Source organism: Shouchella rhizosphaerae, assembly GCF_900142675.1.
GTDB lineage: Bacteria > Bacillota > Bacilli > Bacillales > Bacillaceae_D > Shouchella > Shouchella rhizosphaerae.
In genome coordinates this window covers 1-55,165 of the sequence record NZ_FRBS01000010.1, presented here as the reverse complement: position 1 = coordinate 55,165, position 55,165 = coordinate 1, and the positions used below count along the sequence as shown (strand labels likewise).

Annotated in this window: 69 protein-coding genes, 1 rRNA gene and 1 other annotated feature; all 70 genes read right to left on the bottom strand. The window is 45.8% G+C overall.

Annotation, left to right across the window (positions count from 1 at the left end; genetic code table 11):
• Window positions 1-870 precede the first annotated feature (870 nt).
• Window positions 871-1,083: a helix-turn-helix domain-containing protein gene (locus BUC05_RS20635; protein WP_035202239.1), complete on the bottom strand. Its 213-nt coding sequence runs from the start codon at window positions 1,081-1,083 to the stop codon at window positions 871-873.
• A 12-nt stretch (window positions 1,084-1,095) separates the two neighbouring features.
• Window positions 1,096-1,626: a DUF2975 domain-containing protein gene (locus BUC05_RS20630; protein ID WP_035202238.1), complete on the bottom strand. Its 531-nt coding sequence runs from the start codon at window positions 1,624-1,626 to the stop codon at window positions 1,096-1,098.
• Window positions 1,627-1,769: 143 nt separating this feature from the next.
• On the bottom strand, window positions 1,770-2,162 hold the full coding sequence (rpsI, locus tag BUC05_RS20625; protein ID WP_011245047.1) for a 30S ribosomal protein S9: 393 nt from the start codon (window positions 2,160-2,162) through the stop codon (window positions 1,770-1,772).
• A 19-nt stretch (window positions 2,163-2,181) separates the two neighbouring features.
• Window positions 2,182-2,619 (bottom strand): 50S ribosomal protein L13, encoded by a 438-nt coding sequence (rplM, locus tag BUC05_RS20620; RefSeq protein WP_011245046.1) that lies wholly within the window; start codon window positions 2,617-2,619, stop codon window positions 2,182-2,184.
• A 179-nt stretch (window positions 2,620-2,798) separates the two neighbouring features.
• The gene (gene truA, locus BUC05_RS20615) at window positions 2,799-3,584 is read right to left on the bottom strand and encodes a tRNA pseudouridine(38-40) synthase TruA (protein ID WP_011245045.1); all 786 of its coding nucleotides are present in this window, start codon (window positions 3,582-3,584) and stop codon (window positions 2,799-2,801) included.
• Window positions 3,585-3,604: 20 nt separating this feature from the next.
• On the bottom strand, window positions 3,605-4,399 hold the full coding sequence (locus BUC05_RS20610; RefSeq protein WP_073305870.1) for an energy-coupling factor transporter transmembrane component T family protein: 795 nt from the start codon (window positions 4,397-4,399) through the stop codon (window positions 3,605-3,607).
• Window positions 4,396-5,244, bottom strand: coding sequence for an energy-coupling factor transporter ATPase (locus BUC05_RS20605; protein ID WP_073305868.1), 849 nt, complete (start codon window positions 5,242-5,244; stop codon window positions 4,396-4,398). Before BUC05_RS20605 ends, BUC05_RS20610 begins: the two co-directional genes overlap by 4 nt.
• Window positions 5,220-6,038: an energy-coupling factor transporter ATPase gene (locus BUC05_RS20600; protein ID WP_073305896.1), complete on the bottom strand. Its 819-nt coding sequence runs from the start codon at window positions 6,036-6,038 to the stop codon at window positions 5,220-5,222. Before BUC05_RS20600 ends, BUC05_RS20605 begins: the two co-directional genes overlap by 25 nt.
• 101 nt (window positions 6,039-6,139) lie before the next feature.
• Complete coding sequence (gene rplQ / locus BUC05_RS20595) at window positions 6,140-6,502, bottom strand: 50S ribosomal protein L17 (RefSeq protein WP_011245041.1); 363 nt, start codon at window positions 6,500-6,502, stop codon at window positions 6,140-6,142.
• A gap of 34 nt (window positions 6,503-6,536) precedes the next feature.
• Complete coding sequence (locus BUC05_RS20590) at window positions 6,537-7,481, bottom strand: DNA-directed RNA polymerase subunit alpha (RefSeq protein WP_035202235.1); 945 nt, start codon at window positions 7,479-7,481, stop codon at window positions 6,537-6,539.
• A gap of 173 nt (window positions 7,482-7,654) precedes the next feature.
• Window positions 7,655-8,047 carry a 30S ribosomal protein S11 gene (gene rpsK / locus BUC05_RS20585; RefSeq protein WP_035202254.1) on the bottom strand — a complete coding sequence of 131 codons (393 nt, stop codon included), beginning with the start codon at window positions 8,045-8,047 and terminating at the stop codon, window positions 7,655-7,657.
• A 21-nt stretch (window positions 8,048-8,068) separates the two neighbouring features.
• Window positions 8,069-8,434 carry a 30S ribosomal protein S13 gene (rpsM, locus tag BUC05_RS20580; protein WP_011245038.1) on the bottom strand — a complete coding sequence of 122 codons (366 nt, stop codon included), beginning with the start codon at window positions 8,432-8,434 and terminating at the stop codon, window positions 8,069-8,071.
• 22 nt (window positions 8,435-8,456) lie between these two features.
• The gene (gene rpmJ, locus BUC05_RS20575; protein WP_003333770.1) at window positions 8,457-8,570 is read right to left on the bottom strand and encodes a 50S ribosomal protein L36; all 114 of its coding nucleotides are present in this window, start codon (window positions 8,568-8,570) and stop codon (window positions 8,457-8,459) included.
• Window positions 8,571-8,602: 32 nt separating this feature from the next.
• Complete coding sequence (infA, locus tag BUC05_RS20570; RefSeq protein WP_011245037.1) at window positions 8,603-8,821, bottom strand: translation initiation factor IF-1; 219 nt, start codon at window positions 8,819-8,821, stop codon at window positions 8,603-8,605.
• An 84-nt stretch (window positions 8,822-8,905) separates the two neighbouring features.
• Complete coding sequence (gene map / locus BUC05_RS20565) at window positions 8,906-9,652, bottom strand: type I methionyl aminopeptidase (protein WP_011245036.1); 747 nt, start codon at window positions 9,650-9,652, stop codon at window positions 8,906-8,908.
• Entirely contained in the window at window positions 9,649-10,302 is a 654-nt protein-coding gene (locus BUC05_RS20560; RefSeq protein WP_011245035.1) for an adenylate kinase, read from the bottom strand. The genes map and BUC05_RS20560 overlap by 4 nt, the downstream gene beginning before the upstream one ends.
• A 66-nt stretch (window positions 10,303-10,368) precedes the next feature.
• Window positions 10,369-11,679, bottom strand: coding sequence for a preprotein translocase subunit SecY (gene secY, locus BUC05_RS20555; RefSeq protein ID WP_011245034.1), 1,311 nt, complete (start codon window positions 11,677-11,679; stop codon window positions 10,369-10,371).
• On the bottom strand, window positions 11,679-12,119 hold the full coding sequence (gene rplO / locus BUC05_RS20550) for a 50S ribosomal protein L15 (RefSeq protein WP_011245033.1): 441 nt from the start codon (window positions 12,117-12,119) through the stop codon (window positions 11,679-11,681). The genes secY and rplO overlap by 1 nt, the downstream gene beginning before the upstream one ends.
• A 36-nt stretch (window positions 12,120-12,155) precedes the next feature.
• Complete coding sequence (gene rpmD / locus BUC05_RS20545; protein WP_011245032.1) at window positions 12,156-12,344, bottom strand: 50S ribosomal protein L30; 189 nt, start codon at window positions 12,342-12,344, stop codon at window positions 12,156-12,158.
• Between the two features lie 13 nt (window positions 12,345-12,357).
• Complete coding sequence (gene rpsE, locus BUC05_RS20540; protein WP_011245031.1) at window positions 12,358-12,858, bottom strand: 30S ribosomal protein S5; 501 nt, start codon at window positions 12,856-12,858, stop codon at window positions 12,358-12,360.
• 24 nt (window positions 12,859-12,882) lie between these two features.
• Entirely contained in the window at window positions 12,883-13,245 is a 363-nt protein-coding gene (gene rplR, locus BUC05_RS20535; protein WP_011245030.1) for a 50S ribosomal protein L18, read from the bottom strand.
• Between the two features lie 30 nt (window positions 13,246-13,275).
• Window positions 13,276-13,812, bottom strand: coding sequence for a 50S ribosomal protein L6 (gene rplF / locus BUC05_RS20530; protein ID WP_011245029.1), 537 nt, complete (start codon window positions 13,810-13,812; stop codon window positions 13,276-13,278).
• A 30-nt stretch (window positions 13,813-13,842) separates the two neighbouring features.
• Complete coding sequence (gene rpsH, locus BUC05_RS20525; protein WP_011245028.1) at window positions 13,843-14,241, bottom strand: 30S ribosomal protein S8; 399 nt, start codon at window positions 14,239-14,241, stop codon at window positions 13,843-13,845.
• A 26-nt stretch (window positions 14,242-14,267) separates the two neighbouring features.
• A complete protein-coding gene (locus BUC05_RS20520) occupies window positions 14,268-14,453 on the bottom strand; it encodes a type Z 30S ribosomal protein S14 (protein ID WP_011245027.1) in 186 nt (61 codons plus the stop codon).
• 24 nt (window positions 14,454-14,477) lie between these two features.
• Window positions 14,478-15,017 (bottom strand): 50S ribosomal protein L5, encoded by a 540-nt coding sequence (gene rplE, locus BUC05_RS20515; RefSeq protein ID WP_011245026.1) that lies wholly within the window; start codon window positions 15,015-15,017, stop codon window positions 14,478-14,480.
• Window positions 15,018-15,044: 27 nt separating this feature from the next.
• Entirely contained in the window at window positions 15,045-15,353 is a 309-nt protein-coding gene (gene rplX / locus BUC05_RS20510) for a 50S ribosomal protein L24 (protein ID WP_011245025.1), read from the bottom strand.
• 40 nt (window positions 15,354-15,393) lie between these two features.
• A complete protein-coding gene (gene rplN, locus BUC05_RS20505; protein ID WP_011245024.1) occupies window positions 15,394-15,762 on the bottom strand; it encodes a 50S ribosomal protein L14 in 369 nt (122 codons plus the stop codon).
• A gap of 31 nt (window positions 15,763-15,793) precedes the next feature.
• On the bottom strand, window positions 15,794-16,054 hold the full coding sequence (gene rpsQ, locus BUC05_RS20500) for a 30S ribosomal protein S17 (protein WP_011245023.1): 261 nt from the start codon (window positions 16,052-16,054) through the stop codon (window positions 15,794-15,796).
• Between the two features lie 15 nt (window positions 16,055-16,069).
• Complete coding sequence (gene rpmC, locus BUC05_RS20495; RefSeq protein WP_011245022.1) at window positions 16,070-16,273, bottom strand: 50S ribosomal protein L29; 204 nt, start codon at window positions 16,271-16,273, stop codon at window positions 16,070-16,072.
• On the bottom strand, window positions 16,260-16,697 hold the full coding sequence (gene rplP, locus BUC05_RS20490) for a 50S ribosomal protein L16 (RefSeq protein ID WP_011245021.1): 438 nt from the start codon (window positions 16,695-16,697) through the stop codon (window positions 16,260-16,262). Before rplP ends, rpmC begins: the two co-directional genes overlap by 14 nt.
• Window positions 16,698-16,699: 2 nt before the next feature.
• The gene (gene rpsC / locus BUC05_RS20485; protein WP_073305866.1) at window positions 16,700-17,362 is read right to left on the bottom strand and encodes a 30S ribosomal protein S3; all 663 of its coding nucleotides are present in this window, start codon (window positions 17,360-17,362) and stop codon (window positions 16,700-16,702) included.
• A gap of 3 nt (window positions 17,363-17,365) precedes the next feature.
• Window positions 17,366-17,710 carry a 50S ribosomal protein L22 gene (rplV, locus tag BUC05_RS20480; RefSeq protein WP_011245019.1) on the bottom strand — a complete coding sequence of 115 codons (345 nt, stop codon included), beginning with the start codon at window positions 17,708-17,710 and terminating at the stop codon, window positions 17,366-17,368.
• A gap of 23 nt (window positions 17,711-17,733) precedes the next feature.
• A complete protein-coding gene (gene rpsS / locus BUC05_RS20475; protein WP_011245018.1) occupies window positions 17,734-18,009 on the bottom strand; it encodes a 30S ribosomal protein S19 in 276 nt (91 codons plus the stop codon).
• A 60-nt stretch (window positions 18,010-18,069) separates the two neighbouring features.
• On the bottom strand, window positions 18,070-18,900 hold the full coding sequence (gene rplB / locus BUC05_RS20470; RefSeq protein ID WP_011245017.1) for a 50S ribosomal protein L2: 831 nt from the start codon (window positions 18,898-18,900) through the stop codon (window positions 18,070-18,072).
• 28 nt (window positions 18,901-18,928) lie between these two features.
• Window positions 18,929-19,216 carry a 50S ribosomal protein L23 gene (rplW, locus tag BUC05_RS20465; RefSeq protein ID WP_011245016.1) on the bottom strand — a complete coding sequence of 96 codons (288 nt, stop codon included), beginning with the start codon at window positions 19,214-19,216 and terminating at the stop codon, window positions 18,929-18,931.
• A complete protein-coding gene (gene rplD / locus BUC05_RS20460) occupies window positions 19,216-19,839 on the bottom strand; it encodes a 50S ribosomal protein L4 (protein ID WP_011245015.1) in 624 nt (207 codons plus the stop codon). The genes rplW and rplD overlap by 1 nt, the downstream gene beginning before the upstream one ends.
• A gap of 24 nt (window positions 19,840-19,863) precedes the next feature.
• The gene (gene rplC / locus BUC05_RS20455; protein WP_011245014.1) at window positions 19,864-20,484 is read right to left on the bottom strand and encodes a 50S ribosomal protein L3; all 621 of its coding nucleotides are present in this window, start codon (window positions 20,482-20,484) and stop codon (window positions 19,864-19,866) included.
• Window positions 20,485-20,521: 37 nt separating this feature from the next.
• Window positions 20,522-20,830 carry a 30S ribosomal protein S10 gene (rpsJ, locus tag BUC05_RS20450; RefSeq protein WP_011245013.1) on the bottom strand — a complete coding sequence of 103 codons (309 nt, stop codon included), beginning with the start codon at window positions 20,828-20,830 and terminating at the stop codon, window positions 20,522-20,524.
• Window positions 20,831-21,120: 290 nt separating this feature from the next.
• Window positions 21,121-22,311, bottom strand: a complete 1,191-nt coding sequence (tuf, locus tag BUC05_RS20445; RefSeq protein WP_011245012.1) for an elongation factor Tu — start codon at window positions 22,309-22,311, stop codon at window positions 21,121-21,123.
• 121 nt (window positions 22,312-22,432) lie between these two features.
• The gene (fusA, locus tag BUC05_RS20440) at window positions 22,433-24,511 is read right to left on the bottom strand and encodes an elongation factor G (RefSeq protein ID WP_011245011.1); all 2,079 of its coding nucleotides are present in this window, start codon (window positions 24,509-24,511) and stop codon (window positions 22,433-22,435) included.
• Window positions 24,512-24,549: 38 nt separating this feature from the next.
• A complete protein-coding gene (rpsG, locus tag BUC05_RS20435) occupies window positions 24,550-25,020 on the bottom strand; it encodes a 30S ribosomal protein S7 (protein WP_011245010.1) in 471 nt (156 codons plus the stop codon).
• Between the two features lie 43 nt (window positions 25,021-25,063).
• Window positions 25,064-25,483: a 30S ribosomal protein S12 gene (gene rpsL / locus BUC05_RS20430; RefSeq protein ID WP_011245009.1), complete on the bottom strand. Its 420-nt coding sequence runs from the start codon at window positions 25,481-25,483 to the stop codon at window positions 25,064-25,066.
• 99 nt (window positions 25,484-25,582) lie between these two features.
• Window positions 25,583-25,831 carry a 50S ribosomal protein L7ae-like protein gene (locus BUC05_RS20425; RefSeq protein ID WP_011245008.1) on the bottom strand — a complete coding sequence of 83 codons (249 nt, stop codon included), beginning with the start codon at window positions 25,829-25,831 and terminating at the stop codon, window positions 25,583-25,585.
• A gap of 100 nt (window positions 25,832-25,931) precedes the next feature.
• Window positions 25,932-29,552, bottom strand: coding sequence for a DNA-directed RNA polymerase subunit beta' (gene rpoC, locus BUC05_RS20420; RefSeq protein WP_011245007.1), 3,621 nt, complete (start codon window positions 29,550-29,552; stop codon window positions 25,932-25,934).
• A 293-nt stretch (window positions 29,553-29,845) separates the two neighbouring features.
• Window positions 29,846-33,388, bottom strand: coding sequence for a DNA-directed RNA polymerase subunit beta (gene rpoB, locus BUC05_RS20415; RefSeq protein WP_011245006.1), 3,543 nt, complete (start codon window positions 33,386-33,388; stop codon window positions 29,846-29,848).
• A gap of 318 nt (window positions 33,389-33,706) precedes the next feature.
• Entirely contained in the window at window positions 33,707-34,321 is a 615-nt protein-coding gene (locus BUC05_RS20410; protein WP_073305894.1) for a class I SAM-dependent methyltransferase, read from the bottom strand.
• A gap of 75 nt (window positions 34,322-34,396) precedes the next feature.
• Window positions 34,397-34,759: a 50S ribosomal protein L7/L12 gene (gene rplL, locus BUC05_RS20405; RefSeq protein WP_011245004.1), complete on the bottom strand. Its 363-nt coding sequence runs from the start codon at window positions 34,757-34,759 to the stop codon at window positions 34,397-34,399.
• Between the two features lie 54 nt (window positions 34,760-34,813).
• Window positions 34,814-35,314 (bottom strand): 50S ribosomal protein L10, encoded by a 501-nt coding sequence (gene rplJ / locus BUC05_RS20400; protein ID WP_011245003.1) that lies wholly within the window; start codon window positions 35,312-35,314, stop codon window positions 34,814-34,816.
• A 37-nt stretch (window positions 35,315-35,351) separates the two neighbouring features.
• Window positions 35,352-35,490 (bottom strand) — a sequence feature (ribosomal protein L10 leader region).
• A gap of 40 nt (window positions 35,491-35,530) precedes the next feature.
• Entirely contained in the window at window positions 35,531-36,226 is a 696-nt protein-coding gene (gene rplA / locus BUC05_RS20395) for a 50S ribosomal protein L1 (protein ID WP_011245002.1), read from the bottom strand.
• A 95-nt stretch (window positions 36,227-36,321) separates the two neighbouring features.
• Window positions 36,322-36,747, bottom strand: coding sequence for a 50S ribosomal protein L11 (gene rplK, locus BUC05_RS20390; RefSeq protein WP_011245001.1), 426 nt, complete (start codon window positions 36,745-36,747; stop codon window positions 36,322-36,324).
• A 155-nt stretch (window positions 36,748-36,902) separates the two neighbouring features.
• A complete protein-coding gene (gene nusG / locus BUC05_RS20385) occupies window positions 36,903-37,439 on the bottom strand; it encodes a transcription termination/antitermination protein NusG (protein WP_011245000.1) in 537 nt (178 codons plus the stop codon).
• Between the two features lie 56 nt (window positions 37,440-37,495).
• Entirely contained in the window at window positions 37,496-37,684 is a 189-nt protein-coding gene (secE, locus tag BUC05_RS20380; protein ID WP_011244999.1) for a preprotein translocase subunit SecE, read from the bottom strand.
• Window positions 37,685-37,757: 73 nt separating this feature from the next.
• Window positions 37,758-37,904 carry a 50S ribosomal protein L33 gene (gene rpmG, locus BUC05_RS20375; RefSeq protein WP_011244998.1) on the bottom strand — a complete coding sequence of 49 codons (147 nt, stop codon included), beginning with the start codon at window positions 37,902-37,904 and terminating at the stop codon, window positions 37,758-37,760.
• 118 nt (window positions 37,905-38,022) lie between these two features.
• Window positions 38,023-38,658: an RNA polymerase sporulation sigma factor SigH gene (gene sigH / locus BUC05_RS20370; RefSeq protein WP_035202252.1), complete on the bottom strand. Its 636-nt coding sequence runs from the start codon at window positions 38,656-38,658 to the stop codon at window positions 38,023-38,025.
• Between the two features lie 114 nt (window positions 38,659-38,772).
• Window positions 38,773-39,285 carry an NYN domain-containing protein gene (locus tag BUC05_RS20365; protein WP_035202222.1) on the bottom strand — a complete coding sequence of 171 codons (513 nt, stop codon included), beginning with the start codon at window positions 39,283-39,285 and terminating at the stop codon, window positions 38,773-38,775.
• Window positions 39,286-39,292: 7 nt separating this feature from the next.
• Window positions 39,293-40,084: a 23S rRNA (guanosine(2251)-2'-O)-methyltransferase RlmB gene (gene rlmB / locus BUC05_RS20360; RefSeq protein ID WP_011244995.1), complete on the bottom strand. Its 792-nt coding sequence runs from the start codon at window positions 40,082-40,084 to the stop codon at window positions 39,293-39,295.
• Window positions 40,081-40,494 carry a Mini-ribonuclease 3 gene (locus BUC05_RS20355; protein ID WP_035202248.1) on the bottom strand — a complete coding sequence of 138 codons (414 nt, stop codon included), beginning with the start codon at window positions 40,492-40,494 and terminating at the stop codon, window positions 40,081-40,083. Before BUC05_RS20355 ends, rlmB begins: the two co-directional genes overlap by 4 nt.
• On the bottom strand, window positions 40,494-41,894 hold the full coding sequence (gene cysS, locus BUC05_RS20350; RefSeq protein WP_073305864.1) for a cysteine--tRNA ligase: 1,401 nt from the start codon (window positions 41,892-41,894) through the stop codon (window positions 40,494-40,496). Before cysS ends, BUC05_RS20355 begins: the two co-directional genes overlap by 1 nt.
• Window positions 41,895-41,944: 50 nt before the next feature.
• Window positions 41,945-42,610, bottom strand: a complete 666-nt coding sequence (gene cysE, locus BUC05_RS20345) for a serine O-acetyltransferase (protein ID WP_011244992.1) — start codon at window positions 42,608-42,610, stop codon at window positions 41,945-41,947.
• 288 nt (window positions 42,611-42,898) lie between these two features.
• The gene (gene gltX / locus BUC05_RS20340; RefSeq protein WP_011244991.1) at window positions 42,899-44,356 is read right to left on the bottom strand and encodes a glutamate--tRNA ligase; all 1,458 of its coding nucleotides are present in this window, start codon (window positions 44,354-44,356) and stop codon (window positions 42,899-42,901) included.
• Between the two features lie 66 nt (window positions 44,357-44,422).
• The gene (ispF, locus tag BUC05_RS20335; RefSeq protein WP_035202218.1) at window positions 44,423-44,902 is read right to left on the bottom strand and encodes a 2-C-methyl-D-erythritol 2,4-cyclodiphosphate synthase; all 480 of its coding nucleotides are present in this window, start codon (window positions 44,900-44,902) and stop codon (window positions 44,423-44,425) included.
• Complete coding sequence (gene ispD / locus BUC05_RS20330; RefSeq protein WP_035202216.1) at window positions 44,899-45,588, bottom strand: 2-C-methyl-D-erythritol 4-phosphate cytidylyltransferase; 690 nt, start codon at window positions 45,586-45,588, stop codon at window positions 44,899-44,901. The genes ispF and ispD overlap by 4 nt, the downstream gene beginning before the upstream one ends.
• 206 nt (window positions 45,589-45,794) lie before the next feature.
• Window positions 45,795-46,898, bottom strand: coding sequence for a PIN/TRAM domain-containing protein (locus BUC05_RS20325; protein ID WP_011244988.1), 1,104 nt, complete (start codon window positions 46,896-46,898; stop codon window positions 45,795-45,797).
• A gap of 151 nt (window positions 46,899-47,049) precedes the next feature.
• Window positions 47,050-48,123 carry a DNA integrity scanning diadenylate cyclase DisA gene (gene disA / locus BUC05_RS20320; protein WP_011244987.1) on the bottom strand — a complete coding sequence of 358 codons (1,074 nt, stop codon included), beginning with the start codon at window positions 48,121-48,123 and terminating at the stop codon, window positions 47,050-47,052.
• 5 nt (window positions 48,124-48,128) lie between these two features.
• Window positions 48,129-49,502, bottom strand: a complete 1,374-nt coding sequence (gene radA, locus BUC05_RS20315; protein WP_035202213.1) for a DNA repair protein RadA — start codon at window positions 49,500-49,502, stop codon at window positions 48,129-48,131.
• 237 nt (window positions 49,503-49,739) lie between these two features.
• Window positions 49,740-52,196: an ATP-dependent protease ATP-binding subunit ClpC gene (gene clpC, locus BUC05_RS20310; RefSeq protein ID WP_011244985.1), complete on the bottom strand. Its 2,457-nt coding sequence runs from the start codon at window positions 52,194-52,196 to the stop codon at window positions 49,740-49,742.
• Window positions 52,197-52,216: 20 nt separating this feature from the next.
• A complete protein-coding gene (locus BUC05_RS20305) occupies window positions 52,217-53,293 on the bottom strand; it encodes a protein-arginine kinase McsB (RefSeq protein WP_011244984.1) in 1,077 nt (358 codons plus the stop codon).
• A 5-nt stretch (window positions 53,294-53,298) separates the two neighbouring features.
• Window positions 53,299-53,814, bottom strand: coding sequence for a protein-arginine kinase activator protein McsA (locus BUC05_RS20300; protein WP_011244983.1), 516 nt, complete (start codon window positions 53,812-53,814; stop codon window positions 53,299-53,301).
• A 15-nt stretch (window positions 53,815-53,829) separates the two neighbouring features.
• Window positions 53,830-54,303 carry a CtsR family transcriptional regulator gene (locus BUC05_RS20295; RefSeq protein WP_035202211.1) on the bottom strand — a complete coding sequence of 158 codons (474 nt, stop codon included), beginning with the start codon at window positions 54,301-54,303 and terminating at the stop codon, window positions 53,830-53,832.
• Between the two features lie 555 nt (window positions 54,304-54,858).
• Window positions 54,859-54,974, bottom strand: a 5S ribosomal RNA gene (gene rrf, locus BUC05_RS20290).
• Window positions 54,975-55,165 lie beyond the last annotated feature (191 nt).

The following is a 55,165-nucleotide window of genomic DNA, read 5'->3' as shown; positions in this document are numbered from 1 at the left end:
ATGGTCATCCTAAAAATAAAGAAGCCCTTTTCAACATCCTTTGTTAGAATGCATTTAAGGACTTCTTGTCTCTTTTATATATGTTAGGCTTTACGGATCTTTTGGTAAACGAATAAATCAAGCGGTTTTTTATTAAAAGTAAAGGATTCTTTCTCAGCCTGTGTAGCCCTAATTGATAAAGGCCAAATTCCATGCAACCCTTTGCTGCTTCAGAAGCGAACCCTTGCGACCAATGTTATTTATTAATTCAACAAATTGCTTCTACATGGCAGTCCCTCTGAAAATTTATAAAAATTTTATAAATTTTGTCTGGTAATGAAGGCACATCGTAATATAATGAAAGAGCACCATATTGGAGGATAATGAACGTTAAGCCTTACGCAACTACTGGTTCCGAGCATTACAGGGAGTTAAATTTTAAACAGGCGGATGGACATATGAAAAAGAAATCAAAGAAATTCTGGCGTTCTTATTTAATATTTATGTTATGTTTTGCTGTCATTTTCTTTTTTCCTGATGATATTCGATTTATCTTTGTTGTTGCATTCCCAATCCTCTTTTGGGGAATGTATGGTTTTCTGAATAACCGTACGACGTAGCATGGAATACAGAGGTATGGTTCGCAGATAGCTGGCTTGTTCACCCTAAAAAATCGTCCACCCTTGAGTGTCCATGCTCGTTTAGGGTGGATTTTATTCCTAATAGGGCCGATCCTCCTGGATAGAACCGAGCTATTGTATAAATGGTGACACAACTTCCATATACCTTCTCTAAGGCTTAACGTTCGATCCCATTCCGCTAATGAACTGGAAGAGGACAAACGAGACCAAATTGCGCACTAGTTGAAAACCGCATCTAACCAATGCTTGGCTATATGTCGGAGTTTTCTTCGTATTCGAGTATATCACCAGGCTGACAATTTAATGTCTGACAAATTTTTTCTAACGTAGCAAAGCGAATCCCACGCGCTTTGCCTGTTTTTAGTATTGATAAATTAGCTTGAGTAATATCAATTTTTTCTGCTAACTCTTTTGAAGAAATGTTTCTTTCTAGCATTACTCGATCTAAGTTAATTTTTATCATTAGGCCTCCCACCTAAATCACGTTGTTAGAATCGTCTTGCAAAGATATGCCATATTTAAAAACCACATAAAGCGTATAAATGATGGCTAACAGAAGAATGTTTCCGATTAAACCTGGTGAAGAATCTGAAAAGACATCACTGACATTGTATACATGCGCCTGTGCAAAGAACAACTGACTAATGATCTGCAAAATGGTAAAGCTCGTGATCGAGATTAAGATTAGTTTGAGATACGTAAGATTTTGGGAAACAAAAAAGTGTTGTTTATAAATATTACCAATCATTTTATGTAGAGCGTACATAATGATAAACAAACAAGCAATGATGGCTAGTGCGACTAAGCAAGAAAGTACTAAAAACCATACTGGTAGGTTTGTGTTTAACCCTGCATACTGTAGCAATTGCGTTTTGACCCCGTTCGACACGACCAATAAAGCTCCAGCCGCAAATAAGAGTATTAATCCAGCAAACGCAAATAAAAATTGAGCAATTAGCGACACAATTGACAGGAATTTTAGAACGGTCTTGGTAAAAAGATTCATTATATGCCCCCCTTAACTATTTATTATTGTAAAACGATAACACATTATTGTCAAACAATAATTTTTGGTTTTAAGGGGGTTCCAATTTCCGCACTAAAAAACCTCTCCCCGATTTCCTCGGGAAGAGGCTGTAAACGTTGATATTAACGCTTCGAGAACTGAGGCGCACGACGAGCGGCTTTAAGACCGTATTTTTTACGTTCTTTCATGCGGGCATCGCGTGTAAGGAAGCCTGCTGCTTTTAGTGTTGCACGGTTGTCAGGATCGACTTGTAGTAGGGCGCGGGCAATGCCGTGGCGGATTGCGCCTGCTTGGCCGGTGAAGCCACCGCCATTGACATTAACGTGGACGTCATATTGGCCAGTTACGCCTGTTTCAACAAGTGGTTGTTTTACGATCAATTTTAATGTTTCAAGACCGAAATATTCATCAAGGTCACGACCGTTTACAACAATTTTGCCTTCGCCAGGAATGAGGCGAACACGGGCAACAGAGTGCTTACGGCGACCTGTGCCGTAGTATTGTACTTGAGCCATAATCATTACCTCCTAAAGATTAACCGCGAAGCTCGTATGCTTCTGGTTTTTGTGCATGGTGATTGTGTTCTGAGCCTGCATAGACGTGCAGTTTCATTCCTTGTTTGCGGCCAAGAGTGTTTTTCGGAAGCATCCCTTTGATCGCCAACTCAAGCATACGCTCTGGCTTGTTCGCACGCATGTCTTGTGCTTTTGTTTGTTTCAAGCCGCCTGGGTGGTTCGTGTGGCGGTAGTAAATCTTATCTTGGAGCTTGTTTCCAGTTAGTTGAATTTTGCTTGCATTCAAAACAATCACATGGTCGCCAGTATCGACGTGCGGCGTGAATGTTGGTTTGTGCTTTCCGCGAAGGATAGATGCTACTTCTGAAGCAAGACGCCCAAGCGTTTGCCCTTCAGCGTCGACTACATACCATTTACGCTCAACTTCGTTTGGCTTTGCCATATATGTTGTACGCATAGTTTAAACCTCCTAAATAATAAACACGTTTTTATCTGATCGTTTTGCCAAGAGAAACACGTTAAACTGGCTGTTTTAATGCGCATTCCCTTTAGCATAGTCCTTTATTCCGTAACCCGGGGCAGTGGGTCTTAAGAATTGCCATCTAATATCATACAATATCGGCTTAGTAAAGTCAATTAATTCATAGAAACTTGTCCGGGTGTTTCATTCACAAAAAGCGGCTGGCCGTAGTCCACCTCATACAGGCACAAGCCATGCGCAGGGGCTGTTTTCCCAGCCAGGTTGCGGCTTTTGCCTGCCAAGATGACTTTCATTTCAGAGGCTACCCGTTTGCCAGTGCCTATTTCTAGAAGCGTTCCGACTATAATGCGGACCATATTGTATAAAAAACCAGTGCCGCGGATTGAAATAAGCAGCCCTTCTTCGCTAGGCTGGACGGCTACATGGGTAATCGTCCTGACTTTGTCGGTCACGGTTGTGTTCGCTGCACAAAAAGCAGAAAAGTCGTGTGTCCCTAACAAATGCTTAGCCGCTGTCTGCATCGCTGGCACATCAAGAGCTTGTTTAATGTGGACAGCAAAATGGCGGCGGAACACATTTTCGAAAGGTCCGCATTGGATATAATAACGGTACTCTTTCGCCTGAGCCCCATAACGGGCATGAAAATCTGGTTCTACCATTGCCGCGTTTGTGACGACAATGTCATCAGGAAGATGGGTGTTTAAAGCAGATACCCAACGCTCAGGGGCAATCGTTAATTCTGTATCAAAATGGAGCACTTGGCCACAGGCGTGCACTCCTGCATCTGTGCGCCCTGATGCAACAACTGGGACTCGTGCCCCTTTATGAATCTCTTGCAGTGCTCTTTCAACTTCGCTTTGGACCGTGCGTTTGCCGGGCTGGACTTGGTAACCGGCAAAAGCTGTGCCATCATAGCTTAGTTTGCATGCCATTCTAGACATTTCCTTTTGTTCTCCTTCAACTAAAACCAGGCAAGCAGGAACGCTACAGTCGCACTAACAAGCAGCGCATACGTATCCTTAAACGCCCACTGGTTTGTTTTCCAGGACGACCGTTCCCTGTTGCGGCTGTATCCCCGCGCCTCCATGGCTTGAGCCAACTCTTCTGCACGCTTTAATGAGCGAACAAATAGCGGCACAAGCAGTGGCATGTACGCTAGTACGCGTTTCATGAATGGCTGGTCACGGACGCCAATTCCCCTTGCTGCTTGAGCCCGGGATATCATGTGTAATTCACCACTTAAAATCGGAATAAAACGTAATGTAATCGACATCATCATCGCAAGGTCTGAAACGGGAAATTTTACTGCCTTTAACGGCTTCAGGAGCGATTCAATTGCCCACGTAATATGCAACGGGCTTGTCGTCATTGTCAATAGCGTTGCAGCAAGAAAAAGACATAAAGTGCGCCATGCTAAAATCCCGCCTTCAGCAAGGCCTTCGGCATAAACGGGCCAGCCAAATAGGTGAAAAACCAAGTGGCCTTCCCGCGTTACAATCACTTGCAACAAAGCAAAGGCAATGACAAACCATATAATCGGTTTCAGCGATTTGACAAGGACAGGGAGCGGCACCTTGCTAGAGGCAATCGCTGCTACAAAATAGCACGCTGATACTGCAAGCGTTGCGGGAGAGGCAACAAAAAATAGCGCCAATGCGACAATGAACACGCTAAGCAGCTTGCTGCGCGGATCAAGGCGATGCACAAATGACTCGCTTGGTCTGTATTGCCCCATTAAAAGCGATGGTCCCTTCATTGCTGTCCTCCCTTGCGATCGATGAGCCAATCTGCCAACGTTGCTGCATCGCGTAAAAAAGGAATCGTCCCTTTTGATGCGATGGCTTTTTGTGCAAAAGCCATCGCTTTTGGCAAAGCCAGTTTTGCCGTTTGTAACACGTCTCCCGCTTGAAATACGGCAGCAGGCTCGTCCACCATTAGCGGCGTCCCATTATGCATCACCACGCAAAAATCGGCGTATTTGGCCACGTCGTCCATCGAATGGGTCACCACCCAAATCGATGCATTGTTTGTTTGGCGATAGTTGCAAAGCAATTGGAACAGCGCCTCTTTCGATGCTGGGTCAAGCCCGGCACCAGGCTCGTCTAACACAAGCATTTTCGGCTGCTGGACGAGGACAGAAGCAATGGCGACTCGGCGTTTTTGCCCCCCTGAAAGCTGAAACGGGGAAGCGCTGAGCAACGCAGGCGGCAGCCCGACTGTGTGAAGGGCCGCGGCCGCGGTTTTCGCCGCCTCGACTTTTGAGACGCCCTGCATCCGTAGGACATAGCCAATCTCTTTTTCAACTGTTTCTTCAAATAGCTGATGTTCCGGATATTGAAAGACAAAACCGACCTTTTTCCTTAACGGTTGTAGCTGTTTTTTTTGCTCAGGCAGACAAACGTCCCCAATTTCGACTGTTCCTTTTGTTGGCAGAAGCAAACCGTTTAAATGCTGGACCAATGTCGATTTCCCCGCTCCACTCGCACCAACTACAGCAACAAACCGACCTGCCGGCACACGGAGCGTAACGCCATGAAGCGCTTGGACCGTTGTGCCTGCATCGTTGTATTCGTAGCTTACTTCGTTAAATGCAACGTCCATAATGCCTGCAATAGCTCCTCTTCCGTTTGGGGATTGCCTATCGCCGCACCGCGCTTGTGTAATTCAGCTTGGAGCTCATATAAAAAAGGAAGTGCGATATCGAGCTGTTCTACTTGGTCGTGGTTAAAAAATAGCTGGGCCGGTGTGCCATCAAAAACCAAACGGCCCTCTTTAAGCGCTAAAACACGGTCTGCAAAGAGCAGTTCTTCTGGATCGTGGGTAATGGACAAGATGGTCTTGCCTTTGCGATGGAGTTTCTTTAATAGCGAAAGCCCTTCCCTTTGCCCAGCCGGATCTAGCATGGATGTGGCTTCATCGAGAACGAAAATGTCTGGGTCAGGTGCTAGCACACCCCCAAGGGCGACTCGTTGCTTTTGACCACCTGATAAGCGGCTCACATCCCGTTTTAGCAATGCTTCAATGCCTAGTTCCTTTGCCACTGCTGCAACACGCCGTGAAATTTGGTCAGGTGGCCACCCACGGTTTTCCAGCCCAAACGCAAGATCATCTTCCACAATGGTTGTGACAATTTGATTGTCTGGATTTTGAAAAACAAACCCCACTGCTAGGCGGATTTTCTCGGCATTTGCTGCCGTTGTCCACTTTTGCACCGTCACTGTTCCGGAAGAGGGCAGCAATAAGCCATTTAATAGCCTTGCCAACGTCGATTTCCCTGAGCCGCTGTGCCCGACAACGGCAACCCACTCACCCTTTTGAACGTGCAGCGAAATATCCGTGAGCGCGTCGGCAGCATGATTGGCATAACGATAGGAAACATGCTCACAAACAAGCATCCCCACACCCCATTTTTTTACGTAACAAAAAAGGGCATAGAGTGAAAGAAGCACCTTGCTCCTATTGTCTCCTGCCCTTAATCGCCGCTTACCTGAGCTTTTTAAACAAACTCAATGATTGCCATTGGTGCACCGTCACCACGACGAGGACCAACTTTAAGAATGCGTGTATATCCACCTTGACGCTCTGCAAAGCGCGGAGCGATATCTGCAAACAGCTTTTGGATTGCATCTTGCCCTGATTCAACGTCTGCTATTTCGTTGCGAACGAACGCTGCAGCTTGACGGCGGGCATGCAAATCACCGCGTTTTCCAAGCGTAATCATTTTTTCAACGATTGGACGCAGCTCCTTTGCTTTTGCTTCAGTTGTTTCAATGCGTTCGTTGATGATAAGGTCTGTCACCAAATCACGAAGCAACGCTTTACGTTGTGAGCTCGTACGGCCAAGTTTTGCGTATGCCATGCTAATTCCCTCCTTTGAGACAAAAACCTATTCCTTATTCTTCATTGCGAAGCCCGAGGCCAAGTTCGCCCAACTTCTCTTGTACTTCTTCAAGTGATTTACGGCCAAGGTTGCGGACTTTCATCATGTCTTCCTCTGTTTTGTGCGTCAATTCCTGTACAGTATTAATGCCAGCACGCTTCAAACAGTTGTACGAACGGACCGATAAGTCAAGTTCCTCAATGGTCATTTCAAGTACTTTTTCTTTTTGGTCCTCTTCTTTTTCGACCATGATTTCCGCATTTTGCGCTTGGTCTGTTAAACCTACGAAAATATTTAAGTGCTCCGTAAGAATTTTCGCGCCAAGAGAAACGGCTTCTTCTGGGCGAGTACTCCCATCGGTCCACACATCAAGGGTTAGTTTATCATAGTTTGTGACTTGCCCGACACGCGTGTTTTCAACTTGGTAGTTAACGCGCGCCACCGGTGTATAGATCGAGTCAATCGGAAGAACGCCAATTGGCTGGTCATCATTTTTGTTGCCTTCAGCAAGAACGTACCCACGACCTCGTTTCGCCTGCAAGCGCATGCGGAACGATGCTCCTTTTGTAAGCGTAGCGATATGAAGATCAGGATTTAATACTTCAACGTCACTGTCATGAGTCAAATCACCGGCAGTTACATTGCCTTCACCTTGGACGTCAATTTCAAGCGTTTTTTCTTCATCTGAATAAATTTTCAAAGCCAATTTTTTCAGATTCAAGATGATTGTCGTAACATCTTCTACAACGCCTTCAATTGTCGAAAATTCGTGAAGGACACCGTCAATTTGAACAGATGTAACCGCAGCTCCTGGAAGCGAGGACAAAAGGATGCGACGCAAGGAGTTTCCTAGTGTTGTTCCATAACCGCGCTCTAGAGGCTCTACGACAAATTTGCCGTACTTCGCGTCTTCGCTAACTTCCACCGTTTCAATATTCGGCTTTTCAATTTCAATCATTAAACAAACCCTCCTTCAAAACGTCGAACTCCGGCAAACGCAAGGATTGCCCAAAGAGCTCCTTTATTTGGGCTTCCACCTGAGCAAATCCTATTAGTCTTACCTTCATTGTCTATAGATCTCGTCTTATCCATTATAGACATTAGCGGGAAATCTATACAATGACGAATTTCTTACACTCTACGACGTTTCGGCGGACGGCAGCCATTGTGTGGAACTGGTGTCACATCTTTAATCATGTTCACTTCAAGCCCTACAGCTTGCAATGAACGGATTGCCGCTTCACGGCCAGCTCCTGGGCCTTTAACTGAAACTTCGATCGTTTTCATGCCATGCTCCATCGCTGTTTTGGCAGCTGATTCAGCAGCCATTTGCGCAGCAAATGGTGTTGACTTACGAGAGCCTTTAAAACCAAGTGCGCCAGCGCTAGCCCAAGAAATCGCATTGCCATGAGGATCTGTAATCGTCACAATTGTGTTGTTGAATGTAGAACGGATGTGAGCCACACCACTGTCAATGTTTTTTCTTTGACGACGTTTTGGACGAGTATTCGTTTTTTTAGCCATGTTTTTCATTTCCCTCCTTGCTTATTTTTTCTTATTCGCAACCGTACGTTTTGGACCTTTGCGCGTACGAGCATTGTTTTTTGAATTTTGGCCGCGGACCGGTAAGCCACGACGATGACGAATTCCACGATAGCTGCCGATTTCGATTAGACGTTTGATGTTCAAGGAAACTTCACGGCGCAAATCGCCTTCCACTTGATAACCTTCAACTGCTTCACGAATACGGCCAAGTTCTTCTTCCGTTAGGTCACGAACGCGTGTATTTTCGTCAACACCAGCTGTTTCAAGGATTTTTGCTGCTGTTGATTTACCAATACCAAATACGTAAGTGAGTGAGATTACAACGCGCTTATCGCGAGGAATGTCAACACCTGCAACACGTGCCATGGGCTAGGCACCTCCTTATCATTTAACCTTGTTTTTGTTTGTGTTTCGGGTTTTCACAAATTACCATAACATTGCCTTTGCGGCGAATAACCTTGCATTTTTCGCAAATCGGTTTGACTGATGGTCTTACCTTCATTGTATAAACCTCCTTATATACGGAGAGTGTTTTTATTTATAACGGTACGTAATCCGCCCGCGCGTCAAATCGTAAGGAGAAAGTTCAACCGTAACTTTATCGCCAGGCAAGATGCGGATAAAGTTCATGCGAATTTTTCCAGATACATGCGCAAGAATTTTATGACCGTTTTCAAGTTCTACACGAAACATTGCGTTTGGCAACGGCTCAATCACCGTGCCTTCCACTTCTATCACGTCTTCTTTTGCCATGAATGGATATCCTCCCTTCGAGTAGATGCAAGCAATACCTTTTTGTCTTCATCACTGTACAGACAGTCTATCTTACCTGAAAAATTATGCTTTCGTCAAGATCTCGTATCCTGTTTCTGTGATTGCAACCGTATGCTCAAAATGGGCACAGTTCTTTTTATCGACTGTCACCACTGTCCAGTTATCAGCAAGCGTCCGTACGTAGCGAGAGCCTGCATTGACCATTGGCTCAATCGCCAATACCATTCCAGGCTTCAACTTCGGCCCTTTCCCAGGAGGACCATAGTTGGGAATGTTCGGGTCTTCATGCAAGTCTTTCCCAATGCCGTGGCCGGCATACTCACGTACGACTGCGTATCCTGACTGTTCGACAAAAGTTTGAACCGCATGGGAAATATCCGATAGGCGATTGCCAGGGCGTGCCAGTTCTAACCCTTTGTACAAAGAAGCCTCCGTTGCATCAAGCAGCTTTTGGTCTTCTTCTTTAATCGTCCCGACTCCATACGTCCAAGCCGAATCGCCATGATAGCCATTGTAATAGGCGCCTATATCTAAGCTGATAACATCTCCATCTGCAAGCATGCGATCGCCAGGTATGCCGTGCACCAACTCTTCGTTCACCGACGCACAAATGCTTCCTGTGAAACCGCCGTATCCAAGAAAAGAAGGCGTTGCATCATGAGAACGAATAAACGCTTCAGCTAGTGCATCCAACTCACCAGTTGTAATGCCTGGCTTAATGTAAGGCTTCAAGTGGGCATGCGTTAGGGCGACAATCTGCCCGGCTTTTCGCATCACGTCAAGCTCGCGTTCCGTTTTAATGACAATCATGCACGCTTCTCCGATAGAATCGCTTTTATGTCAGCATACACAGTGTTCATGTCTTGGTTGCCGTCCACTTGTCTTAAGTAGCCTTTTGCTTCATAAAAGTCAATGAGTGGCTTCGTTTGCTTTTCATTTACTTCTAGGCGTCTTTTGACCGTTTCCGGCTTGTCGTCGTCGCGTTGAATTAAATCGCTGCCGTCAATATCGCATTTGCCTTCCACTTTTGGCGGGTTATACACAATATGGTATGTCTTACCCGTAGTAGGAGACACGCGGCGTCCCGTTAAACGCTCCATCAGAAGTTCTTTCGGGACTGCGATATTCAACACATGGTCAAGCTGTTTGCCGAGGGATGAAAGAATGCCTTCCAGCGCTTCCGCCTGGGCAATGGTACGAGGAAAACCATCGAGCAAAAACCCATTCTCGCAATCGTCTTCCGACAAACGCTCTTTGACTATTCCAATTGTTACTTCGTCAGGGACAAGATCACCTGCGTCTATAAACGACTTCGCTTTCAAGCCAAGCTCCGTTTCATTTTTCATCGCAGCGCGAAACATATCGCCTGTAGAAATGTGCGGAATGCCATAGTCGTTCACAATTTTCTCCGCCTGTGTTCCTTTGCCGGCGCCTGGCAATCCCATTAAAATTAAATTCATTAAGATCCCCTTCCTGCAAGTCAAAAAGACGAACGGGTAAGGCGTTTGTCCTGCCCGTCCTTCTTTTTAGTTAATGAAGCCTTTATACGAACGTTTAATGAGCTGCCCTTCGATTTGTTTCATCGTATCTAGCGCAACGCCAACGATGATTAACAAGCCCGTGCCGCCAATTTGCACTTGCTGCGGCAAGTCAAGTAGCGCAATAAACACAACCGGTATCGTTGCGATGGTCGCAAGGAATAGCGCACCAACGAACGTAAGCCGATATAAAATTTTCGTGATAAAAGACTGCGTTGCTTGACCAGGACGAATGCCAGGGATATACCCGCCTTGCCGTTTCAAATTATCGGCCATTTTTTCCGGGTTAACCTGTACAAAAGTGTAAAAATACGTAAACGCGATAATCAGGACAACAAAAAGGCTGCCTCCGATCCATGAACTCGGCACGAAATGTTCGACAATCCACCTTGCCCATGCCTTGTCCTCTGGCCCAACAAATGAAGCAATGGTTGATGGAAAATAAAACAATGCTGAGGCAAAGATGACCGGAATAACCCCTGAAGCGTTCACTTTAATCGGCAAATGCGTTGACTGTCCGCCTACTTGGCTGCGATTGACAACGCGCTTCGCATATTGGACAGGTATTTTCCGCAAGGCTTGGTGCACGTAAATGACGCCAATGATAATCAGTAATACGATTAAAGCGAGCAATGCAACGGTGGCGATGCTCAAAAATAACTGGTCGCCTGCGCCTTCAATTTCAGATGTATATAAAGCATTCAGCATGTTCGGAATGCCGGCTGCAATACCTGCAAAGATAATGAGCGAGATTCCATTCCCTACACCATGAGCCGTAATCTGCTCCCCTAGCCACATTAAAAATGCTGTACCTGCTGTAAGGACGATGGCGATATAGACATACGTCATCACAGATGGATTTTCAATTAAGCCAGGGCCTGCTCCTTGATACATTGAATTAAAACCGACTGACATGGCGATTGCTTGGACAAACCCTAATACAATCGTGCCATATCGAGTTACTTGCGTTAGCTTTTTCCGACCAGCCTCACCCTGTTTCGCCCATTCTGCAAACTTCGGCACTACATCAAGTTGAAGAAGCTGAACAACGATCGAGGCTGTGATGTAAGGCATGATCCCCATTGCAAAAATCGAGAAGTTGCTTAGTGCGCCGCCGCCAAAGGTGTCGAGAAACCCGAAAGCATTAGCGCCGCCAAAAAGCATCTCAAGCGCATCACTGTTCGTGCCTGGCACGGGTATGAATGCGCCGATTCGAAAAACAATAAGCATCAAAAGCGTAAAGATGATTTTTCGACGTAAATCTCTCACACGGAAGATGTTGGAGATCGCCTTAAACATTAAACCACCTCGGTTTTTCCGCCAGCAGCCTCAATTGCTTTTACTGCAGATGCAGAGAACTTATGAGCTTTTACAGTCAAGTTTTTGTCTAGGTTGCCATTGCCCAGCACTTTAATGCCGTGCTTAACATTTTTTACCGTTTTCGTTTCAATAAGAAGTTCTGGAGTCACTTCTGTGCCAGCTTCAAAACGATTCAGCACGTCTAGGTTCACAACTGTATACTCTTTACGGTGAATGTTCGTGAATCCACGTTTTGGCAAACGGCGATAAAGTGGGTTTTGCCCACCTTCAAATCCAGGACGAACGCCGCCGCCTGAACGGGCTTTTTGCCCTTTGTGGCCTTTGCCTGCCGTTTTTCCGTTGCCAGACCCGATACCGCGACCTACACGATTGCGGACTTTGCGTGAACCTTCTGCTGGTTGTAGTTCGTGAAGTTTCATGCTTCCTACACCTCCTCGTTATGAAAAATGATCTATTTACGCGTCGATCTCATTAACAGTAATCAAATGTTTAACTTTGTTTACCATTCCGCGGATCGCTGCATTATCTTCTTGTACGACCGTTTGGTGCAATTTACGCAAACCAAGCGTATTTACTGTCACGCGTTGATCGCTTGGGCGGCCAATCAAGCTACGTGTAAGGGTGATTTCTAATTTCTTCGCCATCGTAATCCCTCCCTTAACCTAACAGTTCTTCTACGGATTTGCCACGTAGTTTCGCTACTTCTTCAGCACGCTTCAAGTTTGTTAGGCCAGTTATAGTAGCGCGAACCATGTTGATCGGGTTGCTTGAGCCAAGAGATTTGGAAAGGACGTCACCGATGCCAGCGAGTTCAAGCACAGCACGTACAGGACCGCCAGCGATAACGCCAGTACCTTCAGAGGCTGGCTTCAAAAATACGCGACCCGCACCAAAACGCCCAACAATTTGGTGTGGAATCGTTGTATTAACGATCGGCACTTCAATTAAGTTTTTCTTTGCATCTTCTACAGCTTTACGAATGGCTTCAGGCACTTCTTGTGCTTTCCCCATTCCAAAACCGACGTGTCCGTTTTTGTCGCCTACGACAACAAGCGCGGCAAAACGAAAACGGCGTCCACCTTTAACCACTTTTGCAACACGGTTGATTGTGACAACTTTTTCTTCAAGTTCCAATGTGTTTGGATCGATAGAACGCATATACGATGTTTCCCTCCTTCGTAATTAGAATTTAAGGCCAGCTTCGCGAGCACCATCAGCCAGCTCAGCAATACGGCCGTGATATAAGTAGCCTCCACGATCAAAGACCACTGATTCGAATCCCGCATCAACCGCACGTTTTCCTACAAGTTCGCCGACTTTACGCGCAGCTTCTTTATTGCCGCCGTTCTCAAGCCCCAACTCTTTGTCAAGCGTAGAAGCTTGTGCAAGAGTTACGCCATTCACATCATCAATAAGCTGAGCGTAAATGTGCTTAGAAGAACGGAATACGTTCAAACGTGGACGCTGCGGCGTACCGCTTAGTGTGCGGCGTACGTGAGCGTGTCTTTTCTTACGGCCTGCATTTTTGTTAGGCTTCGTAATCATGAGACGTCATTCCTTTCTATACGAAACTAATTATTTACCAGTTTTGCCTTCTTTGCGACGCACATATTCGCCTTCATAACGAATTCCTTTGCCTTTGTAAGGTTCAGGCAGACGCACAGCGCGAATGTTTGATGCAAGCGCCCCAACTCGTTCTTTGTTGATTCCTTTTACAACCACTTTCGTATTGGAAGGAACTTCGATTTCAAGGCCTTCTTCAGGAGTGATTTCAACTGGGTGAGAGTAACCAACGTTAAGCACAAGCTTGTTGCCAGATTTGGAAGCACGGTAACCGACACCGTTCAGTTCTAGCGCGCGTTCAAATCCTTTTGTTACACCTTCAACCATGTTGTTTACAAGCGCACGCATCGTTCCGTGAAGAGCACGGTGCTCTTTATGGTCAGATGGGCGTTCAAATGTAATTTCGTTGCCCTCAACAGTAATCTTAATATCCGGGTGAAGCTCACGGCTTAATTCACCTTTTGGACCTTTGACAGTGCAAAGGTTTCCGTCGAATGTAACTGTGACGCCATCAGGAATAATGACAGGTTTTTTACCTACGCGAGACATTTATGTCCACCTCCATTCATTTAAAGCTACTTACCAAACGTAAGCGAGCACTTCTCCGCCGACTTGTTGTTGACGTGCTTCTTTGTCGGTCAAAACGCCTTTTGAAGTTGAAACAAGCGCTATGCCTAAGCCACCAAGAACACGTGGAAGTTCAGTTGATTTTGCGTATACGCGCAATCCAGGTTTTGAAATACGCTTCAACCCAGTAATTACACGTTCGTTAGATGGGCCGTATTTAAGGAAGATACGGATTACACCTTGTTTATTGTCTTCGATGAATTCGTAATCGCGGATGAAGCCCTCGCGCTTAAGAATATCGGCAATCTCTTTTTTAAGCATAGAGGCCGGCAGTTCTAGTTTTTCATGGCGTACAAGGTTCGCATTACGAATACGTGTCAGCATATCTGCAATTGGATCAGTCATGACCATTGATAATTACCTCCTTCCAATCGTTTTTACCAGCTTGCTTTTTTCACGCCAGGAATTTGCCCTTTGTAAGCAAGTTCTCTGAAGCAAATACGGCAAAGTTTGAATTTGCGCAGCACTGAGTGAGGACGGCCGCAACGCTCACAACGAGTATAAGCTTGAACATTATACTTCGGTGTGCGTTTTTGCTTTGCGATCATTGATTTTTTTGCCAACGTGTTCCCTCCTCTTCTTAGAGATTATTTTTGGAACGGCATGCCTACTTGAGTAAGTAATTCACGCGCTTCTTCGTCTGTTTTCGCAGTTGTGACGATGACAATGTCCATCCCGCGGACTTTATCGACTTTATCGTAATCAATCTCAGGGAAAATAAGTTGCTCTCTCACGCCGAGCGTGTAATTTCCGCGACCATCAAACGCTTTTTTGGATACACCGCGGAAGTCGCGAACACGTGGCAATGAAACAGATACTAATTTATCCAAGAAGTCATACATGCGCTCGCCACGCAATGTTACTTTTGCACCGATTGGCATACCTTCACGGAGTTTAAAGCCCGCAATCGATTTTTTTGCTTTTGTAATGACAGGCTTTTGACCAGTGATCGCTTGCAGTTCTTCAACGGCTTTGTCGAGCACTTTCGCATTTTGAACGGCATCGCCAATGCCCATGTTGACAACAATTTTTTCAATCTTTGGCACAGCCATTACAGATGGGTAATTAAACTTCTCTGTTAGAGAAGAAACGATTTCGTTTTGGTATTTCTCTTTTAAACGATTCATTGAAATGGTCCTCCTTTCACACACTGACTACTTGATGATTTCGCCAGATTTTTTTGCAACGCGTACTTTTTTGCCGTTTTCTTCTTTGTAGCCCACTCGAGTGCGTTCACCTGTCTTTGGATCAACAAGCATGACATTGGAAGAGTGGATCGGTGCTTCTTGGTTTAGAATTCCGCCTTGTGGGTTGTCTTGCGACGGCTTGGCGTGTTTTTTCACCATGTTTACACCTTCAACGAGCACACGGCTTTTTTTCGGGTAAGCTTCTAGTACCGTCCCTTGCTTCCCTTTGTCTTTGCCTGTAATGACAACGACTTTGTCGCCTTTTTTGACATGCATACAATGGCACCTCCTTCAGCTTAGTTCATCAATTCTCTGCTTAAAGAACTTCTGGAGCAAGAGAAACGATTTTCATGAACTGGTTGTCACGAAGTTCACGTGCAACTGGTCCAAAGATACGAGTTCCGCGCGGGCTTTTGTCGTCACGGACAATGACTGCTGCGTTTTCGTCAAACTTGATGTAAGAACCATCATTGCGGCGTACACCACTTTTTGAACGAACGATTACAGCTTTTACAACGTCGCCTTTCTTGACAACGCCCCCTGGTGTTGCTTCTTTTACCGAACAAACAATGACATCGCCAATGTTCGCTATCTTACGCCCAGAGCCACCTAGCACTTTAATGCAGAGCACTTCACGGGCCCCAGAGTTGTCGGCGACTTTTAAGCGGCTTTCTTGTTGGATCATTCAGTTTTACCTCCCTTCAACGGACGCATTGTCAAATGATGATCGCTTCTTCGACGATCTCTACTAAACGGAAACGTTTATCTTTTGAAAGCGGGCGTGTTTCCATAATGCGGACAATGTCGCCTACTTTTGCAGTGTTTTGTTCATCATGCGCTTTAAATTTCTTTGAGTATTTTACGCGTTTTCCGTAAAGGCGGTCTTTTTTATACGTTTCAACGAGTACAGTGATGGTTTTATCCATTTTATCAGAAACGACACGCCCTTGGTAAACTTTACGCTGGTTGCGGTCCATGCAGCAAACCCTCCTTTAGCCGTTGTTAATTCCGAGCTCACGTTCGCGCAAGACCGTTTTAGCACGAGCGATGCTTTTACGGACTTCACGGATACGAACTGGGTTGTCAAGTTGTCCAGTTGCGAGTTGAAAGCGTAGATTGAATAACTCTTCTTTAAGAGATTGTGTCTTTTGTTCAATTTCAGCAGTGGTTAAATCGCGGAGATCAGTTGCTTTCATTTGAGTCACCACCCACTTCTTCGCGTTTTACAAACTTACATTTAATCGGTAATTTGTGAGAGGCAAGACGTAATGCTTCGCGGGCAACTTCTTCAGATACACCGGAAATTTCGAACATAATCTTACCTGGTTTCACAACGGCAACCCATCCCTCAGGTGCCCCTTTACCAGAACCCATACGAACTTCAAGTGGCTTTGCTGTGTATGGCTTTGAAGGGAAAATTTTAATCCATACTTTACCGCCACGTTTCATGTAACGAGTCATCGCAATACGAGCTGCCTCAATTTGACGGTTTGTAATCCATGAAGCTTCAAGAGCTTGCAAGCCAAACTCGCCAAAGTGGACTTCTGTACCGCCTTTTGCACGTCCGCGCATTTTTCCGCGGTGTTCGCGGCGGTATTTTACACGTTTAGGCATTAACATGATTAGTTGCCTCCTTCCTCTTTGTTCGTTCCTTTCGTTGGAAGGACTTCACCACGATAAACCCAGATTTTTACGCCGATTTTACCGTATGTTGTATCAGCTTCAGCTGTACCATAGTCAATATCAGCACGAAGCGTGTGAAGTGGAACAGTTCCTTCGCTATAGTGCTCTGCACGAGCAATGTCTGCTCCGCCAAGGCGGCCTGACACTTGTGTTTTAATTCCTTTTGCACCAGCGCGCATAGTGCGTTGAATTGCTTGTTTCATTGCACGACGGAATGAAATACGGTTTTCAAGTTGACGAGCAATGTTTTCAGCAACAAGCTTTGCATCAAGGTCTGCTTGCTTGATTTCTGAAATGTTAATGTGCACGCGTTTTCCTGTTAGCTCATTAAGAGATTTACGAAGCGCTTCAACTTCTGTACCGCCTTTTCCGATCACCATACCTGGCTTGGCAGTAGAAATTGTGATGTTCACACGGTTCGCAGCACGCTCAATTTCAACTTTAGAGACAGAGGCATCTTTCAGACGGCCTTCTACATGCTCGCGAATCGCGATGTCTTCGTGAAGCAAGTCTGCGTAGTCTTTCTTGCCAGCATACCATTTAGAATCCCAATCACGGATGACGCCGACGCGCAGACCGACTGGATTTACTTTTTGACCCATATGTTATCCCTCCTTCTTTTCTGTTACAACCAATGTAATATGGCTTGTGCGTTTATTGATCCGGCTAGCGCGGCCTTGTGCGCGAGGGCGGAAACGTTTCAGCGTTACGCCTTCGTTCACGTACGCTTCAGATATTACGAGATTGTTTGGCTCCATTTCATAGTTGTGCTCAGCGTTCGCAATTGCCGAATTTAAAAGCTTTTCAACTACTGGAGAAGCAGCTTTAGGCGTGTGTTTTAAAATAGCGATGGCTTCACCGACTTGCTTACCACGAATAAGATCGATCACAAGACGGACTTTGCGAGGCGCTATGCGGACTTGCTTCGCAACAGCTTTAGCTTGTTCCATGAGAAAAGGTCCTCCTTCCTTACTTAGCGTCTTGTTTTCTTATCAGCGGCATGCCCTTTGTACGTACGAGTAGGGGCAAATTCGCCAAGTTTGTGACCAACCATATCTTCAGAAACGTAAACCGGTACATGCTTGCGGCCATCATAGACAGCAAACGTGTGGCCGATAAAATCAGGGAAAATCGTTGAACGACGAGACCAAGTCTTCACGACTTTCTTGTCGTTTGTTGCGTTTAATGCTTCTACTTTTTTCATGAGATGACCATCAACGAAAGGTCCTTTTTTCAAACTACGGCCCATGTATGTTCCTCCTTTCGGGATTCGTCCACGGTTCTGCGTGAGAACCGCAGGCAAACCACGTTATTTTTTACGACGGCGAACAATGTACTTGTCGGAGTGTTTGTTTTTCTTACGTGTTTTGTAACCAAGCGTTGGTTTGCCCCATGGTGACATTGGTGACGGACGGCCAATTGGCGCTTTTCCTTCACCACCGCCATGCGGGTGATCGTTAGGGTTCATAACAGAACCACGCACAGTTGGGCGGATGCCTTTCCAACGCGAACGTCCAGCTTTACCGATGTTAATCAGTTCATGCTCAACATTCCCGACTTGGCCAATTGTAGCGCGGCAAGTAGATAAAATGTAGCGTGTTTCCCCTGAGTTCAAACGAACAAGGGCATAATCGCCTTCCTTACCAAGAAGCTGGGCTTCTGTGCCTGCTGAACGGACTAGCTGGCCGCCTTTTCCTGGACGAAGCTCGATATTGTGGATCACTGTACCTACTGGAATATTCGCTAACGGCAATGCGTTACCTGTTTTAATGTCGGCATCAGGACCGGACACGATAACAGTGCCAACTGTTAGGCCTTTAGGCGCTAGAATGTAACGCTTCTCGCCATCGGCATAGTTGATTAAAGCGATATTCGCGGAACGGTTTGGATCGTATTCGATCGTGGCAACGCGGCCCGGAATTCCATCTTTGTTGCGTTTAAAGTCGATAACACGATATTGACGTTTATGGCCGCCACCTTGGTGACGTACAGTTAAACGACCTTGGTTGTTGCGTCCGCCTTTTTTATGCAAAGGAGCAAGCAACGACTTTTCCGGCTTGTCAGTCGTAATTTCCGCAAAGTCAGATACGCTCATATTACGACGGCCGGCACTGGTCGGTTTATACTTTTTAATTGCCATTTTTGTGATTCCCTCCTTCTCTTGTTACTTACACTTCAAAGAAGTCTAGTTCTTTACTGTCAGCAGAAAGCTGAACAATTGCTTTTTTGCGTTTAGGGGTAAAGCCCGTGTAGCGTCCGAAACGCTTCGCTTTCCCTTTATAATTTACTGTGTTAACGTTTGTCACTTTCACTTCAAAGATTTCTTCAATAGCATCTTTGATTTGCGTTTTGTTGGCGCGGACGTCAACTTCAAACGTGTATTTTTTGTCTTCCATCAGTTCAGTAGAACGTTCAGTAATGACAGGGCGCTTAATGATATCACGTGCGTTTGACATTACGCAAGCACCTCCTCTACCTTTTCGACTGCGTCTTTAGTGATGACAAGCTTGTCATGTTTAAGCAAGTCAAGTACGTTCACGCCGTCGGCTGTAAGGAACGTGATCCCTGGCAAGTTCCGTGCAGACAAAGCAACATTTTCGTTGTAGTCAGCTGTTACAACGAGTGCTTTTGAATCTACAGAAAGGCTTGCAAGCACGTCCTTCATAGCTTTCGTTTTGATTGCTTCTAATTTCAAGTCATCTAGTACAACCAACTCTGAGTCTTTCACTTTAGATGAAAGCGCTGATTTAATAGCAAGACGACGAACTTTCTTCGGCAGTTTATAGCTATAGCTGCGCGGTGTTGGGCCAAATACTACGCCACCGCCAACCCATTGTGGGCTGCGAATGGAACCTTGACGAGCACGCCCAGTTCCTTTTTGACGCCATGGCTTTCTTCCGCCGCCGCGAACTTCTGAACGGCCTTTTGTTTTGTGTGTACCTTGACGAAGAGATGCTTGTTGCATAACAACCGCGTCATGTAAGACACTTTCATTTGGCTCAACACCAAAAACGTTGTCCGCTAGTTCGATCTCTCCTACTTGTGAACCTGTTTGGTTAAAAAGTGATACTTTCGGCATTCGAATGGCCTCCTTTCTTAAGCGTTACGCCTTAACTGCAGATTGTACAGTTACATAGCTTTTCTTAGCCCCTGGTACGTTGCCTTTAACGAGAAGCAAGTTGCGCTCTTCGTCAACGCGAACGATCTCAAGGTTTTGCATTGTAATTTGTTCTCCGCCCATACGGCCAGGAAGCGCTTTTCCTTTAAATACACGGTTTGGCGCTACAGGGCCCATTGAACCTGGACGACGGTGGTAACGAGAGCCGTGTGACATTGGTCCACGGGATTGGTTATGGCGTTTGATCGCGCCTTGGAACCCTTTCCCTTTAGATGTTCCTGTTACGTCAACAAGATCTCCTGCTGCAAATGTTGTTACGTTAATCGCTTGACCTACTTCAACTTCGTCAAGATTAACGCCACGGATTTCCTTAATGAAGCGCTTAGGAGCCGTTTCAGCTTTAGCGGCATGGCCAGTAGCTGGTTTGTTCGGCTTTTTCGCATCAGCAAAACCGATCTGAATCGCCTCGTAGCCATCAGATTCCACTGTCTTCTTTTGAAGGACAATATTTGGTTCTGCTTCAATTACTGTTACTGGAATGACTTCTCCGTTTTCTGCAAACACTTGAGTCATACCGATTTTTCTACCTAAGATTCCTTTGGTCATCCGTTACACCTCCTACTATTGTTCGTTTTATATAGTCTTACAGTTTTATTTCAATATCAACGCCAGATGGTAAATCCAAACGCATCAATGCATCGACTGTTTGCGGCGTTGGATTAATGATGTCAATTAGACGTTTGTGCGTACGCATTTCAAACTGCTCGCGGGAATCTTTGTATTTATGAACCGCACGCAGAATCGTGTAAACCGATTTTTCAGTTGGAAGTGGAATCGGACCTGAAACGCTCGCACCTGAACGTTTTGCCGTTTCTACAATCTTCTCAGCTGATTGATCTAACACACGGTGATCATACGCTTTTAAACGAATACGAATCTTTTGTTTTGCCATGATAGCCCTCCTTTATCGTCCATTTTTAAAATAGACATACTCCGCGGAAATTTCCTCACCCTCCCATGGCAAAGGGGCCGGGTGTGTCAGCAACCTTCCGCATCATCGCTGTCAACGTGCAAACACGAAAATAACCGTTTCCTACCTTTCTCCTAGGCATGAAACGTAACCATCGGGCACACTTCTACTATTATATAGATTTAGGCCAATGAACGCAAGGGATTCAAGAAAAAAACATAAAACAAAAGAGGACGATCGATAACCGTCCTCTTTTTGGCATAAGCATCAGCTTATTCAGTAATAGTAGAAACAACGCCTGAACCAACAGTACGTCCGCCTTCACGGATAGAGAAGCGTGTACCTTCTTCAATTGCGATAGGCGCAATTAGTTCAACTGTCATTTCAGTGTTATCGCCAGGCATAACCATTTCCGTTCCTTCTGGAAGGTGTACAACGCCAGTTACGTCCGTTGTACGGAAATAGAATTGTGGACGATAGTTAGAGAAGAATGGCGTATGACGTCCACCCTCGTCTTTAGAAAGGACATACACTTCAGCAGTGAACTTTGTGTGCGGCGTGATTGTGCCTGGTTTTGCAAGCACTTGGCCACGTTGGATTTCTTCACGGGAAACGCCACGAAGAAGCGCACCAATGTTGTCACCAGCTTCTGCATAGTCAAGAAGCTTACGGAACATTTCTACACCTGTAACAGTTGTAGATTTTTTCTCTTCGTTGATACCAAGAATTTCAACCGTGTCGCCAACATTCAATTGGCCACGCTCTACACGGCCAGTCGCAACTGTACCACGACCAGTGATAGAGAATACGTCCTCAACTGGCATCATAAATGGTTTGTCTTTGTCGCGTTCTGGAGTTGGGATGTACTCATCAACTGCATTCATCAATTCGATGATTTTTTCTTCCCACTCAGCTTCACCTTGAAGAGCTTTAAGAGCAGAACCTTGGATAACAGGAACATCGTCGCCAGGGAAGTCGTACTCAGAAAGAAGGTCACGTACTTCCATTTCAACGAGCTCAAGAAGTTCTTCGTCATCTACCATGTCGCATTTGTTTAGGAATACAACAAGGTAAGGAACACCTACGTTACGAGAAAGCAAGATGTGCTCACGAGTTTGTGGCATTGGGCCGTCAGCAGCAGATACAACTAGGATACCGCCGTCCATTTGCGCAGCACCAGTGATCATGTTTTTAACATAGTCAGCGTGGCCTGGGCAGTCAACGTGTGCATAGTGACGAGAGTCTGTTTCATATTCAACGTGTGCTGTTGAAATGGTGATACCACGCTCGCGCTCTTCTGGAGCACCGTCGATTGCGTCATATGCCATTGCTTGGCCTTTACCAGAACGCTTTGCAAGTACAGTTGTAATTGCAGCTGTTAGAGTTGTTTTACCATGGTCAACGTGTCCAATTGTACCAATGTTGGCATGTGTTTTGGAGCGGTCGAATTTTTCTTTTGCCATGAGTCATTTTCCTCCCTTAAATACGGATTTGATTTTATGTCAATAAGAAAGGACGGCTGAATGGACAGCCTATTCCTCCCCTAGCTTACAACAAAAAATGTCGCAAAACAACGAGAAGTAATTAAGCACCCGTTTGTTTTTTGATAATTTCTTCGGCAATGCTCTTCGGCACTTCTTCGTAGTGGTCAAAAACCATTGAGTATGTGCCACGTCCTTGCGTACGAGAACGAAGGCTTGTTGCATAACCGAACATTTCTGCAAGCGGTACAAACGCTTTTACAACTTGCGCATTTCCACGTGCTTCCATGCCTTCGACACGGCCGCGGCGTGCTGTAACGTCACCCATAATGTCACCCATGTATTCTTCTGGGACGACAATTTCAACTTTTGAAATCGGCTCAAGCAGAACTGGGTCACATTTTGACTTAGCGTTTTTAAGCGCCATTGAAGCGGCGATCTTAAAGGCCATTTCAGAAGAGTCGACATCATGGTATGAACCGTCATAAAGCTTTGCTTTAATGTCGATGACAGGATAGCCTGCAATCATACCGTTTTGCAACGCTTCTTCAATACCCGCTTGAACGGATGGGATGTACTCACGAGGAACAACGCCTCCGACAATCGCGTTTTCAAATTCAAAGCCAGCGCCTTCTTCGTTTGGCGAGAACTCGACCCAAACGTGTCCGAACTGACCGCGTCCACCAGATTGGCGAACGAATTTTCCTTCCACTTGTGCAGCAGTACGGATTGTTTCACGGTAAGAAACTTGCGGCGCGCCAACGTTCGCTTCGACTTTAAACTCGCGGCGTAGACGGTCAACGATAATGTCAAGGTGAAGTTCACCCATACCACCAATAACCGTTTCACCCGTCTCTTCGTCCGTAAATGTTTTGAAAGTCGGATCTTCTTCAGCAAGCTTTGCAAGCGCAATACCCATTTTGTCTTGGTCGGCCTTTGATTTCGGCTCAACAGACAAATGGATAACTGGCTCTGGAAATTCCATAGACTCTAAAATAACAAGATTTTTCTCGTCGCATAGAGTATCGCCAGTTGTTGTATCTTTCAAACCAACAGCAGCTGCAATATCGCCGGAGTAAACAGTTGAAATTTCCTCACGGGAGTTTGCGTGCATTTGCAGGATACGTCCGATACGCTCACGCTTGTCTTTCGTTGCATTACGAACATAGGAACCAGAGTTAAGCGTACCTGAGTAAACACGGAAGAATGTAAGTTTCCCTACAAACGGATCCGTCATTACTTTAAAAGCCAATGCGGCAAACGGTTGGTCGTCACCAGGCTCACGCGTTACTTCTTCGTCTGTTCCAGGGACTTGGCCGCGGATTGCTGCGACGTCAAGCGGTGATGGCAAGTAGTCAAGCACTGCGTCAAGAAGCGCTTGAACCCCTTTGTTCTTAAAGGCAGTACCACAAACGACTGGGTAGAACTCAACATTACAAGTTCCTTTGCGGATAGCCGCTTTTAGTTCGTCTTTTGTTAATTCTTCGCCTTCTAGATACTTCATCATGAGGTCTTCGTCTAATTCTGCTACTGCTTCAACCAACGATTCACGAAGGCTTTCCGCTTCGTCTTTATAGTCAGCAGGAACTTCAGTAACTTCCCAATCTTGGCCTAAGTCGTCTTTCGAAATATGCGCTTGCATTTCGATCAAATCGACAAAACCGACAAAATCGTCTTCAGCGCCAATCGGCAACTGGATTGGATGTGCATTGGCCTGCAAACGGTCACGCAAAGTACTTACAGAATACATGAAATCGGCACCGGTTTTATCCATTTTGTTGATGAATACAATACGCGGCACCCCGTATGTCGTCGCTTGACGCCATACTGTCTCTGTTTGCGGCTCAACGCCTGATTGCGCGTCAAGTACCGCAACAGCTCCATCAAGTACACGTAACGAACGTTCAACTTCAACCGTAAAGTCTACGTGTCCAGGTGTATCAATAATGTTGATACGGTGGCCTTTCCACTGAGCTGTTGTAGCCGCAGACGTGATCGTAATGCCACGTTCTTGCTCTTGCTCCATCCAGTCCATTTGGGAGGCACCTTCGTGTGTTTCACCAATCTTGTGCACACGACCTGTGTAGAACAAAATACGTTCTGTTGTCGTCGTTTTACCGGCATCAATGTGGGCCATGATGCCGATATTACGCGTATCTTTTAAGGAGAATTCTCTTGCCATAGGTTCGTTCTCCTTTCTCTATCGAGTGAATAAAATTCTTACCAACGGTAATGAGCAAACGCTTTGTTCGCTTCTGCCATTTTGTGCGTGTCTTCGCGCTTCTTGACAGCTGCGCCAGCATTGTTGGCTGCATCAAGAATTTCGTTAGCGAGACGCTCTTCCATTGTCTTTTCGCCACGAAGACGCGCGTAATTGACCAACCAACGCAAACCTAGAGTCGTACGACGCTCTGGTTTTACTTCGATTGGCACTTGATAGTTAGAACCGCCGACACGGCGAGCTTTCACTTCAAGGACAGGCATAATGTTTTTCAACGCTTGATCGAATACTTCCATTGGATCGTTACCGCTACGCTCTTTTACTAGTTCAAACGCATTATAAAGAATCGTTTGTGCTGTTCCACGCTTCCCGTCAACCATGATGCGGTTAATGAGGCGGGTAACAAGTTTAGAATTGTATATTGGATCAGGCAATACGTCACGACGTGCAACTGGACCTTTACGAGGCATGTTTCCCCCTCCTTTCAACATTTATCTACATTAAAAACGTAGGTTATTTCTTATCTTTTGGCTTTTTTGTACCGTATTTTGAACGGCCTTGCATACGGTTTTGAACACCAGCAGTGTCAAGAGCGCCACGCACGATGTGGTAGCGTACCCCTGGCAAGTCTTTTACACGGCCACCGCGGATAAGCACAACACTGTGCTCTTGCAAGTTATGGCCAATGCCTGGGATGTATGCAGTAACCTCAATTTGGTTTGTCAAACGCACACGCGCATATTTACGAAGAGCCGAGTTCGGTTTCTTCGGCGTCATTGTGCCGACACGAGTACAAACACCGCGTTTTTGCGGAGAAGACACATCCGTTTGTGACTTCTTGAAACTGTTGTACCCTTTGTTCAAAGCAGGCGAGTCAGACTTTTTCACTTTGTCTACCCGACCTTTGCGGATTAACTGGTTAATAGTAGGCATGTTGTGTTCCTCCCTTCCACATTTTTAAGACCACTGATCCAGGTGGTTCATGTTTAGGCAAAAGAATATATTGTAAGGCGTAAGCGCCAAACAATATCGTTACTTCCTTAACGCTACAGCAGCAGCGCCAACATCAATTCCGCAAGCTTTTCCTAGCCGTTTCATTGAGTCGACATACACGACCGTCACATCTGTATCTTTCGCGGCTTCCACTACGTCTGCCACAACTCGTGGGTCAGCGTCTTTTGCCACGTACAATTCACTGACTAAACGAGCGTGTAAAGCTTTTTGTGTCTGTTTCTTACCGATAATCGGATCTTTTGCCTGCTCCACTTTTTCATAAGACATCATTCTCATCCTCCAAAGCAACAGGCCTCATCAGGCACACTTTGATATATTATCACCGCCTGATAGGCTGTGTCAACAGCCTATCGCGGCGATTCTAAAATTAATCTTGGACAAGCACTTCTTCTGGCGTACCCGCTTCTTCATTCTCCGCTCTTTCATCATGCGCGGAATGAATGCCGAGCGTTTTATAGCGAGCCAGCCCTGTTCCAGCAGGAACGAGTTTGCCGATGATGACATTTTCTTTCAAGCCAAGCAACTCGTCGCGTTTTCCTTTTATAGCGGCATCCGTCAAGACACGTGTTGTTTCTTGGAAGGAAGCAGCAGACAAGAAGGAATCCGTTTCAAGTGACGCTTTCGTAATGCCTAACAGCACTGGGCGGCCGGTAGCCGGACGCATATTGCTTAACAATACTTTCTTGTTCGCTTCGTTAAAGCGTTGAATTTCAACGAGAGAGCCAGGAAGAATGCCTGTATCTCCAGCATCAACGACACGCACTTTGCGAAGCATTTGCCGAACCATTACTTCAACGTGCTTATCGCCAATTTCTACCCCTTGGAGACGGTATACTTTTTGGACTTCGCGGAGCAAGTATTCTTGTACGCCACCCATACCCGTTACTTTCAGAAGTTCTTTTGGATCAATCGAACCTTCTGTTAACGTTTGGCCAGCAACAACCTTGTCCCCGACTGCCACTTTCAAACGAGAGCCATACGGAATCGAGTAATTTTTCGTCTCGAGTTCACTTTGTACAGTGACTTCACGTTTGTCGCCGTCTCTGACATCAACCACATCGCCGTCAATTTCGGTAATAACGGCCTGCCCTTTTGGATTACGGGCTTCAAACAGCTCTTGAATACGTGGAAGACCTTGGGTAATATCGTCTCCAGCAACACCGCCTGTATGGAACGTCCGCATTGTTAGCTGCGTTCCCGGTTCACCGATGGACTGGGCAGCGATAATACCAACTGCTTCGCCAACTTCTACATCGCTGCCCGTAGCAAGGTTGCGGCCATAGCAAGCCTTACACACGCCGTGATGGGTGTTACAAGTGAAGACAGACCGGATTGTTACTGATTCCACACCAGCATCAACAATTTGTTTAGCTGTATCCTCATTCATCAACTCGCCACGGCGGACAAGGACTTCATCCGTTTCTGGATGACGCACCGTTTTGAAAGCAACACGGCCAACTAAACGGTCATAAAGGCCTTCAATCGTTTCGGTGCCTTCTTTGATCGCCGTCACTTCCAAACCTCGGTCTGTGCCACAGTCATTTTCACGAACAATGACATCTTGGGCTACGTCAACAAGGCGGCGCGTCAAGTAACCTGAGTCAGCCGTTTTGAGCGCTGTATCGGCAAGACCTTTCCGGGCGCCGTGCGTTGAAATAAAGTACTCAAGGACTGTCAGCCCTTCACGGAAGCTCGATTTAATTGGAAGTTCAATGATCCGTCCAGATGGGTTGGCCATCAAACCACGCATACCAGCAAGCTGGGTAAAGTTTGAGGCGTTACCACGAGCGCCTGAATCACTCATCATGAAGATTGGGTTGCGCGCATCAAGCGTACCCATAAGCTTGCTTTGGATTAAGTCTTTGGCGTCGCTCCAAATTGAGATAACGCGGTCGTAGCGCTCTTCTTCCGTGATCAAACCACGGCGAAATTGCTTCATAATGCGCTCTACTTTTTTGTCCGCTTCATCAAGAATTTCTTTCTTCTCGGAAAGGACGACAATGTCTGACACGCCTACCGTGATACCGGCTTTCGTCGAATACTTAAAGCCAAGGTCTTTCATCCGGTCAAGCATCTTAGACGTTTCCGTAATCTTGAATTTCTTGAAGACTTCCGAAATGATGTTTCCAAGAAACCCTTTCTTAAATGGCGGAACGAGATCCCGTTCTTTCAAGAGTTCTTTTACATTGGTGTTGCTTGGCACCAAGTATTTTTCTGGCGTCTTCACTTCCAAGTTCGACGCCGTCGGCTCATTAATGTACGGGAACGAGTCAGGCATAATCTCGTTAAACAAAAGTTTTCCGACTGTCGTCAATAGCAACATGTTCGACTCTTCATCAGCAAACGTCGGTTTATTCAGCGATGCCACTGGAACAGCGATGCGTGTATGCAAGTGGACATAGCCGTTTTGATACGCGATCAACGCCTCGTTGGAATCTTTAAATACAGAGCCTTCCCCACGGGCATTTGCATTTTCCATGGTCAAATAATAGTTACCTAAAACCATATCTTGAGAAGGCGTTACAACAGGTTTGCCATCTTTAGGGTTCAAGATGTTTTGTGCAGCAAGCATCAGAATGCGTGCTTCCGCTTGCGCTTCTGCCGACAACGGCACGTGGACAGCCATTTGGTCGCCGTCAAAGTCGGCGTTGTATGCTGTACAGACAAGCGGGTGCAATTTAATTGCACGGCCTTCTACTAAGATAGGCTCAAACGCTTGAATTCCAAGACGGTGCAATGTCGGTGCACGGTTCAGGAGTACAGGGTGCTCGCGAATAACTTCTTCAAGCACATCCCACACTTCTGGCTGGACACGCTCGACTTTCCGCTTAGCGCTCTTAATGTTATGGGCAAGCCCTTTAGAAACAAGCTCTTTCATCACAAAAGGCTTAAATAATTCTAGCGCCATTTCTTTCGGAAGCCCGCATTGGTACATTTTCAAGTTAGGACCAACTACGATAACCGAACGGCCAGAGTAGTCAACCCGTTTTCCAAGCAAGTTTTGGCGAAAACGCCCTTGTTTCCCTTTTAGCATATGGGACAATGATTTTAACGGACGGTTCCCTGGGCCAGTAACTGGGCGGCCGCGGCGGCCATTATCAATCAAGGCATCGACCGCTTCTTGAAGCATCCGCTTCTCATTTTGCACAATAATGTTCGGCGCCCCTAAATCAAGCAACCGTTTCAAACGGTTATTGCGGTTAATGACGCGGCGGTACAAGTCATTTAAATCAGAAGTAGCAAAACGGCCACCGTCTAGCTGTACCATTGGCCGTAATTCTGGCGGAATGACAGGAAGAACATCAAGCACCATCCATGACGGTTCGTTACCAGAATTGCGGAATGCTTCCAGCACTTCTAGCCGTTTAATCGCACGTGTACGCCGTTGCCCTTGCGCGGTTTCGAGCTCTTCTTTCAGGGCATTGACTTCTTTTTGCAAGTCAATGTCGGCAAGCAATTTGCGAATCGCTTCCGCACCCATAGAAGCTGTAAATGTACGGCCGTATTTATCGTAATAAGCACGGTACTCTTTCTCTGACAAAAGCTGTTTTTTCTCTAGTGGTGTATCGCCTGGTTCAGTCACTACATAAGAAGCGAAGTAAATGACTTCCTCAAGGGAACGGGGCGACATATCAAGCACGAGGCCCATCCGACTTGGAATTCCCTTAAAATACCAAATATGCGACACAGGAGCGGCAAGCTCAATATGCCCCATCCGTTCCCGGCGCACTTTTGCACGGGTAACTTCAACGCCGCAGCGGTCGCAAACGACCCCTTTGTAACGGACACGCTTATATTTTCCGCAATGGCATTCCCAGTCTTTCTGCGGCCCAAAAATACGCTCACAGAACAAACCATCTTTTTCCGGCTTTAATGTCCGGTAGTTGATTGTTTCTGGTTTTTTAACTTCTCCACGGGACCACGAGCGGATTTTATTTGGTGATGCCAAACCAATTTTCATGTATTCAAAGTTATTTACATCGATCAAGGGGCCAACCTCCCTTATGATTTCACCCAATGTGGGTAACTGTTCAATGCGGATTATTCTTGAGGGGCAAAGGGGAAGAAACGAATGTTTCTCCCCTCAGACTGTAGACAAACGCTCGCATACGTCGTCGTTTGTCTCGGTCATATGCTCATGAACACACGTTCTATTCGCATCTTCCCTCGGCTGCACTCCTCGTCTGACAAGCGTCCTCGGTCATCTGCTTTAGAACGGTCCTTCCATGCGCAAGCACTGTTGCTCATGAACACACGTTCTATTCGCATCTCACCCGCCCTTTATAGTTGTGATTCGTTCGTCTCTAAATTGAGGTTGAGTTTTTCAGACGTTTGGTCTTCTTCGTCATCCAGCTCGCGCATTTCAATTTCTTCTTCGTTGCTGGAGAGCATCTTCACGTCCATGCCCAACGATTGCAATTCTTTAATGAGGACTTTAAACGATTCCGGCACCCCTGGCTCAGGAACGTTTTCCCCTTTTACAATTGCCTCGTACGTTTTCACACGACCAACAACGTCATCTGATTTAACAGTGAGAATTTCTTGGAGCGTGTAAGCAGCACCGTATGCTTCCAGTGCCCATACTTCCATTTCCCCGAAACGCTGTCCACCAAATTGAGCTTTACCGCCAAGAGGCTGCTGCGTAACGAGTGAGTACGGGCCTGTTGACCGGGCATGGAGCTTGTCGTCAACCATGTGGGCAAGCTTGATCATGTACATAATCCCAACAGATACACGATTGTCAAACGGTTCGCCAGTACGGCCATCATATAAAATCGTTTTTCCGTCTCGGGCCATGCCTGCTTCTTCCAATGTGCCCCAAACGTCTTCTTCACTAGCGCCGTCAAATACTGGAGACGCCACATGGATGCCTAGTTTGCGGGCAGCCATACCAAGATGAAGTTCAAGCACTTGTCCGATATTCATCCGCGAAGGTACGCCAAGTGGGTTTAACATAATGTCAACAGGCGTTCCATCTGGTAAAAACGGCATATCTTCTTCTGGCAGGATTCGGGAAATAACCCCTTTGTTCCCGTGACGGCCAGCCATTTTATCGCCTTGGTTAATTTTCCGCTTTTGTACGATGTAGACACGGACAAGTTGGTTGACGCCTGGAGGAAGTTCATCGCCGTCTTCACGGTTAAAGATTTTCACGTCAAGAACGATTCCGTCTCCACCATGCGGTGCACGCAATGAAGTATCCCGCACTTCACGGGCTTTCTCTCCAAAAATCGCGTGCAAGAGGCGTTCTTCTGCCGTCAGCTCTGTTACACCTTTTGGCGTTACTTTACCAACAAGAATGTCGCCATCTTTAACTTCAGCCCCGATGCGAATAATTCCCCGCTCGTCAAGGTTGCGTAATGCATCCTCACCAACGTTCGGAATATCGCGTGTAATCTCTTCAGGTCCGAGTTTTGTATCACGGGCATCCGATTCATATTCCTCGATATGGATGGACGTATAAACGTCATCTTTGACAAGGCGCTCACTTAAAATGATCGCATCCTCGTAGTTGTAGCCATCCCATGTCATAAAGGCGACAAGCACGTTGCGGCCAAGCGCCATTTCGCCCATCTCCATTGAAGGACCATCTGCTAAGATTTCACGTTTTTCAATGCGATCGCCTTCGCGTACAATCGGGCGCTGATTATAACTTGTGCCCTGGTTGGAGCGCACAAATTTTTGTAGTTTGTATTTATCAAGGTCGCCTTTCGTTTCTTTGCCATCTACTTCTTCGATGCGGCGGACCCAAATTTCTTTAGCAGTAACACGTTCAACGATACCGGCATATTTTGAGACAACGGCAGCCCCTGAATCTTTAGCAGACACGTGCTCCATCCCTGTTCCGACAAGCGGTGCTTCTGGAACGAGCAAAGGCACGGCTTGGCGCTGCATGTTTGCGCCCATTAGTGCGCGGTTCGAGTCGTCATTTTCCAAAAACGGAATACATGACGTCGCCGCAGAAACAACTTGTTTAGGCGAAACGTCCATATAGTCGACACGGTCGCAAGGAACGACGGTGTTTTCACCGCGGAAGCGGGCAATGATGTTATCATCGACAAACGATCCGTCATCATTCAGCTTCGCATTGGCTTGGGCAACTACATAATTGTCCTCTTCATCGGCTGTTAAATAGTCGATTCGCGATGTTACTTTCCCTGTTTCAGGGTCAACACGGCGGTATGGTGTTTCCATAAAACCGAACTCATTCACTTTCGCGTAAGAGGACAGCGTGTTAATCAAGCCAATGTTCGGGCCTTCCGGCGTTTCAATCGGACACATCCGCCCGTAATGGGAATAGTGAACGTCACGTACTTCCATTCCAGCACGCTCACGAGTTAAACCTCCTGGGCCTAGCGCAGAAAGTCGGCGCTTATGCGTCAGTTCAGCAAGTGGGTTCGTTTGGTCCATGAACTGTGAAAGCTGCGAGCTACCAAAGAACTCTTTAATCGATGCGATGACTGGGCGAATGTTAATAAGCGCTTGTGGCGTAATCACATTCGGGTCTTGAATGGACATCCGTTCACGCACGACGCGTTCCATCCGAGAAAGGCCAATTCGGAATTGGTTTTGCAGCAGTTCCCCAACCGAACGGAGACGGCGGTTGCCCAAATGGTCAATGTCGTCTGTATCGCCGACACCATGCAGCAAGTTGAAGAAATAGCTGATGGAAGCGATGATATCCGCAGGGGCAATATGTTTTACGTCGCGTTCAACCATGCCGTTGCTAATAACGGAAATGACGCGCTCGCCCTCATAGTCATCTGCTACATAAATTTTAACCGATTGGATTTCGACGTCGGATTCCTCAAGAACGCCGCCAGATGTTCGAGCTGTACGGAAACCAACATTTTTCTCCAAATGCGGGATCAGTTTATCCAACGTTCTCCGGTCAAGCAGTGTTCCCTCTTCAGCTAGAACTTCGCCTGTCTCCGGATCAACAAGCTTTTCCGCCAAACGTTGGTTAAATAGCCGATTTTTGATATGAAGCTTTTTATTTATTTTATAACGACCGACATTTGCGAGGTCATAACGCTTAGGATCGAAAAAGCGAGATTCAAGCAAGCTTTTCGCATTTTCTACTGTTGGCGGCTCGCCTGGGCGCAAACGCTCATAGATTTCAAGCAGCGCTTTATCGGTTGAATCCGTATTGTCTTTCTCTAGCGTGTTGCGCAAATACTCGTTTTCGCCTAAAAGGTCAACGATTTCTTGATCAGACCCAAAGCCTAGAGCACGCAAAAGTACTGTAACTGGAATTTTACGAGTACGGTCAATACGTACATAAACAATATCTTTTGCATCTGTCTCAAGCTCAAGCCACGCTCCGCGGTTCGGAATGACAGTGGCAGTAAAGCCTTTTTTTCCGTTTTTGTCGAGCTTTTGGCTATAGTAAACGCTCGGTGAGCGAACAAGCTGAGAAACGATAACGCGCTCAGCGCCATTGATGATAAATGTCCCTGTTTCTGTCATCAACGGGAAATCGCCCATAAAGACTTCCTGTTCTTTTACTTCGCCTGTCTCTTTATTAATAAGGCGAACTTTGACACGTAGAGGAGCGGCAAAGGTCACGTCACGCTCTTTTGACTCATCAACAGGATACTTTGGTTCTCCTAGACTGTAATCAATAAACTCTAACACTAAATTGCCAGTGAAGTCTTGGATCGGTGAAATGTCTTGAAACATCTCCCGCAAACCCTCATCAAGAAACCATTGATAAGAAGCTGTTTGAATTTCAATCAAGTTTGGCAGTTCGAGCACTTCATTAATTCGCGCATAGCTTCTCCGCTGGCGGTGACGTCCATACTGAATTAGTTGACCTGTCAACTGATTCACCCCTTAAATCTCGCGTTATAGTATCTAAAAAACACTGTTTATAAGCTGCATAAAAAAACCTATAAACAGAGGTACCCGTTCAGACAAAAAGGCTTGTTTTTGTATCGAATCTGCGAAGAGACTATACAAAACCGCAAAAAAGCTTTATAGTATGAAAATCAGGAACCTTTTTTACGAGAACAAAACCCATTGTACTAGCATAACCAAAAATGAACCGTTTCAATCACTGAGTCTTTCCTCATGAATCTGGAAACGGCAAATTAGGCAGTTATACGCATTAAATGATAATATCATAGTCAAAACCAGCAGTCAATTCTTTTTTGCAAGAAAGACATAATAACCCTTCTTTTTCCCCTTGACCTCGACATTTTCCGCCCCAAATAGCTCAGCTAACTTTTGCTTGGTTGATGGCGCCCCTTGCTTTTTTTGAATCACTACCCAACATTCTCCCTCAGGAATTAACCGTTCGTACGCTTGTTCGTAAATGTCGTGGACGACGTCCTTTCCAGCGCGGATCGGCGGATTCGTTACAACGGCAGCATAACGGGCAGACCGCTCAAACCCAGCTAAGCCTCGTTCATCGAAATGAATGTCGGCATTTTTCACACCGTTCGCTTTGGCGTTCTTTTCGGCCAGTTGGCAAGCGCGTTCATTGACGTCTATCATCACAACCCGCCTTGAAGGGTCCGCTTTTGCCAACGCTAGCCCAATCGGCCCATACCCGCAGCCTACATCAAGTATATCGCCATCGAGCCCAGGAAAAACAAATGTTTCGATGAGAAGCCGACTCCCAAAATCGACTTCGCCTTTCGAAAACACACCGCGGTCTGTTGTAAAGGAAAACGGTTCGCCTCGCAGCGTGAACGTCCATGTTTTCTCGTCATGGGACGAAGACGGTTTGTTTGTATAATAATGCTCACTCAAGGCACTCACTCCTTTCATGAATGGGAAAAGAAGGCCCGCGGACATCCGCGGGCCTTCTTGTGCGATGCTAAACGCCTACTTCAACTCGACGCTAGCGCCTGCTTCTTCAAGCTTGCCTTTGATTTCTTCGGCTTCTTCTTTCGCAACGCCTTCTTTAATTGGAGCCGGAGCACCGTCAACAAGGGCTTTTGCTTCTTTCAAGCCAAGGCCAGTGATTTCGCGAACCACTTTGATAACGCCAATTTTAGAAGAACCAGCAGACTCAAGAACAACATCGAATTCAGTTTGTTCAGCTGCGCCACCTTCTGCTGCGCCGCCAGCAACTGCTACAGGCGCTGCTGCTGTTACACCAAACTCCTCTTCGATTGCTTTTACAAGGTCATTAAGTTCAAGAACAGTCATTTCTTTAATCGCTTCAATGATTTGGTCTTTGCTCATTGTAAATCCTCCTAGTCAATTTTCATTATGAAATGCATTTAAGCAAGCAACAATTTACGCGCCTTGCTCTTCTTTTTGCTCGGCCACCGCTTTTGCAGCAAGTGCAAATTGGCGAACTGGCGCTTGAAGGACGTTGGCAAGCATAGAAAGAAGTCCTTCGCGTGAAGGAAGCTCAGCCAAGGCTTTCACTTCATCCGCAGTCGAAATGTTCCCTTCGATGACGCCTGTTTTAATTGTTAATGCTTCGTTGTTTTTCGCAAATTCGTTTAGCACTTTTGCAGGAGCAATCACATCATCGACACCAAACGCAATCGCAGTTGGGCCTACGAGATGCTCATCCAAGCCAGTAAGACCAGCTTCTGCTGTCGCACGGCGCACAAGCGTATTTTTATATACTTTGTACTCAACGCCAGCTTCACGCAACTGTTTACGAAGCTCAGTAACTTGCGCTACATTCAGTCCGCGGTAATCAACAATTACCGTTGATTTGCTGTCGCGCAATTTTGCCGCTACTTCAGCTACAACTTGTTGTTTTTGCTCTAAAACTTTGCTCATCGTTACACCTCCTGTAAAACTGTTCGCACACCGCTTGAGTTTCCATAGAAAAGCCCTCGTGGCACGAAGACACACGAGGGCTTTAAGCTCTAGTAAAAAGAGATCTATTCGCTCACCTCGGCAGGATATTTAAGCTATGAAGCACCTGCTGTCTACGGTATGACTATTCTATTTCCAACTACCAACATAACACAAGTTATATTGCTAGCGCAACTTTTATTTTGCAAAAGCAGTCGTAGTCACACGGATTCCAGGACCCATCGTTGAAGCTACTGCAATGTTCTTCACATATGTTCCTTTTGCAGCTGCCGGTTTCACTTTGTGAAGTGTTTCTACGATTGTTTGGAAGTTTTCCAGCAATTTAGGCGTATCGAATGATACTTTGCCGATTGGCACATGGATGTTGCCTGATTTATCAACACGGTACTCCACTTTACCCGCTTTGATTTCTTCAACGGCTTTTGTTACATCAAATGTAACCGTGCCTGTTTTCGGGTTTGGCATTAGGCCTTTCGGTCCAAGCACCCGTCCAAGTCTACCGACTTGCGCCATCATATCAGGAGTGGCAACGATCACGTCAAAATCAAACCAACCTTGGTTAATTTTGTTGATGAGGTCGTCTTCGCCAACGTAATCTGCTCCAGCCGCTTCTGCTTCTTTTGCTTTTTCGCCTTTCGCAAATACTAGTACACGTTGGGTTTTGCCTGTTCCATGAGGAAGCACAACCGCGCCGCGGATTTGTTGGTCCGCTTTTTTAGGGTCAACGCCAAGGCGAACAGCAACTTCTACTGTTTCGTCAAACTTAGCGACTGATGTTTTCTTTACTAGTTCAAGCGCTTCTTCCGCTTGGTAAGCCGTATCACGGTCTACAAGCTTTAAAGCGTCTGCATATTTCTTGCCTTTTTTAGCCATTTTATTTCCTCCTCGTATGTGGTGTTAACGGAAATTCCTCCCACTATTTGAAAGGCTGCGACTCCAGCTTGGGCGCAACCTCTCACAGCAACCAATTAGTCTTCGATCACAATGCCCATGCTGCGGGCTGTACCCTCAACCATGCGCATAGCCGCTTCTACAGAAGCCGCATTCAGATCTGGCATTTTTGTTTCAGCAATCTCACGTACTTTATCGCGTTTAACCGTTGCAACTTTTGTACGATTCGGCTCGCCAGAACCTGAGTCAATCCCTGCCGCTTTTTTCAATAGCACAGCAGCAGGTGGCGTTTTCGTGATGAATGTAAACGAACGGTCTTCAAATACAGTGATTTCCACTGGAATAATCAAACCTGCTTGGTCAGATGTACGAGCGTTAAATTCTTTACAAAATCCCATAATGTTCACACCTGCTTGACCGAGAGCCGGTCCAACTGGTGGTGCCGGATTGGCTTTACCCGCAGGGATTTGTAGCTTAACCATTTTAATTACCTTTTTAGCCACGTGACACACCTCCTTAAGTCCGTGATGTGGTTACCGGATACACAACTTGTACCCTCCCACTCAAAAAGACGGATGCATATGCATCCGACAAGCATAGAGAAATCTATACTAAACATTGAAATTCTATCACCTATACCGCCAAGAAGCAAGGTTTTTTAAGAAATCTTTTCAACTTGACCAAACTCAAGCTCCACTGGCGTTTCGCGCCCGAACATATTTACATGGACTTTCAGTTTCCGTTTTTCTACCTGTATCTCTTCGATTGTGCCGACAAAATCAGCAAACGGACCTGATTTCACTTTAACCGATTCTTTCAGTTCAAAGTCTACTTCTTCTTGGGCTTCAACAACGCCCATTTGCTTCAAGATCCGCTCAACCTCATCGGGCATAAGCGGCGTCGGCTTGGAGCCTGCTCCAGCCGAACCAACGAACCCTGTTACCCCTGGTGTATTGCGGACAACATACCATGAATCGTCAGTCATGACCATTTCCACTAGCACATAGCCTGGGAACACTTTGCGTGACACTTGCTTCGTTTTTCCGTTTTTTATTTCTGTCTCTTCTTCGACAGGTACAAGCACACGAAAAATATGGTCAGTCATTTCCATTGACTCAACCCGCTTTTCAAGGTTCGCTTTCACTTTGTTTTCATAGCCAGAGTATGTGTGTACCACAAACCAGTTTTTTTCCATTGTTCAGGACAGCGTCCTTCCCTCCTTTAACATTCCCAGAGCTTCAACTTTATACGCTACAGCATCCGCAGCAACGTCGAAATACCTAGATCGACTAGATAGAAAAAAGCAACCATAAAAATAAGCGTTGTGAGGACAACTAACGTATAACGGGTTAACTCTTTTTTAGTTGGCCATGTTACGCGTTTCATTTCCCTGCCTACATTACGAAGAAAAGTAACTGGTCCTTTGTTTTCATCTGCCATGTGATCCGTACACCTCCAGCATTACACAATATCGAAAAGATAAACGTCAAAGCTTTGCGATTTTCCTGTATTATCAACGCGTTTCTACATGCAGTGTATGTCCATTGCACCGTTTGCAAAATTTTTTTACCGTAAGCCGAGTATCGCTTTTTTTAGCGCTTGTTACCGAGTAATTACGGGACTTGCAGATGTCGCAAGCCAAGACACGTTTGCCACTCACGGGCACACCTCCGTACGTTGCACACACTCTTTGACTCTAGCACAGCACTAAACGGGTGTCAATGCTGGGCTGAAGCGTAATATACAAAGGACGGAAGCTAATCGCCCCGCCCTTTTCATCACAACATTACGCTTTTCAGTTCCACATACCTTTCCAGTTTACGTTTTACACGCTGGAGGGCATTGTCTATCGATTTGACGTGTCGTTTTAAATCAATCGATATTTCCTGGTACGTTCTTCCATCCAAATAAAGCATCAGCACTTGCCTCTCCAGCTCACTTAAGATCTCGCTCATCTTCCCTTCGATGTAAGCAAAATCTTCTTGATTAATTAAAAGCGCTTCTGGATCCGTTACCTTGTTGCCGCAAATGACATCCATTAATGTCCTGTCCGACTCCTCATCATAAAGAGGCTTGTCCAACGACACATATGAATTAAGGGGTATGTGCTTTTGCCTTGTAGCTGTTTTTATCGCGGTAATAATTTGCCTTGTGATGCACAATTCTGCGAAAGCCTTAAACGAAGAAAGCTTGTCCACATTAAAGTCTCTTACAGCCTTATATAAACCAATCATACCTTCTTGCACAATGTCTTCATGATCAGCGCCAATAAGAAAATACGACCGTGCTTTAGCCCGAACAAAATTGCGGTACTTTCCAATCAAATGCTCTAAAGCTAACGTATTGCCAGTTCGGACTTCTTTAATCAAAGAATCATCTTCCCACTCTTCAAACGGACTTTCTTTGTACGTCAATGTTCCTTCTGCTAGACTTGCACCCAAACTAATCACTCCTCCGCGATAGCATAGACATAATGTTGTGAAAAGTTATACACATTATATAGCACTTTTTTCTAGCAGGTCAACTATTCATTTGCCGCCTCGACGCCATCTCTCAAAAACTTCGGCAACTTCCTCTGATAACGTAATTTTCGACGACTCTTGCGCTTTCTTCGTTTTTTGTACGATTTTGTCGATTTCTTTTGTTGCCATTCCCATTTCGATTGCCATCTCCCTAGCCGACTTCCGCAAAGCCCCACTCCCAAAGGCGTGAGACTGCTCTGCCAAATCAGAAGTGGCTACGTGGATCACCCGGTCGATCCGCTTCAATGTCTGAACAAGCTTTTCGATCCGCTCATCGGCTGTCTCGTTTTTTTTCGTATAGACAATCTCGACCCGATGGTGATTATACGATTTGCCGATCCCAGCAACCATATGGGCGTCAAAAACGGCAATAACGCGGTAACCTGTAAATGCTGCATATTCCGCCAATAAGTCAACCAGTTGATCCCTAGCCGCGCCAAAATCCTTTTCCTTCAATTTCTGCAAAGATGGCCATGCTCCAATCATGTTGTAGCCGTCAACGAGCAGAATATTCTCCATTGCCCGCTCACTGCCCAGCCCGCTTGTGGAACACTTCGTACATCAACAAGCTTGCCGCAACGGACGCATTCAATGAAGTGACGCGCCCTTTCATCGGAATGCTAACGAGAAAATCACATTTTTCTTTAATCAGGCGGCTAATCCCTTTGCCTTCACTGCCAATGACGAGGCAAAGTGGCAAGTTGTAATCGGCTTCGCGATAGTCACCCTCTGCAGCCGCGTCCGTGCCAGCAAACCATAGTCCTTGCTTTTTAAGCTCGTCCATTGTCCGGGCCAAATTGGTGACACGAACCACAGGAATGTATTCAATCGCTCCTGTCGATGCTTTTGCGACTGTTTGCGTCAGCCCGACCGAACGGCGTTTTGGGATGATGATGCCGTGTGCTCCTACAGCGTCGGCGGTCCGCATAATGGAGCCTAAATTATGAGGATCCTCTATTTCGTCAAGCACGAGGAAAAATGGAGCTTCATGAGCAGCGGCTGCTTTGGCAAATAATGCATCCATGTCTGCATATTCGTACGCGGCCACGGAGGCGACGACGCCTTGGTGGTTGCTATGGCCGACAAGTTGGTCAAGCTTACGCTTAGGGGCCGTTTGCACTAGCACATTTTGTTCTTTTGCCAATTGTGTCAGTTTCGTCATTTGCCCTTTTTGCGATTGGTCGCCAATCCAAATTTTATGGATGGGGTGCCCTGATTTAATTGCTTCGATCACTGGGTTTTTGCCGACAATGAATTCTTCTTGGCGGTTGTCGCCCTTCATCTGTTTTTTTGGTTGCGGGTTGGTACGTTTGCTCATGACGGGTTCCCTTCTTTCTGTGCAGCCATTGTCAATGCCAGCTTGAGCAGCTCTTCCAATCGCTCATGTTTATTCGTCAAATACAAATACCCAAGGAGCGCTTCAAAACCAGTTGCATTCCGGTAAGTGGCCACGTCTGTATTTTTTGGCGTGGTATGGGATTTGGCATTCCGGCCCCGGCGGACAATGGCTTGTTCCTCTTCTGTTAAAATGCCTTGTTCGCCCATTTGGAAAAGAACGGCGGCCTGCGCTTTTGCAGAGACATACGTAGTCGCTGCTTTGTGCAAGCGGTTTGGCCGCACGGCTCCTTGTTTCAACAGCTCATAGCGGACACGCTGTTCATACACAGCGTCTCCCATATAAGCAAGCGCAAGCCCATTCAGCTGGCGCCATTCCCTGTTCGTACTCATCATGACCCCCGCTTCCAACGCACGCCTTGTGGCGTATCTTCTAGCACGATGTTTTTCTCTTTTAAGAGGTCACGAATTTCATCAGCACGGGCAAAGTTCCGTTCTTTCCGGGCAACATTGCGCTCTTCAATCAACGCCTCAATTTCAGCATCAAGAAGCTCTTCCTCTTGTTGTGTAAAGCTTACACCAAGCACTTCGCCAAACTCGGCAAACAACTCCAAAAAAGCATTTAGCACTTTTTTGGACGTTTGTGCTTCGCTCATATAAATATTGGCTTCTTTAGCAAGGTCAAACAACACACTTATTGCATTGGCGCTATTGAAATCGTCATCCATTTCTTCGATAAAATGTTGTTTTGCGCCAGCAATCTTTTCGAGCCACTCCTCTTCTGCCCCCATATCAGCTGTTTCCGCCAAGCGGTGCTGCAAATTGGCGACTGTATTTTTCAAGCGCTCTAGTCCGGCTTCAGCTCCTTTAAGAAGCTCATCACTAAAGTTAATTGGAGTGCGATAATGGGCAGTGAGCATGAAAAACCGAACGACTTCTGGCGAATATTGTTGGATGATGTCATGTGCAAGCACAAAGTTTCCGAGTGATTTCGACATTTTTTCGTTGTTTATGTTAACAAATCCGTTGTGCATCCAATAATTGGCCAATTTTTTGCCTGTTAACGCTTCTGACTGGGCAATTTCGTTTTCATGATGGGGAAACGTCAAATCCTTGCCGCCTGCGTGGATGTCAATTGTATCCCCTAAACTCTTCTTAATCATGGCCGAGCACTCAATGTGCCAACCAGGACGGCCCTCGCCCCACGGGCTGCTCCACGAAATTTCATTTGGTTTTGCTGCTTTCCATAATACAAAATCGAGTGGGTCTTCCTTACGCTCATCTACTTCTATTCTAGCGCCGCTTTGCAAATCGTCGAGCGCTTGGCCAGATAATTTGCCATAGCCGTTAAATTTGCGTGTGCGGAAATAGACATCGCCCCCTGCTTCATATGCAAATCCTTTTTTCTCCAGCTCAGCAATAAAGGCAATGATGTCATCCATCGTTTCTGTCACACGAGGGTGAAGATCGGCTTCCTTTACATTCAAAGCACATGTATCGGCGTAATACGCTTTAATAAACCGTTCGGCGACATCTGCTACTTCTTCGCCAAGTTCATTGGCAGCGCGTATAATTTTATCGTCCACATCCGTAAAATTTGAGACAAAGGTTACGTCGTAGCCTCGGTAAGTCAAATACCGGCGCACCATGTCGTACACAATGGGCGGCCGGGCATTGCCGATGTGAATGTAATTGTACACGGTCGGTCCGCAGCAATACATCTTAACTTTGCCTTCCTCAATCGGCACGAATGGTTCTTTTTTATTTGTCAAACTATTAAACAGCTTAATCATCGTCTGTCGTCCTTTCTACTTGCTTGGTATCCATACTTTATGAAGCCACTCTAGTCCAATGTGCTTTGTTTATCGGCAAGCTTGCTGTACTCTGCTTTTAAACGGGCAATTTCCCGTTCTAATTCAGCAATCTTGTCAGCAACAGGGTCAGGCAAGGCATGGTGGTCAAGGGAACGGGCCGAGCTCACTTTTATTCCATTTTGCACAACAATTTTCCCAGGGATACCTACAACCGTCGAATGGGGTGGCACTTCGTTTAACACGACAGAGCCTGCCCCTATCCGGGCTCCTTCGCCGATTGTAAATGAGCCAAGCACTTTAGCTCCACTGGCAATGAGCACGCCGTCTTTTACAGTTGGATGGCGCTTCCCCTTTTCTTTGCCAGTGCCCCCTAAAGTTACGCCTTGGAAAATCGTTACATTGTCTCCAATTTCGCAAGTCTCGCCAATGACGACGCCCATGCCGTGGTCAATAAATAGCCTTTGCCCGATCTTTGCCCCTGGATGGATTTCAATCCCTGTCATAAAGCGGACAATTTGCGAAAGCAGGCGCGCTAAGAAATACCATTTCCGTTTCCATAGACCGTGAGCAATCCGATGCCCCCAAACAGCGTGCACACCCGAGTACGTAAAAATGACTTCTAGCCGACTACGTGCAGCAGGATCTTGTTCAAAGACGACATCAATATCATTCAACAATGTACGAGCAAGCCCCATCTGATCCCCCTCCTTCATCGCAATAAAAAACGCCCCTGCACCTCCCAACGAAGGTACAGAGGCGCTTACTGCACGGTTCCACTCTGCTTTTTTCAGCTTATTGCTGAATCTCTAATCGCTTGTAACGGAGCGACCCGCTTTTCCCTACGTGTTCTTGTTCAAGAAAAGACTCATGGGGGCAAACCATGCGCGTCTCTTACAGGCGGCTTTCAGCCGACGGCCGCCCTCTCTGCGAAAGTTCTTCGCTGGCATTCCCATTCAACGTTTTGTATCTATTCTTATTAAATATTAAATAGCAGCTTGCAAGCGTGCTTTCACAACGCTTTTTCCTAAAAGCTCGATCGTATCGCCAAGCTCTGGGCCATGTGTTTGACCGCTCACCGCTGCGCGAATTGGCATAAACAATTTTTTCCCTTTTTGCCCAGTCGCTTTTTGCGTTGCTTTAATCGCTTTTTTGATGTCAGCGGCAAAAAATCCTTCTAGCGATTCTAGCTCTTTTGCAAATTGGCTTAGCACTTCAGGAACTTGTTCTTCTGCCAGCACGGTTTTCGCTTCTTCTGTATAATCGACTTCTTCTTTGAAGAACATTTCCGTCAGTTCGACGATTTCAGCCCCGTAATGCATTTGCTCCTGGTATAAGCCAATTAAACGGCGCGCCCATTCCCGCTTGCCTTCATCCAACTGTTCTGGCAGTTTACCGCTGGCAACTAAGTGGGGCAACGCTAAGTCGACAACAGTATCCAAATCAGCGTTTTTCATGTATTGATTGTTCATCCAGGCGAGCTTATCTGTGTCAAAAATAGCCGGCGCTTTTGAAACGCGATCGAGTGTAAATTGTTCGCATAGTTCTTCAAGCGAAAAGATTTCTTCCTCGCCGACTGGCGACCAACCAAGCAATGCTAGGAAATTGACAATTGCTTCAGGCATATAGCCCAATGATTTATACTGCTCGACAAATTGGATAATCGATTCATCACGCTTACTCATCTTCTGCCTGTCTGGGTTTAAAATCAAGGAAGCGTGGGCAAATTTTGGCACATCCCATCCAAATGCCTCGTAGAGTAAAATTTGCCGAGGCGTATTGGAAAGATGCTCTTCCCCACGGATCACATGGGAAATGTTCATCAAATGGTCATCGACGACAACGGCAAAGTTGTACATCGGTACACCATCTTTACGTGCAATCACGAAATCGCCAATTCCGTCTGTCTCAAAAGACACCTCGCCACGAACGGCATCATGAAATGAAACAGTTTGCCCCTCAGGCACTCGGAAACGAACAACAGGCTGAATGCCCTTCGCCTCGTAAGCTGCCCGTTGTTCCGCTGTTAAGTCGCGGTCACGGCCGCTGTATTTTGGCATTTCGCCCCGCGCTTTTTGCGCCTCGCGCTCTGCTTCTAACTCTTCTTCCGTCATGTAACAGTAGTATGCTTTTTTCTCATCCAACAGCTGTTGAATATAGTTCTTATAAATATCAACGCGTTCCATTGAGCGGTATGGGCCATATTTGCCGGCCTCTGTGTCAATGCTTTCATCCCACTCTAGGCCAAGCCATCTTAAACTGTCCATTAATTTTTCAGTTGCTGTATCCACATTCCGTGCTTGGTCTGTATCTTCAATCCGCAGCACAAACGCGCCGCCTGCTGATTTAGCAAACAAGTAATTAAACAGCGCCGACCGCGCTCCGCCTATATGCAGATGCCCCGTAGGACTAGGGGCAAACCGGACCCGTATATCTTTCGTCATCACGACGCACTCCTTTGGCTACCTTATTCTGAATCATCATAGCACGTTCCGCGGTAAAAACAAAGGCTACTCTGCTTTCTGCAGCAAGATAACTGCCTGCGCAGCTATCCCCTCCTCACGACCTACAAACCCTAGCGTTTCCGTCGTCGTTGCTTTAACGCTAACGTTGGCCACGTCTGTTTCCAGCAATTCAGCAATTTGTTTCCGCATCGCTTCAATATAAGGCGCTAGCTTTGGCTTTTGGGCCATCACCGTACAATCAACATTCCCTAACGTATAACCGGCGTTTTTTACAAGCTGCCAAGCTTGGCTCAATAGGTGTTTAGAGTCAGCATCCTTGAACGCTTCATCCGTATCTGGGAAATGTTTCCCCAAATCGCCTGCTCCAATCGCGCCAAGAGCTGCATCGGTAATTGTATGCAAAAGGACATCAGCGTCTGAATGGCCGAGAAGCCCCTTCGGATGGGGAATATGAACCCCTCCTAATAATAGCGGCCTGCCTTCAGCGAGCTGGTGTACATCAAATCCTTGTCCAATCCGAATCATAATTGGTTCTCCCTTTTCTTTAATATCGTTTCAGCAAATAACAGGTCTTCCTCAGTCGTTAATTTAATATTTAAGTAATCGCTCTCGACAATGGTGACGCGTTTGTCCAATCTTTCTACAAGACTTGCATCGTCGGTCCCGAGAAACCCGTGTTTTTTAGCGTCTTCGTGTGCGGCCAAGACGAGCTCATACTGGAAAGCTTGTGGTGTTTGCGCAGCCCAGAGGTTTTTCCGTTCAACTGTACGTGCAACGCTGTTTTTGTTGGCAAGCTTGACTGTATCTTTGACCGGTACAGCAGCAATCGCAGCCCCGCTTTGAGCCGCTTCATCGGCCAGCTTTGTCAAAATAGGTTTAGCGACAAACGGCCGGGCACCATCGTGAATAAGGACGATTTCTGCCTCCTCCATTCCTTTTAACCCTGCATAAACGCTGTCTTGCCGTTCAGCTCCTCCATTTACAAGCCCTTTTACTTTGCCTATCTGATACTCTGCAACAAGCTTCTCCATTATCTGCCTTTCCGGTTCACTCACTACAAGCCAGATCGCTTTACAAGCCTCATCTTCTTCAAACAGCCTGAGTGAATGGACGATCAGAGGAATGCCGTTTAAATCGATTAACTGTTTATTCATACCTGCTTTCATTCGTTTTCCTTGTCCGGCCGCTAGGACAATTGCAGCGTACTCCATCTATGTTCTCCCTTTTTTTCGTTATATGCCTAGTTTACCATGGGTACGCCAGTATGCCTAAAAAAACGCCCCTTTAGAAACAAGTAGCGTAAAACAGGCAAACAGCCTACACCCCAAGGGGCATAGGCTTCAGATTATAGAACTGAATTGATCCTTCACTGCAAGCGCATATCAAGCAGTGCATGATCGTGCAGCGCTCTACTTTCCTATAGTGCTTTTTCAAGCGATTTAGGTTTGGCAAAAATCATCCGCCCTGCACTTGTTTGCAGGACACTTGTCACCGTGACATCAATTTGCTTATTCATATAATCACGGCCCCCTTCAACGACGATCATCGTGCCATCATCTAAGTAAGCAATTCCTTGATGGTTTTCCTTCCCATCCTTAATGACATTCACATTAAGAACCTCACCTGGCAAAACAACTGGCTTGACCGCATTTGCCAAATCGTTGATGTTTAGCACTTTTAGACCTTGCAATTCACACACTTTGTTTAAATTAAAGTCGTTGGTTACAACAATTCCAGAAGTGATTTTTGCCAATTTGACTAGCTTGCTGTCCACTTCTTGAATGTCTTCAAAATCGCCCTCGTATATTTCAACATTGACAGGCAATTCTTTTTGTATTTTATTTAGTATGTCAAGGCCTCTACGGCCACGATTTCGTTTCAATGCATCAGAAGAATCAGCAATATGCTGTAATTCATCTAACACGAATTCAGGGATGACAAGCGTGCCTTCTAGAAAGCCGGTTTGGCAAATATCAGCAATCCGCCCATCAATAATGACGCTCGTATCAAGAATTTTCATTTGTTTGCCGCCGAGATTAGAGTCAGTCTCTTCTTTCTTTTTGTCACGCTCTTTATCTCTTGGCACTCGCATAGAGACAACTAATTGAAACAGCTCATCTCGTTTTTTGAAGCCGATTTGGAAGCCTAGATAACCGAGAAGAATCGTAATAAACATAGGCAAAATATTGCTAATAACCGGCAAATCCAATCCACTTAACGGCGTCCCGAGAAAATAACCGGCCACAAGTCCGACCGTCAAGCCCATTGATCCAGACAACACATCAGCAAGCGGCGCTTTGACAATTGTTTCCTCGACAACCCGAAAGAAATTAACAATAAGATCGACAATAAACAAGGACAGACCATATAAGAGCAAAGCACCGAGTACTGCCCCTGTATAAGGACTAGCCAACCACGCCGGCACTTCTAGCGCTATTACTGCAATAAATTCAGGGACAAACAAGAATCCTAATGTTCCTCCCGCTAATAAAAAGAAAATCCGAACAATCCAATTAAGCATTCACTCTTACACCTCCTTTTAGCTATTATAGACAAGTTTACAACTCTCAAACCTAGTAGTCTGGATTTCCCATAAAAAAACACGAGATCACGTAAAAAATATTTTTACTGAATATTAAGAAACGTACCCTTAAGGAGTGAAACACTCCTTGTCAAATGTGGCGATCGACGAAAAGTTGCTCTTGAATGCGGTTTAATCCATCCTTAATCATTTTGGCTCTCGCCTCGCCGATGCCGTCGACTTCATCAAGCTGGTCTTCCGTCGCAACCATTACGCTTGAGAGATGACCGTATTCGTCAATGACATTTTCAATGATTTGTGATGGCAGCCGTGGGATGCGGTGCAAAATTCGGTAACCACGGGGTGAGGCTGGTTGTTCTAGAAAATTGCTTGTTCTTGAATAGCCAAGCGCTTTTATAATCGCCTGCTCGTCGAGCAAGTCTTCGTTTAACAACGTCGTGAGTTCCTTTAATGTTTTCTTGACGTCTTGCGTCCGCTCTTTGGCGTAATCCTTTAGCAAATACAGAGCTTCCTGTTCTGTATTAGAAACAAGCTCTTTTAGCTGCATCGTAATTAAGCGGCCTTCGTCCCCTAGCTCAAGAATAAAATTTTGGATCTCTTGTTTAATCCGCAACACCATTTGCACCCGGTGAATGACTTGAATCACATCACTGTAAGTAACAAGCTGTTCAAATTCAAGCGCTCCTAAATTTGTAATGCCTTGGTCTAATACCGCTTTATATTTTTCAAGCGTTTGGATCGCTTGATTGGCTTTCGTCAAAATGACGCCAATGTCTTTTAGAGCGTAACGATATTCCCCTTGGTAGAGAGTGATGACGTTTCGCCGCTGGGAAATGGAAATCGTCAAATTGCCTGTTTGTTTAGCAACCCGTTCAGCAGAACGGTGACGAATCCCTGTTTCGCTCGAACTTATATTATTGTTCGGCACCAATTGCGTATTGGCATACAAAATACGTTTTCCGTCTTCACTCAAAATAATGGCACCGTCCATTTTAGCTAGCTCATACAAATAAGCCGGTGAAAAATCACTATTAATAAAGAAACCGCCGTCCACAATGTTCATCATTTCGCTGTTGTAGCCAAGGACGATCAGCCCTCCTGTTTTCGCGCGGAGTACATTGTCAATCCCAGCTCTAAGCGGCGTGCCTGGCGCTACTAACTTTAATAAGTTTTGGATAAATGCAGTTCGATTCCGTTCTTCCATCCATCTTACCTCCCTAAAACAACTTCAATCGCTTGTTCAAGTGTCTGCACGCCAATCACTTCAATGCCCGCTGGCGCAGTCCAGCCGCCTTTGTTTTTTTCAGGTATGATGACACGTTTAAAGCCTAGTTTCGCGGCTTCATTGACGCGTTGGTCGATTCTAGAGACACGGCGGATTTCCCCCGTCAACCCTACTTCGCCAATCGCTACGTCCATCGGTTCTGTTGGCTGGTCTCGGAAACTTGAAGCAATGCTAAGAGCAATCGCCAAATCGATCGCCGGTTCATCTAACTTTACGCCTCCAGCTACTTTTAAATAAGCATCTTGGTTTTGCAAGAGCATGCCTGCCCGCTTTTCCAAGACAGCCATTAAAAGGGAGACACGGTTATGGTCAAGCCCCGTTGCCATTCTCCGAGGATTGCCAAATCCCATAGGCGAAATTAGCGCTTGTAATTCTACGAGAACAGGCCTTGTGCCCTCCATGGAAGCGACAACGACTGAGCCAGCCGCTCCTTGCGAACGTTCCTCCAAAAAGATCTCTGACGGGTTTTTCACTTCCTCTAAGCCAAGCTGTTTCATTTCAAAAATGCCCATTTCATTGGTGGAGCCAAATCGGTTTTTCACTGCACGCAAAATGCGGTAACTGTGATGCCGCTCTCCTTCAAAATAGAGAACAGAGTCGACCATATGCTCGAGCAGCTTTGGACCGGCAATAGAACCTTGCTTTGTAACATGGCCGACAATAAATATTGCCACTCCTTTTGTTTTTGCGACACGCATAAACGCAGCCGTGCATTCTCGCACTTGGGCAACGCTTCCCGGAGCAGACGTAATCTCGTCCTGGTAAACGGTTTGGATCGAATCAATAATTACCAAAGACGGCTGGACTTCATCTATAGCCCCTTCAATTAAAGCAATGTCTGTTTCTGCTAATACGTATAGCTGATCTGATGCTAGTTCAAGACGGTCAGCCCTTAACTTCGTTTGTTTAACTGATTCTTCTCCAGAAATATAGAGTACTCGTTCGTTTACGTTTGCCAGCTTCGCTGACAATTGTAAGAGCAATGTTGATTTTCCGATACCCGGATCGCCACCAACTAAAACAAGTGATCCTGGAACGATTCCCCCGCCAAGGACACGGTCCAGTTCTGCCATTGTCGTGCTTACACGCGGTTCCTTTTCTCCTTGCACCGCCGTAATCGGTTGCGGTTTTTGCCGTGTACCACTGGAAGTTACATAGCTACGGTTTTTTTGTTTTTCAAGGATGTTTATTTCTTCCACCATTGTGTTCCAGCTTTGGCAACCAGGGCATTTGCCCATCCATTTTGCTGATTCATAGCCACACTCTTGGCAGACGAACTTCGTTTTTTGTTTCGCCATGTATCCCATTCCCCCGTTTGGATTCACTACATGTAGTGTACCAAAAAGCAAATAGAAACGTAAGAAAAGCTCCATGAAATCGTGTCACTGAGTGCAAAAAAAACAAAGTGAAATAACATAGGAGTAAATGAACAAGAGGTGCAGATTGTCTGCATAAGTTGAGGCGAAAAACAACGAGGCGAGGGCGCCAACGTTCTTTTTTAAAAGAACCGGAGGGTGTGCCTCCGGTTCTTCACATCAGGAAATGCTTGATTTTTCTTTTCCTTCTACCATTAGCTTGCCATCTTTCACATAGATAACCGCTTTTTGGCCTTTGACAATTGTGCCTTTTAACAGTTCCTCTGACAAACGGTCTTCTACTTCTTTTTGCAAAGCCCGGCGTAATGGGCGGGCCCCGTATTCTGGATCAAAACCGATATCAGTGATTTTATCTTTTGCTTCTTCTGTCAGCTCAAAATCTATGCCTTGCTCTGAAAGTCGCCCTTTCAGTTGGTCGGCCATCTTTGTAATAATTTTGCGCACATGCTTTTTCTCAAGAGAGTGGAACACAATGATTTCGTCTATACGGTTTAAAAATTCAGGGCGGAAGCTGTTTTTCAGTTCAGACATGACACGGTCTTTCATGTCTTTGTACTCCTGCCCTTCCGATTCAATTGTAAAGCCGAGATACTTATTGCGTTTGAGCTGGGAGGCTCCCACATTGGATGTCATGATGACAGCTGTATTACGGAAATCAACAGTCCGTCCTTTTGAATCCGTTAAACGCCCATCTTCCAATACTTGCAAAAGCAAATTGAATACATCGGGGTGCGCTTTTTCGATTTCATCAAGCAATATAACAGAGTAAGGCTTTCTACGGATTTTTTCCGTTAATTGCCCACCCTCTTCATGGCCAACATAACCTGGAGGCGAACCAACTAGCCGGCTTGTTGCGTGTTTTTCCATATACTCAGACATGTCAATCCGTATGACAGCATCTTCATCACCAAATAACGTTTCTGCTACAGCCCGGGCAAGCTCGGTTTTACCAACACCCGTTGGACCCAGGAAAATAAATGATCCTATTGGCCGCTTTGGATCTTTTAATCCAGCGCGAGCACGGCGAATCGCTTTCGAAATGGATTTAACAGCTTCTTCTTGGCCAACGACACGCTCATGGAGAATCTCTTCCATTTTCAACAAACGTTCCGTTTCCTCTTCCGCTAGTTTGGAAACCGGAATTCCTGTCCAGCTAGAAACAACTTGGGCGATATCCTCAACCAATACTTCTGTGTTTTCTTGACCTTGCTTTTTCTTCCACTCATTTTTCATTTCTTCCAGCTCTTCACGCAACCGTTGTTCGGTATCACGTAAGGAAGCGGCCTTTTCAAATTCTTGGCTTTGGACAGAAGCGTCTTTTTCTTTTCTTGTTTCTTCAAGCTTCGCCTCTAGCTCTTTTAAATTTGGCGGAGCCGTGTAAGAACGGAGGCGGACTTTTGAAGCTGCTTCATCAATTAAGTCAATCGCTTTATCTGGCAAAAACCGGTCCGAAATATAACGGTCGGACAACTTTACTGCTTCTTCCACCGCCTCGTCCGTAATGGTCACTCGGTGATGGGCTTCATAGCGATCACGCAAACCATAAAGGATTTGGATCGATTCATCAATCGTTGGCTCGTCAACTTGAATGGGTTGGAACCGGCGTTCCAATGCCGCGTCTTTTTCAATATACTTGCGGTACTCATCTAGTGTCGTCGCGCCAATACATTGAAGTTCCCCTCTAGCCAAAGACGGTTTCAAAATATTAGAAGCATCAATGGCTCCTTCAGCGCCTCCTGCGCCAATTAATGTATGCAATTCGTCAATAAACAGAATCACGTTGCCTGCTTGGCGAATTTCGTCCATCACTTTTTTCAGCCGATCTTCGAATTCGCCGCGGTATTTTGTTCCAGCGACAACAGTTCCCATGTCGAGTGTCATCACTCGCTTATTGCGCAATGTTTCTGGGACTTCATTGGCAACAATGCTTTGGGCCAGCCCTTCGGCAATTGCCGTTTTTCCGACACCGGGCTCTCCAATTAATACTGGGTTGTTTTTCGTACGGCGGCTAAGCACTTGAATAACTCGCTCTATTTCACGGCTACGTCCAATAACCGGATCAAGCGTTTCCTCCCTAGCAATCGCTGTTAAATCACGGGCAAGGCTATCCAATGTCGGCGTATTGGCATTAGTTGCCGCACCGTTTGATTGTGACGAGCTTCCTCCTTCATTGCTTCCAAGCAACTGCAATACTTGTTGTCTCGCTTTATTTAAGCTGACCCCTAAATTATTAAGGACTCGTGCTGCTACGCCTTCTCCTTCGCGGATGAGGCCAAGCAATATATGTTCGGTTCCAACGTATGAATGGCCAAGCTTTCTTGCTTCATCCATAGACAGCTCAATTACTTTCTTTGCTCTTGGCGTATAATGAGGCGTGCTATGAATGCTTTTTTGCCCTTCTTGCCCTTTTCCCACTAGGGTTTCTACTTCTTTTTGCAATTTTTCGGAACCAAGTCCAAGCTGTTGCAAAGCTTTCGCTGCAATTCCTTCACCCTCACGGATTAGTCCGAGCAATATATGTTCAGTGCCAATATTATGGTGGCTTAAACGAATTGCCTCTTCTTGCGATAGCGCTAATACTTTCTGGGCTCGTTCAGTAAACCGTCCAAAAATCATTCCATCCACCTCCGAATTATTCAATCAGCTGTTTCATGTTCTAGTTTTAAGCGTTCGCGAATTAAAGCTGCCCGTCTCTCATCGCGTTGCTCGGGAGTGAGAACGGTTTTCGCGTATTGTTGCAGGAAGCCTGGTTGTGTCAAAATCATTAGTTCATCTAGAATTTTCCCTGCCGTGTTTTCAATAAAACCTAGATCGATTCCTAAGCGCACATCAGACAACCTTCTTGTCGCTTCTTTGGAATCAATAATATAGCTGTTCGCTAAAATTCCGTAAGACCTAAAAACACGGTCTTTAAGTTCTAACTTTGAGTGCTGTAAAAGCGAATCTCGCGCAACACGCTCTTGCCGTATCAATTGCTTCACTACGCCTTGTAAATCATCAACAATATCCTGTTCCGTTTTTCCAAGCGTTATTTGATTAGAAATTTGAAATAGGTTACCTAAAGCTTCGCTGCCTTCCCCATAAATTCCTCTTACAACTAAGCCCAATTGGTTAATTGCCGGCAAAATTCGTTGCAGCTGCCGGGTCATCGCTAATGCAGGTAGATGAATCATTACGGAAGCACGCATGCCCGTTCCCACATTCGTTGGGCAGCTAGTCAAATAACCATACTGGCTGTCATAGGCATAAGTTAAATGCGATTCAACCCAATCGTCTACCGCATTAGCGGCCTGTAAACAATTTTCAAGCTCAAATCCAGCGCTTAAACTTTGGATGCGAATATGGTCCTCTTCATTAATCATAATGCTAAGTGATTCATCTCCGCTTAAAAGCACCATGCCATACTTTGATTGCTCAGCCAAATGAGGACTAATCAAATGCTTTTCGACAAGCATCCGTTTATCGTTTGTCCGCATATCTTCCATAGCCAACATTTCAGCTTTGCCCAAGGCCTCACCTTGCGTTCCCCCTAAGGCATCTTTTACATGTTTTGCAACGGCGTATGCTTCTTCTTTAGAAGAGAGCATCGGAAATGTAAAAGCACTCATATTTCTTGCTAACCTTATTCGGCTACTAAGCACAATATCCGCATCCGAACCATCTTTTTTCATCCAAGGGCTAATGGCATTTTTCAGAAAACGATCCAAGCTCACAGCTCCTATTCGCCTCCTTCCATTTGCTCTTTCAATTTTTTAATTTCATCACGCAATTCGGCGGCTTTTTCAAATTCTTCTTTTTGAATATGACTATCCAATAGCGCCTTAAGCTCTAATAGCCGTTTTTCAATTTTAAGGGACTTGCCAATCCTTTTTGGAATTTTTCCTTTGTGAGTGTCATTGCCAGCATGCACTCTTTTAAACACCGAACTTAATTGAGGGCCAAACGCTTTGTAGCAATGGGCGCAGCCAAAACGACCAATATGAAGAAATTTTTCGTAACTCATCCCGCAATTCGGGCACCTTTGCTTTTGTTCAGCTGTTTCCCTCGTTTGTTCGGCTCCCATGTTAAACAAGCCCGAGAATAGATGGTGTATGGAAAAGCTATCGGTCCCTGGAATTGATTCGCCTTTTTCACGTGCACACTGATCACATAAGTGCATTTCATGCTTTTGGCCATTTATAATTTTAGTAAAATGAAGAGTTGCTTGCCGTTCTTTACATTCTTGGCAGACCATTTTTCACCCCTCCTTCTACGTTTCGTTTTCTTTGTATTTAAGCGTCTCAATCATTGCCTTCAGCACATTTGCTCTAATTTCATCCCTATGGGCAACTGTCGATTTATAATGGGCACGATCTAATGCGCTCATCATCAAATTAGCTTCCCGTCTTGTAATGGCTTCCTCTTCATACAAACGAAATACAATGTTTTGCGCCGTTTGCTGGTCTATTTTATTTCCGATAAGCTGACACATGTGCTCAAATAAAGCAATGTCTTCATGGGATTCAACTTTCGTTATACGAATGTAGCCTCCGCCGCCTCTTTTGCTTTCGACAATATAGCCTTTTTCCAAAGTAAAGCGGGTGCTGATGACGTAATTGATTTGAGACGGGACACATTGAAACTGCTTAGCCAACTCACTACGTTTAATTTCCAATAGTTCATTTCCGCTTCGCATTAATGTTGTCTTTAAGTATTGTTCAATCAAATCACTAATATTGCGCATTCCACCAACCCCTTTCCGCCATTGACTTTGACTATATTTGACTTTTATTGGTTTAATTATAGCTAGTTTTATAAAAAACTTCAACCAGTAACTCTTTTTTATTATCGCCAAGGATTGGGGTTCTAGACGTGGTTCCGTCTATTTATAGGATATTTTCTTCCGTTTTTAATGGTGCATCTTTTGGCCCTTGTCCTAAGGGAATTTTTGCATTGCTCCTTTTAAATGAGCTTGCACTTACACACACAAACTAAAGACACCTCTTCAGGTGTCTTTGCTTTAGCCCGGCAACGTCCTGGCTCCGGAATCTTTTCCTACGGGGATGTTGGACACGGAACTTCTTCGATGATGTTTTTCATGTAGTCTTACGAAAATGATCCCTACGTCTCACAGGAGGGCACGGTGTTTTTCTGTGGTGTCTATTCATGTAGTATTTTTATATGAGCTTATGTCTGTATGCTTTTATATGTATTTTAAACGCTGCTTCTTCGAAGCAGTCGCTCTTTTGCTTCCTGCCCATAACAAAAAAAGACACCTATTCAGGTGTCTTTAGTATTTGCCCGGCAACGTCCTACTCTCGCGGGAGGAAGCCTCCAACTACCATCGGCGCAAAAGAGCTTAACGGCCGTGTTCGGCATGGGAACGGGTGTGACCTCTTTGCCATTGTCACCGGACTCTACTTCAGATAAGCTTCGGATTTTTTCGTCCAGTTCGTGTCTCTCAGTCGGTCACGTACGTTTGGGTACGCTCCCTTCTTCGAGCACTCCTGTCCTCGAACTCCTCGCTTCTCTTCGTAGTTCTTTTTTGACTTCAGATAAGCAGCGAATCTCTTCGTCTCGTTCGTGATTCTTCTTCAGTCACGTAC

Coding starts and splice junctions, on each gene's coding strand:
- BUC05_RS20635 (WP_035202239.1), bottom strand. CDS start 1,083: ATGATAAAAATTAACTTAGATCGAGTAATGCTAGAAAGAAACATTTCT.
- BUC05_RS20630 (WP_035202238.1), bottom strand. CDS start 1,626: ATGAATCTTTTTACCAAGACCGTTCTAAAATTCCTGTCAATTGTGTCG.
- rpsI (WP_011245047.1), bottom strand. CDS start 2,162: ATGGCTCAAGTACAATACTACGGCACAGGTCGCCGTAAGCACTCTGTT.
- rplM (WP_011245046.1), bottom strand. CDS start 2,619: ATGCGTACAACATATATGGCAAAGCCAAACGAAGTTGAGCGTAAATGG.
- truA (WP_011245045.1), bottom strand. CDS start 3,584: ATGTCTAGAATGGCATGCAAACTAAGCTATGATGGCACAGCTTTTGCC.
- BUC05_RS20610 (WP_073305870.1), bottom strand. CDS start 4,399: ATGAAGGGACCATCGCTTTTAATGGGGCAATACAGACCAAGCGAGTCA.
- BUC05_RS20605 (WP_073305868.1), bottom strand. CDS start 5,244: ATGGACGTTGCATTTAACGAAGTAAGCTACGAATACAACGATGCAGGC.
- BUC05_RS20600 (WP_073305896.1), bottom strand. CDS start 6,038: ATGCTTGTTTGTGAGCATGTTTCCTATCGTTATGCCAATCATGCTGCC.
- rplQ (WP_011245041.1), bottom strand. CDS start 6,502: ATGGCATACGCAAAACTTGGCCGTACGAGCTCACAACGTAAAGCGTTG.
- BUC05_RS20590 (WP_035202235.1), bottom strand. CDS start 7,481: ATGATTGAAATTGAAAAGCCGAATATTGAAACGGTGGAAGTTAGCGAA.
- rpsK (WP_035202254.1), bottom strand. CDS start 8,047: ATGGCTAAAAAAACGAATACTCGTCCAAAACGTCGTCAAAGAAAAAAC.
- rpsM (WP_011245038.1), bottom strand. CDS start 8,434: ATGGCACGTGTTGCAGGTGTTGACATTCCTCGCGATAAGCGCGTTGTA.
- rpmJ (WP_003333770.1), bottom strand. CDS start 8,570: ATGAAGGTAAGACCATCAGTCAAACCGATTTGCGAAAAATGCAAGGTT.
- infA (WP_011245037.1), bottom strand. CDS start 8,821: ATGGCAAAAGAAGACGTGATAGAAGTGGAAGGCACGGTGATTGAGCCG.
- map (WP_011245036.1), bottom strand. CDS start 9,652: ATGATTGTCATTAAAACGGAACGCGAGCTTGACGTGATGCGAAAAGCC.
- BUC05_RS20560 (WP_011245035.1), bottom strand. CDS start 10,302: ATGAATTTAATTTTAATGGGATTGCCAGGCGCCGGCAAAGGAACACAG.
- secY (WP_011245034.1), bottom strand. CDS start 11,679: ATGTTTAAGGCGATCTCCAACATCTTCCGTGTGAGAGATTTACGTCGA.
- rplO (WP_011245033.1), bottom strand. CDS start 12,119: ATGAAACTTCACGAACTACAACCAGCAGAAGGTTCACGCAAAGTCCGC.
- rpmD (WP_011245032.1), bottom strand. CDS start 12,344: ATGGCGAAGAAATTAGAAATCACCCTTACACGTAGCTTGATTGGCCGC.
- rpsE (WP_011245031.1), bottom strand. CDS start 12,858: ATGCGTTCTATCGATCCAAACACATTGGAACTTGAAGAAAAAGTTGTC.
- rplR (WP_011245030.1), bottom strand. CDS start 13,245: ATGATTACGAAGCCTAACAAAAATGCAGGCCGTAAGAAAAGACACGCT.
- rplF (WP_011245029.1), bottom strand. CDS start 13,812: ATGTCTCGCGTAGGTAAAAAACCTGTCATTATTCCTGATGGCGTCACA.
- rpsH (WP_011245028.1), bottom strand. CDS start 14,241: ATGGTCATGACTGATCCAATTGCAGATATGCTGACACGTATTCGTAAT.
- rplE (WP_011245026.1), bottom strand. CDS start 15,017: ATGAATCGTTTAAAAGAGAAATACCAAAACGAAATCGTTTCTTCTCTA.
- rplX (WP_011245025.1), bottom strand. CDS start 15,353: ATGCATGTCAAAAAAGGCGACAAAGTCGTTGTCATTACAGGCAAAGAC.
- rplN (WP_011245024.1), bottom strand. CDS start 15,762: ATGATCCAACAAGAAAGCCGCTTAAAAGTCGCCGACAACTCTGGGGCC.
- rpsQ (WP_011245023.1), bottom strand. CDS start 16,054: ATGGACCGCAACCAGCGTAAAGTTTACCAAGGGCGTGTCGTTTCTGAT.
- rpmC (WP_011245022.1), bottom strand. CDS start 16,273: ATGAAAGCAACTGATCTCCGCGATTTAACCACTGCTGAAATTGAACAA.
- rplP (WP_011245021.1), bottom strand. CDS start 16,697: ATGTTAATGCCTAAACGTGTAAAATACCGCCGCGAACACCGCGGAAAA.
- rpsC (WP_073305866.1), bottom strand. CDS start 17,362: ATGGGTCAAAAAGTAAATCCAGTCGGTCTGCGCGTCGGCGTCATCCGT.
- rplV (WP_011245019.1), bottom strand. CDS start 17,710: ATGGAACAAGCTAAAGCTGTTGCGAAGCAAGTCCGCATAGCGCCTCGC.
- rpsS (WP_011245018.1), bottom strand. CDS start 18,009: ATGGGCCGTAGTTTGAAAAAAGGACCTTTCGTTGATGGTCATCTCATG.
- rplB (WP_011245017.1), bottom strand. CDS start 18,900: ATGGCAATTAAAAAGTATAAACCGACCAGTGCCGGCCGTCGTAATATG.
- rplW (WP_011245016.1), bottom strand. CDS start 19,216: ATGTCAAACGCACGTGATATCATTAAGCGCCCTGTCATTACTGAACGT.
- rplD (WP_011245015.1), bottom strand. CDS start 19,839: ATGCCGAAAGTATCACTTTTTAACCAAACAGGTTCACAAGTAGGAGAG.
- rplC (WP_011245014.1), bottom strand. CDS start 20,484: ATGACCAAAGGAATCTTAGGTAGAAAAATCGGTATGACTCAAGTGTTT.
- rpsJ (WP_011245013.1), bottom strand. CDS start 20,830: ATGGCAAAACAAAAGATTCGTATTCGTTTAAAAGCGTATGATCACCGT.
- tuf (WP_011245012.1), bottom strand. CDS start 22,311: ATGGCAAAAGAAAAATTCGACCGCTCCAAAACACATGCCAACATTGGT.
- fusA (WP_011245011.1), bottom strand. CDS start 24,511: ATGGCAAGAGAATTCTCCTTAAAAGATACGCGTAATATCGGCATCATG.
- rpsG (WP_011245010.1), bottom strand. CDS start 25,020: ATGCCTCGTAAAGGTCCAGTTGCACGTCGTGACGTATTGCCTGATCCA.
- rpsL (WP_011245009.1), bottom strand. CDS start 25,483: ATGCCTACTATTAACCAGTTAATCCGCAAAGGTCGGGTAGACAAAGTG.
- BUC05_RS20425 (WP_011245008.1), bottom strand. CDS start 25,831: ATGTCTTATGAAAAAGTGGAGCAGGCAAAAGATCCGATTATCGGTAAG.
- rplL (WP_011245004.1), bottom strand. CDS start 34,759: ATGAGCAAAGACCAAATCATTGAAGCGATTAAAGAAATGACTGTTCTT.
- rplJ (WP_011245003.1), bottom strand. CDS start 35,314: ATGAGCAAAGTTTTAGAGCAAAAACAACAAGTTGTAGCTGAAGTAGCG.
- rplA (WP_011245002.1), bottom strand. CDS start 36,226: ATGGCTAAAAAAGGCAAGAAATATGCAGACGCTTTAAAGCTTGTAGAC.
- nusG (WP_011245000.1), bottom strand. CDS start 37,439: ATGGAAAAAAACTGGTTTGTGGTACACACATACTCTGGCTATGAAAAC.
- secE (WP_011244999.1), bottom strand. CDS start 37,684: ATGGCAGATGAAAACAAAGGACCAGTTACTTTTCTTCGTAATGTAGGC.
- BUC05_RS20365 (WP_035202222.1), bottom strand. CDS start 39,285: ATGGAGAATATTCTGCTCGTTGACGGCTACAACATGATTGGAGCATGG.
- rlmB (WP_011244995.1), bottom strand. CDS start 40,084: ATGAGCAAACGTACCAACCCGCAACCAAAAAAACAGATGAAGGGCGAC.
- BUC05_RS20355 (WP_035202248.1), bottom strand. CDS start 40,494: ATGAGTACGAACAGGGAATGGCGCCAGCTGAATGGGCTTGCGCTTGCT.
- cysS (WP_073305864.1), bottom strand. CDS start 41,894: ATGATTAAGCTGTTTAATAGTTTGACAAATAAAAAAGAACCATTCGTG.
- cysE (WP_011244992.1), bottom strand. CDS start 42,610: ATGGGGCTTGCTCGTACATTGTTGAATGATATTGATGTCGTCTTTGAA.
- gltX (WP_011244991.1), bottom strand. CDS start 44,356: ATGACGAAAGATATACGGGTCCGGTTTGCCCCTAGTCCTACGGGGCAT.
- ispF (WP_035202218.1), bottom strand. CDS start 44,902: ATGATTCGGATTGGACAAGGATTTGATGTACACCAGCTCGCTGAAGGC.
- ispD (WP_035202216.1), bottom strand. CDS start 45,588: ATGGAGTACGCTGCAATTGTCCTAGCGGCCGGACAAGGAAAACGAATG.
- BUC05_RS20325 (WP_011244988.1), bottom strand. CDS start 46,898: ATGCTTAATTGGATTGTTCGGATTTTCTTTTTATTAGCGGGAGGAACA.
- disA (WP_011244987.1), bottom strand. CDS start 48,123: ATGGAAGAACGGAATCGAACTGCATTTATCCAAAACTTATTAAAGTTA.
- radA (WP_035202213.1), bottom strand. CDS start 49,502: ATGGCGAAACAAAAAACGAAGTTCGTCTGCCAAGAGTGTGGCTATGAA.
- clpC (WP_011244985.1), bottom strand. CDS start 52,196: ATGATTTTTGGACGGTTTACTGAACGAGCCCAGAAAGTATTAGCGCTA.
- BUC05_RS20300 (WP_011244983.1), bottom strand. CDS start 53,814: ATGGTCTGCCAAGAATGTAAAGAACGGCAAGCAACTCTTCATTTTACT.
- BUC05_RS20295 (WP_035202211.1), bottom strand. CDS start 54,303: ATGCGCAATATTAGTGATTTGATTGAACAATACTTAAAGACAACATTA.